Origin of the sequence: Lentimonas sp. CC4 (assembly GCF_902728235.1) — a bacterium.
GTDB lineage: Bacteria > Verrucomicrobiota > Verrucomicrobiia > Opitutales > Coraliomargaritaceae > Lentimonas.
The window spans coordinates 3,618,275-3,675,945 of the sequence record NZ_CACVBO010000001.1; the positions used below are offsets into that span (position 1 = coordinate 3,618,275).

A 57,671-nucleotide genomic window follows, 5' to 3' on the forward strand; every position below is an offset into this window, starting at 1 on the left:
GTGAAGAGATCGAAGCACTGCCCCGCTCCGAACGCCTTGTCCAAATTGCAACCCTGCAAAACCGACCGACGCGTGAACTCGTCTCTGAAGTGGCAGAACTGGCAAACCTACCGGTGCTCAACGAGATCGAACTGATCGACAACCCCACTGCAACCCTGCCACTACGCCTCATCCATGCCTATCAATGCGTCCCCGTAAGGAAGCACAGCAATACAGACGAATTTAGCGACGAGCCGCTAAGCAACACCGGCCCGATCCCACTCGTCACCCTATGGCCGCCGAACGATCAGATGGATCGATGGATCTTTGCCGTCAGTGGGCGTAAGCCCCAGTGGCACCTAGGAGACCCCGAGCAGGTCATCAACACGATCACACAGCGCTTCGGCGTGGGAGCAGGCAGTCTCGATGAGTCTGATATCGCGACCAACGAAGCCGAGGATGAAGAAGCTGAAGACGAGGACGCAGCAGTCATCCGCTTTGTGAACGAAGTCGTGCAAAAAGCCGTCAGTGACCGCGCAACCGACATTCACTTCGAGCCACACCGTGATGCACTACAGATTCGCTACCGTATCGACGGCGAACTCGTCGCCATTCGCGTGCCAGATAATCTGATTCGCTTCCAAGACGCCATCATCTCTCGCCTCAAGATCATGGCGAAGCTCAACATTTCCGAGAAGCGCCGCCCACAGGACGGTCGCATCTCCTTTGGCGCAGGCGACACCGAACTCGACATTCGTATCTCCACCTTCCCCACGATGTATGGGGAAAGCGTCAGCTTACGCCTACTCAACCAAAAGACCAAGCCGCTCTCCATGCGCGAACTCGGGCTTCAGGAAAACGAGGAAGAGTTGGTGACCCGCACGCTGGCCGCACCACACGGTATTATTCTTGTCACAGGCCCGACAGGTTCTGGTAAATCCACTTCATTGACCGCATTCATCCGCTTGATCAACCGTCCCGAACGACGGATCATCACAGTCGAAGACCCTGTCGAGTATGAAGTCCCCGGCGTCAACCAGACCCAGGTGCATGCCGACATCGGCCTCACCTTCGCGCACTCGCTGCGCGCTGTCCTACGCCAAGACCCTGACGTTATTATGGTCGGCGAGATCCGTGACCGCGAGACAGCCGACATTGCAATCCGCGCTTCGCTCACTGGCCACCTCGTGCTCAGCACCCTGCATACCAATGATGCCCCAGGCGCACTGACACGCTTAACGGACATGGACATCGAGCCATTCCTAATCGCCTCATCCGTGGAGATGATCATCGCCCAGCGCCTCGTGCGCCGCCTTTGCTCGAACTGCGCACAACCAGCCAACTACGAGCCGCACCACGTAAAAAGTTGCCTCACTACAATGCGTATCGACCCGGCAGAGGCTCAATACGGGCACCTAGCCAAGACACAAGTCGGGTGTGAACGTTGCCGTAAACTCGGCTTCCGCGGCCGTGTCGCTATTTTCGAAATCCTTCGCATGTCCGAAGAAATCCACGAACACATCGTGCAGCGCGAGTCCTCCCGCGTCATCCGCGATACAGCTATTAGTCAAGGGATGCGCTCGCTCCAGCAAAGCGGCTGGGAGCACATCAAAGCTGGCACGACGACCTTAGAAGAAGTCATGCGCTTCGCCGAGATCAGCAGCGACGAGAGCTAAGAAGCGCACCGTCAGCTTCGCCAGGACTTGCAACACCATTGCCAGCAATGTGTAAGGTGTTCGCGTGCGCGCATGCATAGACACCGCCTTATAGTTACGCGTTTGCAGTGTTTTCCTGCCAAAATTAACACTTTTGCGAAGTTGATGTAATAATCAATAACCAGTGACCTAGAGACTACTCCCTGCAACTGCAGTTATCGTCCCTTGTCTAAAATTGTTACACCGTTATTCGCTTTTTCTACATTTCTCATTGAAGTTACTCCTGCAATGAATGTTATCATCCCACCGTTTGCCCGGCAGGATTCACTTACCCCCACACCGCTATGATTATCCCTAAATACCTCACTATCAGCTCGATTTTTCTGGCTGGCACAAGCGCCACGTTTGCTCAGACCGAGCAAACCGATTCATCCAACGAAAACGCGCCTCTCTTTCAACTGCCAGACGCGGAAGCCACCCCAACAGCTTCGAGCGACGAAGCCACGCCCCTCTTTCAATTGCCCGACGCGGACTCCGACGCAACCAGCGCAGTCGACAACACTGCCGAAGCCAGCGAAGACAGCGTTGCCGCCTTTACGATTCCAGACGCAGAAACCGAAGTAGCCGACAGCACCACCGACGAATACGGCAGCGCAGACACCGAATCTGATAACGATCCAGCCGAAGAGGATGAGGTCTACCACATCCTACCCGACTTCGTCGTCTCCGCCGAGCATGACCGCGGCTACTATTCTGCCAACTCTCTCGCCGGCTCACGAACCGACGCACTGATTAAAGATACGCCGATGACGATTCAAGCGGTCAACGATCAGATGATAAGCGACCTTTCCCTTTACGATATTGATGACCTCTCAGGCATCATCGCCAGTGCAGAGATGGAAGACGATGGCTTCAGTAATCGTGCGATCCGCTTTCGCGGGTTTCGCAGCAGCTTCCAGCTCTTCGAGTTCATGCCCCGCCAAAGCGCCCAAGATAGCTACAACGTGGAACGCGCCGAGATCATCCGTGGCGCCAATAGCCTCGTCTACGGCCAAGCCGCGCCTGGCGGTAAAGTCAACTTCCTCGCCAAAGCAGCCGAATTAAACAAAGACAGCCTGGCATTCAATACCGCCGTCAGCGACAAGCACCTCTTCCGCGCCGACTTTGATGGCAATCAAATCATTAATGATCAGCTCGCCATTCGCGTGATGGGTGTGCACACGAAGCAGCAATATAACCAAGATTACAAAGAGAAGAAATACGACGGCCTCACCACAGCACTCACTTATCGTCCAACCGAAAAGACCACCGTGCGCCTCCACCTCGAAGGCTTCAAAGAAGAGCGCAACAGCCCCCCGAGCATGTATCAGAGTAAAACTGGCACCAATGGTATGAGCGGCATACCCGATGGCCTTCCATTCACCTCTGATGTCGTTGATTTACTTTCAAGTGACCTCAAAGATTACATTTATAAATATAACGACGGATCACTACAATACACCCCAAACCCCAGTGCCAATAATGTAAAATACAGAGACGTGCTAGTAAACATAGACAACGAAGAGGACCTCAAAACGTTCATGTCAGGGATTAACGCAGAAAATACCGGCACACTAGTCTCCCCAGATGAAGAGCGTGAAGGCAAAGGCTTCTTCGCTCAAGGTGACGTCACTCATATGATCACCGACGACTTACAGTTTAAACTGTCGGCGATGCGCGAAGAGTGGCAGAACGACATCCGTAGCCATGCGGATCCCAAAAACGTCTACGCATCAATTTCACAAGGCGTGCAAGATGAAGACAAAGAAGTCGGAGGCATTGGCGCGTCCAATCGTCAACGCCTTTACATGAAACCCTCATGGCAAAAACAGCATAATACCGACAACACCACCTCTCTACGTAACACCCTTTCATGGAATACAGAAGTCATGGGCTCAAAGCAGCAACTCATCATTGGCCTCGACTACGATCAACGCCATAGCACTAGTGACCTCGATGCGCTGGTCTACGAAGGCTATGTAAATGCAGACGGCACCTACGCAGGGAGCGATGCCACGAAAGACTACTATCAATTCATCTTCGGCAACCGCGACCATCGCGATAATGTGTCTTCCAGCGATTTAGACATCCTCAACCCGAACATCTCATATCCGAATGGATACATCGATGGTGGCGTAGGTTCTTACACTCGAAAGCAAGAGCGCGATGCGACCGTGACCACTTCTGCCCCATGGACTGCCCTTCAAGGCAATTATTTCGGAGGACGCCTCCACACACTCACCGGCATCCGCTACGATATCATGAATGTGGATTCCTCATATTCAAATATCCAAGATGGCGGTGTTGGCGATGATCCCAACCCATCGAAAATCGACGAAAACTATTACAAAGCCAGCCCCTCGCTCGGCGCTCTCTTCTGGCTCAACAAAAACTGGGCAGTCTTCGCCAACTATGCTGAGTCCATTGAGTCACCAACAGGCTGGAAACTCACTCCTGATGGCGATTCTGTTGATCCGGAAACCGGACGAGGCTTCGAGTATGGGCTCAAATACGACCTCCTCGACGGCAAACTCACAGGGCAATTCATCGCATTCCATATAGAGAAGCAGAATGACCCACTCAGCTATAGCGACACCGTGCTACGCACACTCTACCCTGGCTTAATTGATGCGAATGATAACTTCAACAAAGCAGGCGCTAACCTAGACGGCACAAATGTCGAAAGCGATGGCTTCGAAGCGGACATCTACTACAATCCAACGAACAGCATCTCACTCTTCCTCGGCTATGCCTACCTCGACACCGAAATCACAAAAGCACCAGCAGGCATCGATGAAGGGAGCCTCTACCCAGGCACGGCCCGCAACACTGCAACCTTCACCGCACGTTACAGCTTCAAAGATGGTGCCCTAAAAGGTTGGTATTGCGGACTCACTCAGAAGTATCGCGACAAATCCTACCTCGGTAATTACTACGAAGACGTCGGCTATAGTAACGACAAATTCAAAGACCGGAACGACATTAACTTAAGAGACGGCAAATCGGATGTCCTCGGTGTAAACGAATACAAAGACCCCAACGACCCCGACAAAGTCACTGGCAGCGCCAAAGCCAAAAAGCACGCAGTTTGGCTCGACGACAATTTCGAAACATCCGTCTTCGTTGGCTGGCGTGGCAAGCTTTACGATAAGACAAAAGATGCTCCTACCTACAATATCCAACTTACGGTCATTAACCTTTTTGATGCAGTAGACATAGTCGCCCGCGGCAACAATGCGGTGTATACAGAAGACCGCACCTTTGTCCTACGCGCTGGTGTGCAATTCTAGCGTATTCTCCTCTGATATGCGCGGTTAAATTCCATCATCCATTAATTTGTGACTTTTTAACAACATTACGCTTCAAGTCGTCATCCACTCCTACCATAATCCTATTATGAAATCTAAGCATTTACTTAGCTTGGCGCTCTGCGCCGGAATCTCCACAACCTCGCTCACTGCGCAAACAGATATCGGATCCACACGCGACGTGCTGGACCAATGGGTCCAAACTCGCCAAATTACTTCTAAAGAAAAGAGCGACTGGCGCTTGGAACAATCGATTCTAGCAGACACTCAAAAGTTGCTCAGCAGCGAGCTAACACGCCTAGACACCTCACTCGAAGAACTCAATAGCTCTGCCACTGCAGCCGATGAAGATCGCGCCGAACTCACGGCAACCAAAGAAGCGATCGCCGAAGCCTCAGCCGTCGTCGAAGGCTCCATTATTGAGTTAGAGACGCAGATTAAAGCCATCGTCAAAACGATGCCGGCCCCTCTAATTGATCGAATCAAGCCACTGATTCGGCGCCTCCCCGAAGACTCTAGCGATACAACACTCTCCCTCGGAGAGCGCGTGCAAAACATCGTCGGTATCCTCAGCCAAGCGGATAAGTTTAACACCACCATCACTCAAACCAGTGAATCACGCGAACTGGACAGCGGCAAAGTCGTCGAAGTGCGCACACTCTACTGGGGCCTCGCGATGGCCTACTACGTCGATGCCGCAGGCGAATATGCTGGTATTGGCTTCCCTGGAAAAGATGGCTGGGAATGGCCTCAAATCGACGGCGCAGGCCCGCAAATCAAGAAACTCTTAGATGTCTATGAAGGCAGCGAAGAGATTCAGTTTGTCGAAGTCCCCGCCCGCATCAACTAAGCCCTTTATTACGCGACATCATGCAAGCACTTTCTAAAACGCTCCTCGCCCTCACCGTGGCTGCCCTTGCGCTGCCATTTGGCGCACAGGCACAAACCTTTGACGCTGCTGGCGGCAAAGCCAAGGCCGACCTCGATGCGGCCCTGGCCGAACTCACTCAAGTGCGCGAATCCATCGCCGCTGAGAAGATTCCACTCATCAGCGACGTTTCGAAACTCGAAGATCAAGTCAGTCAAAAGAGCGACGAACTCAATCGCCTACGCCGCCTACGCGACAATAGCGACCTCGGCCTCAACCGCCTGCGCGACCAAGTCGAAGCCCTGCAATCTCAAAACGAATACGCTGGCAGTCTGCTCGACGAATTCGTGCGCTCCTTTGAGACGCGCATTGATTACAGCGAGACTCAACTCTATGCAGACACCGCCGAAGAAGCACGGCTCGCACTTGACGATCCCAACATGAGCACCACTGAGCGCTTCCAAAAGCAGATCACAGTGATCGGTGTCGCGATCGATCGCCTGCAAGAACTCGTCGGTGGTTACACCTTCGAAGGCGAAGCCCTCGCCCCCTCTGGCGAGATCGAAACCGGCACCTTCGCAGTGTTCGGCCCGAGCGTTTACTTTGCATCCAATCAATCCGAGCTGTCTGGTGTGACTTATAATAAGCTCAACGCCGCGGTCTCTGCCATCGCCGTGCCCGCCAATGCACTCGGCATCCGTCCATTCATCGAGACAGGCGAAGCCAGCATCCCAACCGACCCGACACTCGGCAAAGCGCTCAAGATCCAAGAAGGCAACGATAGCATCGCTGAGCACCTCGCAAAAGGTGGCAGTGTTGGTGCCGTCATCATCGGCCTTGGCTGCGTCTGCTTATTACTCGGTCTGGTCAAATTCTTCGAAGTCACCAGCTTCAAAACACCGAAGCCCGAAAACGTCCAACAAGTCCTTTCACATGTTACCAGTGGTGATCTTGACGCAGCACAAAAAGCAGCATCCAGCATCTCTGGCGCAGGCGGCGTGCTACTGACCACTGGCGTCGAATATGCCGACGAAAAGCGCGGCACACTTGAAGAAATCCTTTACGAAAAGATCCTCGCGGCACGTCCAAAGCTCGAACGCTTCCTTCCCTTCATCGCGCTGACTGCAGCAGCCGCACCACTCCTCGGACTACTCGGCACCGTCACTGGTATGATCAAAACCTTCAACTTGATCACCATCTTCGGCACCGGCGACGCAAAGAGTCTTTCATCCGGTATTTCCGAAGCACTCGTCACCACCGAGCTTGGTCTGATTGTTGCGATCCCCGCACTAATCCTACACGGCTTACTCGCACGCATGGCGCGCCAAAAGATCGGCGACCTAGAGCAAACCGCTGTCGGCTTCATCAATGGCGTCGTCGCTTCCAAGCACGAAGACAAGTAAGCCCCAACCTCATCCATAGATGTTTGAAAAAATCATAGGCATTTGGCTAAGCGGCGGCTGGGTAATGATCCCACTCGCGCTCCTAGCCGTGCTCATTTACTCCAGCGGCATCCAGTTGCTACTCTTCTTACGTAAGGGTAACATACAGCTCGGCCATGAAAGTGAATGGATGAGCTGGATCTACGATCCCTCCAAAGCCACAGGCCGCGCCGGCGAGATCATTCGCTACACGCAGGAAAACATCTCCGAGTCTAAGCACGTGCGTAACCGCTTCGAAGAAGTGCGTCAAAGTATGCTGCACGACATCGAGCGACGTATGATCTTTCTGAATACACTCGTCGCAGCCGCCCCACTCATGGGGCTACTCGGCACCGTCATCGGCATGCTCGGCACCTTTGCCGCCATCTCCAGTGGCGGCGGTGCAGAAACCGCAGCCATGGTCGCAGCAGGGATCTCCGAAGCACTCATCACCACACAAACCGGCCTATTCATCGCACTACCAGGCATCTTCCTAGTCTTAGTCGTGCGCCGCCGTAAACACGCCATCGAAGCCGCACTCGCCCGCATCGAAGCACTAAGCCTCACGAAGCTTTCGTTGAAAAGCTGAAATACGGAAAATTTGAAACATGGAAACGTGGGAATACGGAAACTTTGAAACTCGGAAATACGGAAACTTTGAAATCCGGAAACACGGAAAATCTGAAACGCAGCTTCCCCACTTTCACTCCCCTCACTTTCACTCTCACTCCCTTCACTTTCACTCCTTTCACTAAATCATGCGCCGCAACCTAGCATCCGAAGACAGAGACGACGTCGAGATCAACCTCTCGCCCATGATCGACATGGTGTTCATCCTCCTCATTTTCTTCATCGTCACTACCGTGTTCGTCGAAGAGACAGGCGTCGAGGTCAACAAGCCCGAAGCCTCTGCAGCCATCCAGCTGGAGAAAAACAGCATCTTGATCGCCGTCACCGCCAATAACAAAGTCATCTATGGCGGACGCGATATCGGCGTCAGTGGCGTCGCGCCCATCGTCAAACGACTCACCTCGCAAGAAGACATCCCCGTCATCATCCAAGCCGACCAAGGTGCCAGCCACGGTGTCTTCGCCCGCGTCTATGGCGAAGCCAAACTCGCCGGAGCCAAATCCATCAACTTCTCCACGAAGCGATAGCTTCGATTACAGAGTTCAGCATTTCAATAAATGTCATCGGTTTATAAATCTCCTAAAGGAAAAGGCACCCGCACCATCGGGGTGTTGCTCGGCCTCGGCGTCAGTGCGCTCATCTTCCTAGCGATCCCGCTGACGCAGATCTTTACCGAATACGAAAAGACTCCTTCCGACATCGAATCAATTGAACTGGCAACACCGCCACCACCACCGCCCGAGGACGAACCTCCACCACCGCCAGAGCCCGAAGAGGAAGAGCCACCTCCTGAACTCGACACGCCACCGCCACCGGTCAGCTTAGAACAGCTCGACATGGCACTCGAACCCGGCACCGGAGACTCCCTCAGCGGTGACTTCGCGCTCCCGACCGTCGATCTCAAACAAAACCTCGGCAGTCTCGACATTTTTGACCTTAGCGACGTGGAAAAGAAGCCACATCCCAAGAAACAGAGCGCACCTAAATACCCAATGGACGCCACACGCCGCGGACTCAGTGGCTACGCCATCGCAGTCTTTATCGTCGATCAAAACGGCAACGTCATCGACGTTGACATCCCGAAATCAAGTGACCCCATTTTTGATAAGCCGACCATCGAAGCGATTCGCACGTGGAAATTCAGTCCCGGTGAAAAAGACGGCAAAACCGTTAAAACACGTATCAAAATCCGCATCCCTTACGAAATCGAATAAGCCGCACGCACCACGCGACACCCACACACACTTTTTGCCATGAACAAACTCCTGCAACTCCTCCTCGGCCTGACCGTCTCGCTCAGCACGCTCAGCGCACAATCCGATCCCACAAAAAACATGTGGAACGACCCGGCCTTCGTGAATTCCTTCACTGGCAGCTACGGCATACTTTCCGAATACGAGCCACCCATTTCCAACGATGAAAAGCTCGTCCTGCGCGCCGTCATGGACGCGATCAAGTCCAACCCGCGCACAGCTATCCAGCAACTCGAGCCGCAGATTAAAGCAAAGACCAGCGCCGCCTTCGACTTCATCCTCGCCAACCTTTACTTCCAAGAGGGCGACCTAAGGAACGCTGAAAAAAACTACAACAAAGCGATCCGTAAATTCCCGAACTTCCGTCGCGCCTATAAGAACCTTGGCCTCGTGCAAGTGCAGGCTGGCAAATATAAGGTCGCCGTCAAAACCATCTCCAAATCCATGGAACTGGGCGATGTCGATGGCCGCTCCTACGGACTCCTCGGCTACGGCTACCTCACGCAAGAGCTCTACTACCCTGCAGAGACCGCGTATCGTCAGGCCATCCTGATGAATCCTGAAACACTCGACTGGAAACTCGGCCTCGCCCGCTGCCTGATGGAAACACAGCGCTACGAAGACGCCATTGCCCTGTTCGACACACTCATCAAAACACAGCCCAACCGTCCTGACTTTTGGCTCCTCCAAGGCAATGCCTACATCGGCAACGACAACCCAATGGCAGCCGCACGTAATATCGAAATCGTCCGCCGCATGGGCAAGGCGCAGCTCGCCACTCTCACCCTGCTCGGCGACATTTACATCAACAACGATGCTCCCGCACTGGCACTCGACGCCTATCTCGCCGCACTCAAGCTCGCGAGTAACAAAGATACACACTCACTCATACGCGCCGCCAAGATCCTCACCCGCAGTGGCAACTACGACGAAGGCAAAGTGATGATCGCACAGACTCGCCAGCAACTCGGCACACAGATTAAAGATGCCGACGACCTCGAGCTGCTCATTCTCGAAGCCAGGATTGCACGCGCCGAGGACGACAACGAGACCGCCATCACAGCACTCGATCAAATCATCAAGCGCGACGCCCTCAACGGCGAAGCCATCATCGACCTCGGCCGCATCTACGCCGCCCAAGGCAAACTCGCCAAAGCAATCAACCGCTTCGAGCAGGCCGAAAAGATCGCTGAATTTGAGCGCAAAGCACTCATCGCCCACGCACAAGCACTCGTCGCCAACACAGACTATCAAGCAGCACTACCACTGCTACGACGCGCCCTCTACATCCAGCCCGATGAGAACATCGAAGACTACCTCAAACGAGTCGAACGTGCCGCTCGTAACAAATTCTAAGAGGAGCCATTCGGGCATAGCGCGCGTTACGCAGAGATGGCAAACCGTCTGCAGTTTGCCCCGCAGAGGTGATCCAGGCAGGTGCCCATTAGGGCGCCTGAAAAAACAATTGTGAATTAGGAATTAGGAACTAGGAACGAGAGAGGGATGACCGTTTCGTGCGTCAGACCTAATTCTCAATTCCTAATTCCTAATTTCTAATTCCACCCTCCCGTGCCGCGTCGCTTCTGCATTTTCATCTCCGTATTCTTGGCTGTTGCCTGCTCGCTCTGTGGCAAGTCACAGCCCACGCGCATTCAGTTCTATTACGGCATCGCAGAAGGCAATTATCTGATCGGCGATCTCAAAGGCGCAGCCAACAGCGTAGAGCAGATGCTCAAGCTCGACGCGGACTATGTGCCAGCGCTCACGCTCAACACCCGCATTAAGATCGACCAAGGCGAACCCGATATGGCACTCGCATCAGCGGAACGCGCGATAGCGCTTGAGCCCGACAACCTAGAGCACCGACTGCTCAAAGCACTCGTGCTCGGTAATATGAATAAGCGCGACGATGCCATCCGCATCATCGAACAAGTCATGCAAGAGGCCCCCATCGACTCGGATGATTACCGCGTCGCCAGTAAACTCCTCGGCCTACTGCTAATGGCCGAAGGCGATTGGGATACCGCGGCAGAGACCTTTAATCAGATCTACCTAAACAACCCCGAGACAGCCGAGATCAGCCTCGAACTCGCCAGCGAAGCTTACATCGAAAAGGCAGGCAACGCGCTCAACAAAGGCGATAGTAACGCAGCCGTCGACGCCATCACTCAAGCGCTTGAAGTGCATGAAAACCAAACCGGCGCAGTCAGCCTCAAACAACGCACTGCCCTACGTATGATGCGCTCACGTGTGCTGACCCAAGCAGGCCGAATGGATGAGGCCATCGAAGACCTACAATACATCACTAATCAACAACCCGAAAATCTCGAAGCCTACGTCACCCTCGCCTCGCTCTATGCCAGTGCCGAGCGCTGGGATTCCCTGCAAGGCATCATCAAGACCATCGCTGCGGATGAGAGCCTTAAAGATATCGCGCTCTACCTCGAAGGCCGCGCCCTACTCGCAAAAGGCCGAGCCGGCAGCGCACGTGAAAAATTCGAAAGCGCTCTGCGCCTCCTGCCCGATGGCTCTAGCAAACTCCGTGCCTCACTCGAATTCTACCATGGTGTCTGTTTTGATATAACTGGCCGTAGCGCCGATGGTGACATCGACATTTTAAAAGCACTCGACGGTGGCTTCCGCCCTGAAACGGCCGAGGAAGCAATCCTAGCCAGTCGCACGCTACTACGTAACAAACAGGCGGACCGTGCCATTCTCATCCTCGAAGCGATTACGCTCAACCGTATCAGCCCCTCCGCCGAAGCATGGGCCATGCTCGGGCGCGCCCATCAAGCAAGCAATTCCATCACACTGGCACTCAGCGCGTTTAACCAATCACTCAGCATTCGAGTCGACCAAGCCGAAACCCTCGCACTGCGCGGCTCCCTTCTGCGCAAACTCGGTGATCTCGGAGGCGCAGAGGCCGATATCGAAAGCGCGCTGATACTCGACCCGGGCAACCCCGCACTCACCTACAGCCTCGGGCTGATCCAACTACAACTAGGTGATCTCAGCGCCGCTGAGCAATCCATCGGGTTCACAGCACAACTTCTGCCAGAGAACCCCGGAATTCAACTACTGCACGCACTACTCGCTTATAATATCGACTCCCCAAAGACCGCACGCATCGCGCTCGACACTTACCTGACGCTCGTGCCCGAGCGCACCAACGAATCGGCCTTCTATCTGGAATACATACTCGGAGCTGCGCAGGACCCAAGTCTCGCCACACTCAAACTCACCCAACGCGCCGCACCCACCACCGCTTCGGTGCCGCTCAAAAACTTCCTCGGCTACGTCACTGGTGAGCTCGACCGCAAAGCCATCCTCGACGATGCGGGCCGTGCAGAGACACCACAGCTGGCGAGGCAACAACTCTGCGAAGCCGCGTATTGGCTCGCTCAGCAGGAACAGCTCAACAAGCACGCCACTGAAACCGCAGAGCTCCTCAAGCTCGCTACCCAGATAGGCACTCCCGACATGCCCGAATATCAATTCGCAAAATGGCAGGCCGACGAAGCCCCCTGAAACAGACACTGCGACCGACTCACTCGAGGCGCAACCGAGCTACATTCTAGCGGCCCAAGTCAAAGATAGACGACTCCCTCTAGGCATTCTTCGAAAAGAACGCCTAGACCACTTCACAGAAAAACCGCATCGCTCAAGTAAAAGCCTGAAATAAAGAGCGAATCCTAACACGAGTAAGCAGACTTTACATCTGAGGCTGATACAGTTGTATCAAAACATGCCATTCATCCGATTGCTATTTTCCCTAACACTTGTTGTTGTATTATTAGCGCAACCAGGTTGTGGCTCTTTAGGTCCTCGAACCATTCCGAAAGACCGTCTGGATTACGGCGACTCGATTGATAAATCATGGAAGCAGCAAACACTGCTGAATATTATCAAGATGCGCTACATGGAGAATCCATTTTTTATAGATATCGGCCAAGTGGTAGGAAGCTACACTATAGAAACTTCAGCAGGTGCAGGCTTCCAAGGGTATTTCGATAGCGCTCCATCTGACTACGGGAATCTCGGTATTAATGGAAAGTGGACGGATCGACCGACGATCACTTATGTGCCACTGACAGGGTCTCGCTTCTCGGCGTCATTAATGACTCCGATCAAGCCAGCATCTCTATTCAGCGCAATCCAGGCAGGCTGGCCAGCGGACCTCGTCCTCTTGCTCTCAGCTGATTCCATCAATGGCCTGCAAAACGAGCATATTGATGCAAATCAACAGATCACTGCCAACCCGAAGTTTATGGAAGTCGCAAAGATAATGCGAGACCTTCAACTCTCGAGGCAAGTTGCTTTTCATGTGCGTGAGAGCCAACAAGATCACCACGAAATGCTACTAACGACGTATGCGCATCCGATCACGCAACGAAACAGTGCCGAGGTCCAACACTTAAAAGATCTATTGCAACTGGAGCACAATCAGAACGCATACTCCTTGAAATATGGATCGTTTGCCACTGGAAACGAAGAGATTGTGATTCTTTCACGTCCGATGCTCCATATACTTTCCGCATTATCGCTGCATGTCATGGTGCCGGAGTCGCACATAGAAGAAGGGCGCGTGCTTGAAGGCTATAGCGACAGCGCTCCAATAAAGAGTGCCATCAATTTTTGGATACATTCCTCAAAGCATAAACCAAGCGATGCATATTCTGCAGTCTTCTATCGCGACCATTGGTTCTGGATCGATGACAAAGACATCGATTCCAAGCGAATTTTCTCACTCATCAGTATGATGTTCACGATCGGCCAATCCAGCAACGATGGCAATTCCCCGGTATTGACGATCCCAACCAGTTGAGGCCGCCCCCCCTGCCTCGTAATACGGTCATCATTAAAGGCCATAAAAAGATGACATGGGAAGGATTGCAGACAGCAGCCATGGCAAACCGCGCATCCGGCACCTGTGGCTAGAAGCAGAGAAGCGCATGGCTGTAGCGATTTCTCGCCGGTTTGCGACCGACTGGTGGCGCATTCAGACCGGTCGTATTTTTAGAACATAATCAAAAGATCGAAGCTTGGAACTCGCCGGCATTGTGACTCTTATCCATGTGGACTTATGATTTATTTGATCGGTTCGCCCGTTTTGCCCACCCAAACAGTTAAATAGGGTTAAAGCTGAATTCGAGTCAGGACAGACGAGACGGAAGCACTAAGGGCATTTACTCAGCCCAACCTAAGTAATGTCACAAATGCCTGAAGGTCTTAATCTATAGCGGTCCTATAGTAATACACGGCCTCAAATTAAGCGTGTTGACAAAGGCTAGAAATTCTCATTTCTCCCCTCCTCCATGATACAGACGATCATCTATTTAATTCTTTTTTGAATGATGGTCACTTAAAGAGCACTGAAGCGCCCCTCCCCCCCCTCAATGGATCGCGCAGCTCTTCACATCTATCAATTAACGCTATGAAACGATCCCTAAGAGAATCTAGCAGCCTAATCCTAATACTTGCCGCACTCTATACAGTGACTGCATCTATCATGTATTTAGCGCTAACTAAATCCTATCAAACAGTCAGCGCATATGACTCATTTCGTATGCTCATACTCTGCTTGATGCTTCCGATCTTCATCAAATATGTCATCCAGCTATTGGGTGCGCCGATCTATTCGGCCGTAGAAGCCGTGCGACACCGCCGAGGCCTAACCAACTCAACGCCGACGGTTTCCGTCTGCATTCCAGCATGGAATGAAGAAGTCGGCATCGTGAAAACCATTCGCTCCGTCCTCAACACTGCGTATCCGAAACTGGAAGTGCTCATCATCAATGACGGATCAACCGATTCAACACACGAGAAGATCTCCCACTTCATCAGCAACTACGAACAACAGGCAGATCAGGGCGCGAAACTAAAATACCTGCACCTAGAGAACGGCGGCAAAGCCAAGGCACTCAACCAAGCACTCAAGCAGGTAACAGGCGAAATCGTCATTACAGTCGATGCCGACAGCGTGATGGATACGGATGCCATTGTGAATCTGGTGAAGCGCTTCACGAGCCCCGACGTGGCTGCCGTCGCAGGAAACGTCATCATTAGCAATAAACGAAAGCCCATCGAGCTGATGCAGCAATTGGAGTATCTCTATGGTTTCTTTTTTAAACGTGCAGACGCGCTATTCAATTCGGTCTACATTATCGGAGGAGCTGCCGCGGCCTACCGCCGCGAGGCATTAGAAGCCGTAGGCGGATTCGACCACGAAATCATTACCGAAGACATCGAGATGTCGACGCGCATGCTCGCTCATGGCTACAAGACTCGTTATGCTCCAGATGCAGTGATCTACACCGAAGGCCCATCTGACCTCAAAAGCCTCAGTAGCCAACGCCTACGCTGGAAATACGGCCGTATTTTAACCTTCATCAAGCACCGGAAGCTCTTTTTTAGCCTGCGCAAGAAGCACAACCCTTACCTGAGCTGGCTGATACTACCGGTCGCAGTCTATAGCGAGCTAATGCTACTACTAGAGACGTTTATGCTGAGCGCATTCGTCGTCTATACCGTGCACACCAACGATTACATGCCGCTGGCGTTCGTCACACTGCTCATGACCTTCATCATCAGCGTTCAAGTGCTGGTCGATTCCAAGGCACGTTTCCACAGCAACTTGCTATTACTGGCGCCGGTCGCCTTACCGATTTGCTACGCCATGGATTTAATCGAGCTCCAGGCACTGATACGCAGCTTGAAGCGATTCGTTCTGCGCAAAGAATTGAAATGGCAGAAATGGGTGCGTGTTGGTGTGCTCGAAGACGTTTGCAACCTTCCAACCAGCTTACCCCTAGCAGAATTAGACTCGGATTTTAGCAACCGAGCGAAACCTGCCACCACCCGCTAAAACATGCAGCGTCACCCTCCTTTTTTACTTGCACCAGCGCTCTAAAACAGCATTTTCCTGCCCTTCAGCGTTAGAGCTCTCCTTGCGAAAGGTCTGCTCCTCGACTTCCCGCCAACAAATAAGCGGGTATAACGGCTAAAACGGCTCGGTTGCGGTTTTAGCGGTTTCGAACACTCGAAATCCGACAGTCGTGCAAAGAAAAATCAATACAATGGCAGATATCACAGATACAATCGTAGACAAAGAAGCGATCATCAAAGAGTTCGCTCTTAAAGATGGTGACACAGGTTCCTCCGAAGTGCAGATCGCACTTCTTACAGCACGTGTGAAGCACCTCACAGAGCACCTTCGCGACAACCGCAAGGACTTCCACTCACGCCGCGGCCTGATCGCAATGACAGCTCGTCGCCGTAAGCTTCTCGATTACTTGAAGCGTAAAGACTTCGCTCGCTACACAGCGATCATCACGAAGCTCGAACTTCGCCGATAATCGAATTACTTTTTTCAATGCCGGACTTCCCAAACGGGAGTCCGGCATTTTTCTTTCCCAGAGTGACACAGGCATTCCTGCCTGTGCTACGTGACACAGGCATTTCTGCCTGTGATTCTGGAAACAGGCAGGAATGCCTGTATCACACACGACAGGCCATGCCGATCATGGCCGGCGATAAACAAGGTCCTATCCCCGACGTATCGTAGAATGCATAAAGCAAAACATAGATAAAAGAATGAAACAAAAACACAACGTAACCGTAGAAGGTCTTGGTATCGAGATCTCAACCGGAACACTCGCTGGCCTCGCCAGCGGCGCAGTCACCATCAGCATGGGTGAAACCGAACTCTTCGTTTCGGCCACAGCTGCTTCCTCACTCCGCCCCGGGCAAGATTTCTTCCCCCTCACCGTTGATTACCGCGAAAAGTTCACTGCTGCTGGTAAGTTCCCAGGTGGCTACTTCAAGCGTGAAGGTAAGCCTTCCGAAAAGGAAATCCTCACATCCCGTCTTTGCGACCGTCCACTTCGTCCACTCTTCCCGAAGGGTTTCATGAACGAAGTGCAGGTCATCGGCCTCCTCCTTGCGACTGACCTCACAAACGAGCCGGACATCCTCATGGTCAACGCCGCTTCTGCTGCGACTCTGATCTCTGACATCCCTTGGAACGGCCCAATCGGCTGTGTGCGTGTTGGTCAAATTGATGGCGAATTCGTCACCAACCCGACTCACGACCAAATGCTCGATTCCGACCTCGACCTCATCTACGTCGGTTCTGAAACCGAAATGTTGATGATCGAAGGTTCTGCTGAGTTCATCTCTGACGATCGTTTCTACGAAGCTCTCGTATATGGCCAAGAAGCAATCCAGCCTCTCATCGTCGCGCAGAAGAAACTCGCTGAGCTTTGCGGCAAAGAGAAGAAGGACTTCCCTCTTCTTGTAACTCCTAAGGAAATCGTTGATTTCTGTGAAGCACACGCAGCCGAAGGTGTTAAAGCAGCACTCAACTTCGACAGCTACACAGAGCGTAAGCTTGCGATCGAAGTCATCGCTAAGGACACCAAAGCAGCTCTCGAAGAGAAGCTTGGCGCCGAAAATGTAAAGGGTGACGACGTCGCTCGCGCATTCGACGAAATCCAAGAGAAGCTCTACCGCCAAAACATCCTCGACACCGGTAAGCGTGTTGACGGACGTGGCGCAGAAGACCTCCGCACCATTTCTTGCGACACTGGCGTGCTTCCACGCGTTCACGGTTCTGCAGTCTTCAACCGCGGTGAGACACAAGCCCTTGTTCTTACAACGCTCGGCACTAGCCGTGACACACAAGACATCGACGGCCTCACAGGTGGTGCCAAGAGCAAGTCTTTCATCCTTCACTACAACTTCCCTCCATTCTCGGTGGGTGAAGCAGGTCGTTTCGGATTCACAGGACGCCGCGAAATCGGCCACGGTGCACTCGCTGAGCGCTCCCTCCTTCCGATCCTTCCACCAGAAGACGAGTTCCCATACGCGATCCGCGTTGTCTCTGAAGTCATGAGCTCTAACGGCTCGACTTCAATGGCATCGATCTGCGGTGGTTGCCTCTCTCTCATGGATGCAGGTGTGCCAATTACAGCACCTTGCGCTGGTATCTCCACTGGTCTCGTTACTGAAAAGGACGAAAACGGTAAGATCACTAAGAGCGTTCTCCTCACTGACATCCTCGGCGCAGAAGATCACTTCGGCGACATGGACTTCAAGGTTGCTGGCACACCAGAAGGTATCACAGGCTTCCAGCTTGACCTTAAGATCACAGGCCTTCCATTCGACATCGCACTCGAAGCTATCAAGCAGAATCGCGATGCACGTATGAAGATCCTCGCTGTCATGTCCGAGCACCTCCCTGAGTCCCGCAAGGATCTCCGCGAGCACGCTCCACGCATCCACACGATCAAGATTGCACCAGACAAAATTGGCGCACTCATCGGCCCAGGTGGTAAGAACATCCGCCGCATCACTGAAGTCTCTGGCGCACAAGTCGACATCAACGACGAAGGCCAAGTCCTCGTCTTTGCAACTGACAAAGAATCCATGGATCGCGCGATCATGGAAGTCGATGCATGCACCGCTGAGATTGAAATCGGCAAGACATACCGCGGTATCGTTCGCGGCGTAAAGGACTTCGGTGCTTTCGTCGAATGCCTACCTGGTAAAGAAGGCCTCGTGCACATCTCCGAGCTTGCTGACTTCCGCGTCAACAAGACCGAAGACATCTGCAAGCTGGGTGACGAAATGGTCGTCAAGTGCCTCGGTGTTGATAAGGGCAAGGTCCGCCTCTCCCGCCGCGCAGCACTCGAAGAAGCTAAGGAAGCTGCCGAAGAGGAAGCTCCCGCAGCCGACGAAGCTGAAGAAAAAGCAGCTGAGTAGCGTATAAAGCGGCCTGAGCCGCTCACGCGATTCATTCATATTCCAAAGCGGTCACCGAAAGGTGACCGCTTTTTTTGTGGGTCGTTTCAGAGTCAAAGAAAGTGACACAGACATTCCTGTCTGTCTCCCCGCCTGATTCGAGTTAAGCCTCAGGGTGCCCACTATTGATAATTGATAAAATACCAGATAAGGTAATCCTACGGGAATGATCAAAAGGCTTCGCGGGTAAGCAGACAAAAAAGATCTGGGAGAATACATCACCCAAGGGCTTTCCGGCAGACCTATTTCGTCGCGCTGTCGTCAAGCTTGATCAGATCGACTCCGCCCAGACGCTCGATGACCTACGCATTCCACCGAGTAACCGACTCGAACTCTTAGGTGGTGATCGAGCAGGCACTCACAGTATCCGAATCAACCAACAGTGGCGTATTACTTTTGCTTGGAGCGAAGGACACGCCCACGAAGTTAAAATCGAAGATTACCATTAAACATCATGACAACCACCCACATCAACGCCTTTGCCGAAACACTTCGTGAAATCCTCGAAGAGCACACACTCGATCAACGCACAATTGCCGAGGCCACCGGCATTCCGGCCCCACATTTGAGTGCCATGAAAACAGGCACGCGTCGTGTCACACCTGAATACGATTTGCGCCTATCGCGCTACTTCGGAACCAGCGAAGGTTTCTGGCTACGCTTACAACTCGCATCAGACTTAAGACGCGTTCGCGCCGAGAAAGGATCCGAAATCAAGCGACAAATCAAACCAGCAAAGCTACCATTGGCGATTTAACTGACTGTTCAGATCAGCCCACACGGCAAGCCTCTCACTAAACTCCCCTCGGCTGAAGCAACTCAACCGGCAAGAGCTCTTTATAGCCAAGATAGTCCTTGTCCTTCGATAAAATCGGGAGACGCCACTTCACCGAGCAGGCGCAAATCAGGAAGTCTGTGTTGCTGCCTTGAATGCCACGACTGCGGCATAGGTTGAAAAATTGAGCGCCCATGATGTAGATACTGGAATCAATCGCCCGATCCGGAAACGCATCGAGGCGCTTAGAAATCTGAGCAAAGCGCTCTGAGGAACGAAGCCCACAGAGAATCTCATTTTCTTTAGCACCATCTCAATTGAAGAAATTCGCTTCAGTTTAATCCGCAAGCATCTGTTGAAGAAACGGATTTGGTTCGACAAGTTCCTCGCGGCAAAAGTCACGATACTGGATGTCAATGAGGCCATTGCTGAACGCCCCGGCACAGTCAGAGCCGAACTCGGATTGAATGGCAAAACACACTCACAGCTCGACATGCTGATCGCCGCGACCGCATGGGTCCATGGGCTCGCCGTTGCCACACGCAACACAAAGGACTTCGAAGGTTGCGCCGTGCCAGTGTTTAATCCGTTTACCTACGAGTAGACCGAATACATTTCAACAACATCCTGCAAATGGAAGCAGTTCCCCTGTCGCATATGGCTTGATTGAAGTCTAGGAACTCCTATCCGTTAAAAATTAAAGGGGCATCAGAGCAAAATCTGGTTCTTCACGGAAGCTACGCTAAAAAGGCACCTGACTCTTTCCTGATATATGGCAGGAAGTTCTGGACGTCACAGAGATTGGAAGCTTACTATCCTTGCGATTCACGGTTCTACTATAATCCGTAAACAACCAACTATTATGTCAGATAATCTAATCATCGAAACCACTCAGGGCAGCATCGAATTCAAGCTGTTCGACGACATCGCACCACTTACTTGCGAGAACTTCCGCACACACGCGAAAAACGGCTACTACGACGGCGTCATCTTCCACCGCATCATTGAAGAATTTATGATCCAAGGTGGCGATCCGACAGGCACCGGCCGCGGCGGCGAGTCGATCTGGGGCAAAAACTTTAAGGACGAGTGCGTCAGAGAACTCACATTTGATCGCCCAGGTCTCTTGGCGATGGCAAATGCAGGCCCAGGCACGAACGGCAGCCAGTTCTTCATCACCACCGTAGCCACTCCTTGGCTGAACATGAACCACACCATCTTTGGTGAAGTCGTCAACGGCATGGATGTTGTCGATGCCCTCGAAGGCGTGAAAAAAGACCGCGGCGATAAGCCAATCGAAGATCAAAAGATCATCAGCATCAAAACTGCTGAATAAAAAGGCACAGATTCTAGCCCTTCATGGGTTTACCGGATGTGGCGAGGACTTTTCGGAGTTCTCGCCACTTTGCGGTTCGGGCCACGCATGGACGTGCCCTGACCTACCTGGGCATGGGCAGGATCCAGAACTCAACTGCACGCCAGATGCGACGATCCAACAGTTGGAAAGGAGCGCCGCGAGCATACAAAGCGACAAGAGTGTCGCTTCTACGAAGATCTTGCTCGGCTATTCCATGGGTGCACGAGCCGCCCTGCTCCACGCGACAACCCACCCGAAGCACTGGGATGCGCTCATTTTAATCAGCGCTAACCCAGGAATCGAAGACGAGACCGTCCGCACCGACCGTGCAAGCAGCGACGCCAAACTCGCACAACGCATCCGCAACGATGGCGTGCCCACTTTTCTAGAGTATTGGCAACAAACGCCAATAATTCGCAGCCAGCAGGCAATACGCGCCGACTGGTTAGCAACGATGCAGCAACACCGCCTGCAACACACCGCCGAAGGACTCGCCGCTAGCTTAGAGCAGTTCGGCCAAGCAGCCTGCCCGAACCTTTGGCCGCAACTCAAGCAGCTCACTTGCCCGATCCTGTTAGTCACTGGCGCACGCGACAAAAAATACAGTGCCATCGCTCAACGCATGGGAGCTGAGACCCCGCAAGCCAAGTGGGTTAGCATTCCCGAAGTCGGCCACATGCCACATTTGGAAGCCCCCGAAACGACATCGGCAGCGATACGAGACTTTATTGCACGACTTTAAAGTTGGGCAATAAAATCAGTCACGCACGAGTGACTCTGTTTGGAGACTGCCCGAAAAACACTGAACTGTATGCATTGATTGTAGCGATGGCACTCGCGTGCCGTCGATTGATATCCGGATACAAAGATCGACCTTGCTAGCGCAAGTTCGCTACAAGAAGCGGGGTAGCTACCCAAATCCAATGAAAATTATAGACGAGATCGAAGTTTCTTCAAAACGGTCTTACTCGATATTCGGCAGATTCGGATCTTTCTCTATACGCTGCGGGAAATTTTGAATCGCACGCACTAAGGACAGCTCCACACGCTCATCCGTATATTGGATTGCATCAAAAACATTAGGTAGCTCTGCACGCCAAAATAGGTCATTGGTGCCCGTCTCATAAAGTTCCACAGTCAGCGTAAAACGCACAGCCGCCTTGGATGCATTATAACTGCTCCGAGCCATCGTCGCACTCGGCCCATCCACAGAATCAAAGATCCCTCCATAGCTACTGATCGCCTTGTCCCACCTTGCCAACACATAAAAATCGGCATCCGATTCCATTGCCTCAAATCCACGCGCAGTTAACTCATCCGACAACACCCGCCCTGATATCTCAAGAAGCCCCTGATCCTGATCCTCCCTTAAGGCCATGCCAGAGAGTATCGTCTCTCGATAACTAAAAGTATCCAGCGGCGAGAAGTTAGTCGAGCGCACGAAATCCCCCGCAGAACGAGTCTGCTCAAAAGTGCCACACCCACTAAAGATTAAAGCGTTCAGCATAATAACAAAAGAGAATCGACGGATATGTTTCATAAGCAAATATACTGCAGTGACTCTACGCACCATACTACTCGACATTTGGAAGTTGCGAGCTGATTTCCAAACGTGCCGGAAAATCCTGGATCGCCAATCTCAAAGTCTGATCCACGCGCTGCTCCGACCACTGCATTGCATTAAAAATATAAGGTAATTCCGCAGACCAAAAAACCTTATTAGTCGCGCCCTCAAACAGCTCAACGATCAAAGAAAACCGAACCACTTCAGCGGCACTGGCATTAATCTCCTTACGCCATTTTGAGACTACATAAAAATCGCCCCCCTCATTCACCGACTCATAGCCACGCGTAGCCAGCTCCTGGATCAGCACCTGCCTCGATAGCTCTTTCATCACAAGCTCCTGAGAGCTGTTGCGGACAACCATGCCCGAAATGAGTGTATGGCGGTAACTAAAGGTTTCGAGCGAAGATACATCCATTGGGCGCACGAAATCCCCCGAATAATTCGTCGTTTCAAAACTCGCACAACCAGCAAACCACATAGCACACAACATCAGGGCGAAAGGGATTCGAGTGACACATTCCATGCGCGCACTAAACCACATACGCGGGGGAATTCAAACCTTGTCGTCGATTCAGCAATACAATCATCTACTTACATGCGTTTGACTCAACAAGAGCAGGTCAGTCTATCCATTATTTTACTCATCATGGTGCTAGCCCTGATTGGTTATCTGGCCTTTTAACCACTTATTATGAGTTGACAAGGCCTCCAGCATGCGACTTTTCTGTGCGCCTTCCTTAGGGGTGACCTAGCATGGGTCTGAGACGTTTCCTTGCAGCAGCACAGAAATGATCCCTTCGAACCTGATCCGGTTGACACCGGCGTAGGAAAAGGAAGGGGTCGCAACTTTCCGTGATCCCACCTTCCGCCGCCAGAGGCCGGATTTCAAACAACGACTGATTGAAATCCAAATGAAACACATACCAATAGCACTCGCATTCGCCGCTTTTACGGCCGGCCTACATGCGCAAACCGCCGCGGACGCTCCAGAGAGCATCGAGCAAGCATCCGAGCAACTCGCCACCACCGTCGTCACCGGCAGCCTGTGGGAGTCTGACCTACAGCAGACCACTGCCAGTGTCAGCGTCATCGACAGCGAACAGATTGCAAGCAGCGGTGCACAGCACTTTGGCGACATTATCAACAGCCTGCCCAACGTCACATGGACTGCAGGTTCATCACGTCCTCAGTATATCCAAATCCGCGGCATTGGTGAAAACTCTCAATTCGAAGGCGAAACTCCGGACTCTTCCGTTCGCTTTATGGTCGATGATCTCGACTTCACTGGCCTAGGATCAGTCGGCAACCTATTCGACGTGCAACAAGTCGAAGTCCTACGTGGCCCACAAGCCGGCGCTTTCGGGGTAAATGCCGCAGGTGGTGTCATCAAGATCGTCACCAACGAGCCCACTCCTTATTGGACTGGACAAGTCGAAGGCACTGTTGGCGAAGATAGCCTCGTCGCTGGCGGCGTCGCCGTCGGCGGCCCAGTCATCGAGAGCGATCCGGAAAAACTCACCTTCCGACTCTCAGCCTATCAGCTGAATCAAGATGGTTTCCGCCACAATAAATATCTAGGCAAGGACGACACCAACGAACGTGACGAATTCAACACTCGTCTAAAACTTCGCTGGCTCGCCAACGAAGACTGGCAATGGGATGCAACCGCCTTCTACGCCGACACCGACAACGGCTACGACGAATGGTCGCTCGATAACACGGAGTTCGACACTTATTCCGACCAACCAGGCCGCGACGAACAAGAATCCTTTGCCACAAGCCTACGCGGCACATGGACAGGCTTAAGCTCAGTGGATGTCACCACAATCACTAGCTATACTGACACTGACGCCACGAACAGCTATGATGGCGACTGGGGCTCACCTGGTTTCTACACCGATTTCCTAAAACTAGACCGTGATCGTGATGTATTCAGCCAAGAGTTTCGCTTCGATTCCTCAGAGCAACAGGACGCACTGGGTTGGATTGATCGTTGGACTGTTGGACTCTACTATAATAACTTAGACGAATCCACAAAATCGATCGTCGAATCTGGCGCTACATGGGATGTCGACTACGATTCAGAGTCCTATGCCACATTTGGTCAGATAGCTCACGACTTTAGCGAAAAGACTCGTCTGATACTTGGCCTTCGCATGGAATACTACGATGTAGATGTTAAAGCAGATGGTGACTTTTATGGCAGCGCCTTCAACGACAAGGATGATGTATCCGACACGCTCTTCGGCGGAAAAATCACACTAGAACATGACCTAACGAAGGAGCACATGCTCTTTACGAGCATCGCCCGTGGCTACAAAGCAGGCGGAGCAAGCTCTCCCAACTACACCGCCTCCACGGATCTCACTTACGACGACGAAACACTCTGGAACTACGAAGCTGGGGTGCGCAGTAAATGGTTCGATGGCAAGGTAGTCACACAAGCCACGGCGTTCTACCTATACCGCGAAGACCCACAATATAGAGATTCGGTAGGGTCAGGGAGCTGGTATGCTTATACTACAGTGAACGGCGACAGCGCAGAACACTACGGCCTAGAAGCAGAAGCCACATGGTTCATCAGCAAGAACTGGACTGCCAATGCAGGACTGGGCTTCCTTGAAGCCGAAGATGAGGATAGCTCTCGTGACCTCGCCAACGCACCGCATTACACATTTAATGCACGGATCGACTATGTCGCGGACAATGGATTCTTCGCAAACCTAGAGGTCGTCGGCAGCGACGAATACTACGAATCTAACAACCATAATGAGCAACGCAGTTCTTTCGCTCAATTCAATGGTGCAGTGGGCTACCGCTACAACAACTGGACACTGACCGTTTGGGGACGCAACCTCTTTGACGAATCATACGAAAAACGCGTATTCTACTTTGATAATGGCAATGGCGATACACGCTACGAGGATCCCGCGGATCCGCAGCAATTCGGCGTAACCGCCAACTACCGCTGGTAGGCACTGCAGTTCATATTTCAAACCAAGAGAGGAAGGTTCCACGCGAGCCTTCCTCTTTTTTTGTGCCCGGATCGTTACTGTTTGTGACATTCTTAAAATTGAATATTATACGTGCCTATCACTAAATCGAAGTCGTAAGCTATAGAAACCACCCTAGCGCCCCCCCCGACACATGCCCCACATCACAAAAGTCCTCATTCTCTTCGCAGCCCTACTGAGCGTCAGTCATGCCGCGCCCCGCCCGAACATTGTGCTGATTCTAGTCGATGACATGGGCTACTCCGACCTCGGATGCTTCGGCAGCGAGATCGAGACGCCGAATCTCGACCGCCTCGCGGCCGACGGCATTCGCTTTACCAATTTCACCAACAACGCGAAATGTGAGACCACTCGCACCGCGCTGATGACTGGGCAATACCACACCGTAGTGCGACAAAAGGGCAACGGCCAGCGTGTGATGACACTCCCAGAGACACTCGCCCTCGGCGGCTACCAAAGCTTCATGGTCGGCAAATGGCACATCCTCGACCAACCAATGCAACGCGGCTTCGAGCGCTACTTCGGCTTTCACGAAGGCGCGACGAATTTCTTCAACGGCGAAGGCACGCGAGGCGGCTACTCCTACTTTCTGGATGAAGCGCCCTACCAAATGCCCGACGACTTCTACAGCACCGACGCCTTCACCAACTACGCCATTCAATTCGTCGAACAGCGCGACTCCGAAAAACCCTTCTTCCTCTACGTCGCTTACAACGCCCCCCACTATCCACTCCAAGCGCCAGAGAAAGACGTCATGAAATACCGCGGCCGTTACCTCACTGGTTGGGATCAACTACGTGAAGCGCGCTTTCAACGCATGCAAGCCTTGGGGATCGTTTCCACGAACAGCAGACTCTCTCAGCCCGAACCAAAGAACCGAAAATGGGACAACTTGAGCCCGGCTCAACAAGACCACATGGACCTACGCATGGCCACCTATGCTGCGATGATTGACATCGTGGATCAACAAGTCGGCCGCCTCGTTGAGACCCTAAAAACCGAGAACATATTCGAGAACACACTCATTCTATTCGTTAGCGACAACGGCGCATGCCCCTTTGACCGCACCCGTGAATCCACGCTCGCAAACAACTACATGCCCTGGGATGCACGCTCTTACTATTGCTATACCCCAGAATGGGCCAATGCCTGTAACACGCCCTTTCGCTTATATAAACAGAACCAGAACGAAGGCGGCATCGCTGCCCCCATGATCGCCCACTGGCCGAACGGTATCCAAGTGCCTGGCAGCTTCAATCGACAACGCGGCCACGTGCGCGACTTTCACGCCACCTTTCGCGAACTCGCGGGCGTCACACTCCCCTCCGAATACAAAGGCCAAGCGCTACTCGACAGCGACCCCAGTATTAGCTTTACGCCTGCCTTCGTCGGGAAGAATCCTCCGCAGCAACCCTACTACTATCAATATTTCAAAAATGGCAAAAGCGCCCTGATCATCGGCAAATGGAAACTCGTCGACACTCAATTCCTCTACGATCTCAGCAACGATCGTATCGAGAGCAACGACCTCAGCCGCAGCCATCCCGAGCAATTCCAAACCATGCTCACCGAATGGCAAAGGCGCCACGGCGAGCTCAACCCTAGTGCGAAATAAGAAGTAGCCACTACCACACCCTCGCAACCAGCCACACACAAAAAAGCCCCCGTCATGACGACGGGGGCTTTTGTTAAATGTGACGGACTCTCTTACGCGACGCGCTCGACAATCAGTTCCGGTGGATTTGGACGCTTCGGAGCGAGGCGGTAAGCGGTCTTGAGGTATTCAAGTGCTTCTTCCATCTTCGCTTCGTCGTTGTAGTGAATCATCATGAGTGGCTCGCCTTGCTTGACCTGCGTGCCGACCTTCTTGATTTCAGAAACACCGACAGCTGGATCGTATTTGCCGTTCTTCTTCATCGCGAGCTTCTGGACGCCTTCTGCGATCAGACCTGCGTTGATCGTGTGAACGTAGCCACGCTTAGGAGCTGGCAACTTACGAACATGCTTCGCGGTTGGGAACTTTTCGACATCATCGATCACGGAGATGTCACCACCCTGTGCTTCGATCATATCCTTAAACTTCTGAAGAGCAGACCCATCCTTGAGGTGACGCTGCACCGTCTGTTTTGCAGACAATGTCGAACCCGCAACACCTGCGAGGCGCACGATTTCCATACCGAGCTTAAGCACCAACTCTTGAAGGTCTTCTGGACCTTCGCCCTTGAGTAGCTGAATCGCTTCTTTGATCTCAAGTCCTGTGCCGACTGTATCACCCAGTGGTTGATTCATGTCAGTCACAAGAGCGACACAACGGCGCTTCATTGAGCGACCGACACGTGTGATGGAGCGAGCCAATTGCTTCGCTTGCTCGACGTCTTTGATGAAAGAGCCGTTGCCCCATTTTACGTCGATCACAAGACCTTCAGCACCTTCAGCCAACTTACGGCTAAGCACAGAACCAGTAATCAGTGGTAAGCTCGGGATTGTGCCAGTCATTTGACGCAATCGGTAGAACTTTGCGTCTACTGGAGAAATTTCAGGATCCTGCTTGATGAATGTGCAGCCAACAGTCTTCAACTGAGCTTCGAAGCCCTCCAAATCAAGGATCGGGTTAAAGCCAGGGATCGAAGAAAGCTTATCAAGATTGCTGATCACATGCTCCTCATCCACACCATTCATAGTCGGCATGACGACGCCACACGCAGCTGCAAGCGGGCCGAGAACGAGTGTTGTCTTATCACCGACACCACCTGTTGAATACTTATCAATCTTTGGACGGGAGATACCAGTCAGGTCGATTACCTCGCCCGAAAGCATCATTTCTTCGGCAAACACAGCAGTTTCCTGAGCAGACATGCCCTGGAAAAATACCGCCATCGCGAGAGCTGATTGTTGAAATTCGGGGAGTTTATCATCCAAAATAGAATCGACGATATAACGAATCTCCTCGTCGGAGAATTCGCCACCGTCACGCTTCTTTTCAACCAAATGGGTGAAGGAAGGCTTGATGAACTTACGAGCGCTAATAATTTTCTTTCTCATTCAATAAAATTGCTGATGCCGATAATTTTGCCTATCGAGAAGGCATAAACATTTATGTATTAGGCTATTACAGGGCGTGTTGTCGAGCTTAAATAACGGGCTTACCGAAATATCACCCTATAGCATATCAGTCGAAACTATCATTAGCCCCCGATAAAGTCTTCAAGTTCGGAAAGCTGAGCTTGACGCCACGCACTCAGGTTTTTGCTCTGCCCTCATGAAAGTTTGGTTTAATCCATCTAAAGCAATCGAAAGTGCGCTATCGACTATCGCAGCTCAGACAGAGGGCTTCGGCCCTGAGTTCGTGCCCGGCGTGCGCCCAGCAGATCCTCGTTTCGGCGACTATCAGGCCAATGGCGTGCTCGCCTTTGCCAAGCGCAACAAGGTCAACCCCCGCGAACTCGCGACTCGCCTGATCGCAGCAGCCGAAGCGTCCGGTGAGTTTGACTCATCGCTGGTCACGCTCGACATCGCAGGCCCAGGCTTCATCAATTTCACGCTCACGCCTGAGTTCATCTGGCAGTGGCAACTCGCGTTCTCCACAAAAGAAGACTACCAAAGCGGCGCAAGAGAGCTCAAAGATGGCCGCAAAGTCATCATCGACTACCCAAGCGCCAATACCGCGAAACAGGCACACATCGGCCACCTGCGCCCAATGGTGATCGGCCAAGCCATCGCCCGCCTACTCGATTTCTGCGGCGCCGACCTCACACGCGACAACCATATCGGCGACTGGGGCACCAACTTCGGCACGCTGATCATGAAGATCAAGCGTGACGGCATCGACCTGACACAGCTCGGTGACAATGCGCTCGTAGCACTCGACCAACTCTATAAAGACGGCAGCGCGCTCGAAGTGGAACAACCCGAACTGCGCGACATCTCCCGCAACGAGCTCGTGCTCCTGCAAAACGGCGATGCCGAGAACACCGCAATTTGGGAGCAAATCGTCGAGATCTCCAAAGTCGCCTTTGATAAGCTATTCGTGCAAATGGGCGTCGAGATCGACATCACCCTCGGCGAGTCCTTCTACCGCGACAAAGTCGAGCGCATCTATGACGAACTCACCGAAGTCGGCCTCGCCGAAGAGAGCGATGGCGCACTCGTCGTCTGGCACGATGAGGTAAAGAAATTCGCCCGCGACAACGAACGCCCCTTCCCGTTCAACATCCGCAAAAAAGACGGCGCGAGCAACTACGCGTCCACCGATTTAGCGACCGTGCTCTATCGCCTCGAAGCATTCAAAGCCGATGAGATCATCTATCTCACCGATGCACGCCAGCAGGACCACTTCCAGCAACTCTTCCTGACTACCGAGAAATGGTTCAAGGCGAAGGGCTATGCCCTTCCAGAAATGAGCCACGTTTTCTGGGGCACCATTCTTGGATCCGACAAGAAACCTTTCAAAACCAAGTCCGGCGAGTCGATCAAACTCCAGGAACTACTCGACGAGGCACGTAGCCGCGCATTCGATGTGGTGACAGAAAAGAACCCTGACCTCGACGAAGCTGAGCGCCGTGAAATTGCGGAATCCGTCGGCATCGGCGCAATGAAATACGCCGACCTTTCCAGCAACCGCACACAAGACTACGTCTTTAGCTGGGATCGCCTGCTAAGCTTCGAAGGCAACACGGCCCCTTACATGCTCTACGCAGTTGCGCGTATCAACAGTATCTTCCGCAAAGTCGGCGTCGATCCCGATGCGCCGATTGAGGGTGCATCGCAGCTAGAAACCGACACTGAAATCGCACTAGCGCGCAAGATCATGGGCTTTGTGACCGCATTGGAGCTCACGCTCAACGACCTACGCCCACACTTCCTCTGCACGTATTTGTATGAACTCGCGAGCGCTTACAGCAGCTTCAACGCCGCCGACAAAGTCTTGGTCGACGACGACGCCATCAGAGCCCGCCGCCTATTACTCTGCGCACGCACCCGCACGGTATTGAAGACAGGCCTAGAACTTCTCGGAATCAAGCCGCTGGAACGCATGTAGTGACTTAACTGGGATAGGCTGCTTTAGCTGCCCGCCGAGCGTGCGAATACCATACAACGTCGGCAGCTAAAGCAGCCGTTCCCAGTTATCCCAGATCTAGGAGTGAGGATTACGAATACACTCAATTTGTGAAAAGTGCATTTAAGCTATTTGACGTTCCTGTCGTAGGGGCTTTGCTCGCAAAGACCGCGCAAAGGCCGTAAAGCCACGAAGTTCTGCAACGTTTCCTACCCTCGCGGGTGCCGCAAGCAGCACACCTACGCAGATTTTCGCACAATCAGGACTCACAATTCTTGATATGTAACAGTATCTAATTACTACCCTCCAGCAAGTATCGCGTGCACACGATCCGCCAAATCATCGGCAGTGTAGGGCTTTGATAAGAAATCCTCGACGCCACAGGATTTAATTTCCTGAACCTTCTCACGCTGCTTATGCCCACTCGAAACGAGAATCTTCGCTTCAGGATTCAGTTTCAACAAGGCACGGCACAGTGACGGCCCATCCATAAAGGGCATCTCGACATTAGTAACGACCATGTCGATATCATTGATTCTGCTCGCATAAATCGCCAAGGCCTCAGTGCCATCTTGAGCCGTGATCACATTATAGCCGCGATCTCCGAGGGTCTTTTTGATCGTCTCACGAATAAAAAATTCATCATCCGCAACAAGCACCTGCTTTCCCTTACCCTCCTGGCTCGCGACAAAAGGAGGCAGGGAGCCAGAGGTTTGCTCCTCAGACATATGCGCTGGAAGGAAAATACTCAAGGCCGTGCCACGCCCCCGATCACTCTCCAGCACCATAAATCCTTTATGTCCCTTGATAATCGCTTGAGAGCTCGACAAACCAAAGCCAAACCCTTGCTTCGGCTCTTTAGTCGTAAAGAACGGCTCTGCCACACGCGCAATGATGCTATCATCGATTCCGCGCCCATTGTCCTCAAAGACAAAGCTCACATACGCACCCGCTTTCGCTTCAGGTGCGAGGTTTTCAAAATTTTCATCAAACAAACGGTTACCGACGCTGACCTTCAATGTTCCGCCCTCGGGCATCGCTTCGCTGGCATTCTTCATTGCATGCTCAAAGATCTCCGCGATTTCAACCATTTCACCACGACATTCCCAAAGGTCTTCGACCACATCGACCTGCAAACTAACTGCTGGCGGAATGATTTCCTCCCCGATGCGCTTTAACGAACGCTCCACCTGTGACTTGCGAATCACAGCATTGCCACCGCCCTTACCACGCTCAAATGACAACAAGTCACCGACCAGAGCGGCTCCCTTATTCGCGCACTTCTCGATCATAGAAACCATATTACGCGATTTCTCATCTTCTAAGGAACGCTTCAACATCGCAGCCGAAAGCATAATAGGCGCGAGTGCGTTATTGAGCTCATGCCCGAGCCCACCCGCTAAAAGATTGGACGAGCGGACATGGTGCGCACGCGCCTCGGCATCTTGCTTCTTTTTCAGCTCAGTCACATTGGTATTAAAACAAACAACAGCAACCGGTTCACCAGACTCGTCCCGAAAGATCTGCTGCCGAGACTGTATAATAGACTCATCTCCATTGCGATTGAGTTGGCGTAGCTCTCCTGTCCAAGCACCTTGATCATGTAAGACTTCGATCGCATCCTCACGCGCCGCCTTATCTAAATAAAAGATACGAGCCACCGGACGCCCAACCATCTCTTCCATAGACCAACCGTAGAGCACCTCTGCCGCTTGGTTCCAATAAAGCACTTGATTGTCCAAATCATGAACCACGACTGCATCGGGCGCAAAACCGACAAGCGATTCAAAAGAAATAGGCATGGAAGATTTGGATTCACTCATACAGAAGACCGCTAGAAACGCTTAAAAAATGAAGACTAAATCAACAATCCAAGATTTAGCGAACGCAGCGGCAAACTAAAACACAGGTGACACTTCCAACTTCTGCCCAGGCTTCAAAGTATAGCGCCCCTTGCGGTCTCCATCTTCGTCATTGCGGAATACTTGCAGCTCAATGGGCGCCTCCATGTCGGCTGGTGCGACCCAACGCCACTTACCAATCTCTTCAAACTCCATCGCAACACCGGACTCCCAGGAAAGGCCTCCGCCACTACCACGCAGGAACGGCTTATTTCCAATTCCAATCAAAATACTCACGCTAAAAATCGCATCGTCAGCCTTCGTGCGCGCACGACGAGCGGTTGCCGGCGCCACCTCTCCGAATAAATCGCTCGCCTTAGCCTCAGGTGCAGGATCGGCCACTGGCTCTGGAACTAGCTCAGGCGCGACTGTTTCTTCCACTTCCGGCTCTTTCGATGCCGTTTCGGGGGGCTCGACTTCGACGACCACTTCATCCTCAACAATTGGTGACTCTTCGGATTCTTCCTTAGAAACCTCCAGCTTCGAAGCCTGCTCAGCCTCGAGCGCGTCAGCCTCCAACAACTCATCATCTTCAATCAAATCCGCACCGAGAGACACTTCAATATTATCAGGCAAGCTATCGAACCCATCGGCATCCTCCTCGGGATCAAGCTCCACCACCAACTCTGGCGCAGCCACCATTGCTGGCTCCTCTTTAACGACTGGCACTTCAACGATCGCTTCCTCCGCTTCTGCTTCAGGCTCAGACAAGAGCGCTGCGTCCTGCTCAGGCTCCACCAACTTACTTTTAGAATCAATAATACGGCTCACAGCCGATGACGCCGAGTCCTGTTTCACTTGAATCGCACGATGCAACAATCCCGAATCCGACTTCAACCGACGCTGACGCGGCGAACGCGTAGGACGCTCTTCCTCTGGGACAGGTGCGGAGTCACCCCCTTCAACCGCTGACAAACGTGATTCGAACGCGGACAATGGCTCAACCGACTCAGTCAGACGCGCCTCCAATGCCGCGAACTCTGCTTGCAGCGCGGCAACCGCCTCACTCGGAGCATCAGAGTTCTGCGCCTTGGCATTCAGTGCTTCGACCTGCTCTTTAACTGCAGCCAAGACTTCAGCTTGCTCGACTTTAAAAGACTCTATGGCAGACAACGACTCGGCCGACTGAGTCAAGCGCGTCTCCAATGCAACCAGCTCGGCTTGTAACGCAACAACCGCTTCGCTCGGAGCTTCAGATCCTTGCGCCTTTTCACGAAGCCCGTCGATCTGAGATTTCACCGCGGCCAATGCCTCTGCCTGTTCAGTCTTAAAGGAACTGATCGCAGCGAGTTGCTGTGATAACTCCGCGACACGCTCTGCCTCGACCAGTAACTTCTGGTCCACCGCAGACGCCAAAAGCTCGCAACGTTGATCCACCGAACCGGAACCAGACTCCAACTCTTTGAGGCGCTCGTGGTATTGCATCAACGCAGACTCAGCCTGTTGTAAGTGCCCGCGCAGCATTCGAAGCTCAGACTCACGGTCATCAGACACCTCCCGCACGCGCATCAAATATTCGACCACATACGGCAGCACAAATATCGCTGCGCCCAAAGCCACGGCCAACACACAGGAAACGACCTGCATATTCGTGAGTTGCCACTTACCAAGAATGGCAATCGCCAACGCAGTAAGGACAAGAAGGATGTCCCCTAAATAAAAGGGCCATTTAGAAAGTGTAAGTGGGGCTTCGTCGTCCGATTGCATGCGGGAGCGTTGGTGAGTTTAGACAGCGATCAAAGCGACTCTAGCGCCACGATCAACCCTCTTTTCAAGCATTCACGGTCACTGAGGTATGATTCGATAGGTCGCACAGAGCGGCACTCCCGAAAAAACAACTAGCCTCTAGCGAGGACGCTCCACAAAGCCTGACTTGCGATACACCTTACCCAGCGTCTTGTATGCGCGCTTCTGCGCCTCGCCCGCACCTGCCTTTAACACTGACTCTAGGTATTTCTTATCTTTAATCAGTTCCTCGTAGCGAGCTTGCACTGGCTCCAAGGCGGCAATGACCACATCGGCCACTTCCTTTTTAAGATCGCCATAGCCCTTGCCAACAAAATGAGCTTCGAGGTCTGCCGTCGAACGGCCGCTGATCGCAGTATGAATCTGCAAAAGGTTGGTCACACCTGGCTTATCATCGCGCGCGACGATCTCGTTGCCCGAATCGGTGACCGAGCTCATGATCTTCTTACGCAACACATCTGGTTTATCCAAGATGTAGAGCGTCGCGTTCTGATTATCATCACTCTTCGACATCTTACGCTCTGGATCTTGCAGCGACATAATGCGCGCACCGGTCTTCGCAATGAACGGCTCGGGGATCGTAAAGGTTTCCGAATACGTGGTGTTAAAACGATGCGCCAGATCACGGCAAATCTCCAGGTGTTGCTTCTGGTCATTACCGACAGGCACTGCATCTGCATTATACAGTAAGATATCCGCAGCCATCAGAACCGGATACATCAGCAAGCCAGCATTGAGCGACGCCCCTTGACGGGTGCCTTCATTGGCGATCTTCACTCCCTCGCCGCCTTCGCCTTGATCCACTTTATAGCCAAGCTTGGCGGCTTTTTCTTTAAACTGTGTCATGCGCTGCAAGTCACCGATCGGCGCGATGCAGCTCAACAACCATGCCAATTCAGTATGCCCGATGACATGCGACTGAATGAAAATATTCGATCGCTCAGGATCGAGCCCACAAGCAATGTATTGCGCCACACAGGACAGCGTATTCTTACGCAACTCAGCAGGCGTATATTTGACCGTAATCGCGTGCATATCGACCACACCGAAATAACAGGTATTGTCGTCGAGCATAGTCGCCCAATTTTTAACCGCCCCAAGATAGTTACCTAGTGTCAGGACACCGGTCGGTTGCGCGCATGTAAGGATAACTGGCTTTTCTTCGCTCATAAACCGCCGATTGACGGCAACTGTCCTGCCCTTGTCAATCTTCCTTCTCGTCTAGCCCTGCAAACGCTCAGACAACATCACGCACAACGATACAAAAAGCGCACCTCAAGCAATGTTGAGGTGCGCTTTGTATCAATATTTGTGTAATTAAGACTTAGTTCGTGGCGTCCTTAATGGCATCTGCGGCGTCCTCGCCAGCATCTTTCACGTTATCAACTCCCTTTTCCATCGCATCACCGATTTCATCGGCTGCGTCCTCCAGATTGTTGTCCTCACAACCAGTCAGTGCAAAGAGACCAAGAGCGATGAGTGCAAATGCGCTTAATATAGATAATGTTTTCATATTTATTAGTTTTGGTGTTCTAGTTATTTGTAGGAACGAGAAGAGTCGTAGAAAGAGGCGTGCCTACAGTTAAATGAGTAGCACAAAGCCCCACAATCTCAACACTTACGGATTATAAAACATTCTAAAAACGTAAACTCCGTCTCTCAATCATGAAGCCTGCAGGACACTCACGACTGACAAGTAGAAGCGGCATCCTGTCACTTGCCCGCAATGAAAGCGGCTGGAAGCACGCTTAGAGTCGAATCATATCCACTTGCAGCCATCAGCGCCCCACCATAAAACACCGTCATGTCACTGTTTCGCCAACTCTCGATCGCCACCTGGCTCTCTCTCGCACTCAGCCCACTGACAAGCGCCTACCACCCCACTGATTTCGACACGCCACTGGAAATCATCGCATTTGGCTCCTGCAACCGCCAATTCCTGCCACAACCACTCTGGCCCGTCATCGCCGAGAACCAGCCCTACCTCTGGATCTGGGGCGGCGACAATATTTACGGCGACTCCAAAGACGCCGCGGTGATCGAAGCCAAATACCAAGAGCAGCTCAACCAGCCCAACTACGCCGCCTTTCGTAAGCAGTTCCCCATCGTCGGCACTTGGGACGATCATGACTACGGATGGAACGACGCATATTCCACTTACCCTATCAAAACCGTCACTCAAGGGCTCGCACTCGACTTCATGGATGTGCCAACCGACGACCCGCGCCGCCAGCGCGAAGGCATCTATGGCGACTACGATTTCGGTCAGGAAGGCAAGCGCGTCAAAGTCATTCTATTGGACAACCGCTACTTCGCAACAAAGCGCAAAGCCGAGCACCGCGATCTACTGGGCGAGGCTCAACGCAACTGGCTAGCCGACACGCTGCGCACCAGCACCGCTCAAATCAACATTCTGGTCAGCGGCACTCAAATCATCTCCGAAGAGCACAACTACGAACGCTGGGGGCATTTCCCCGACCGCGCATGGTTGCTCCAGCTCATCCGCGAGGAATCCATTCCTGGCGTGATCTGCATCAGCGGCGATCGCCACATTCACGAAATTTCAGTGCTACAAGAAGAGGACGCGCCCTATCCCTTGATGGACATCACATCAAGCGGACTGACGCACTCCTGGGAAACCTTCAAAGGCGAACCCAACAAGCACCGCGTCGGCGAAGTCTATACAGGGCTAGGGTTCGGCATCTTGACAATCGACTGGAAGCGCCATCCAATCACGGTCACCGCAGAGATCCGCGACCTCTCAAACACGGCAGTCAGCACGCAGCGGATCAAGTTCAAGCAATAGATAGCCATATTTGCAATTTGCGCTATTTATCGCCCGAAAAGGGGCAAGCTATATCAGCCCAGGGCAACGCCCTAGGAATTCAACCCCAAACAAATCGAGTCCTGAAAGGGCGTTCTATTCGATAGGCGAGGCTCTGGCTGAATTAGGTCAGCCTTTCAGGGCTCAGGAAGTCGGTTGATTCAAACCCTAGGGCGTTGCCCTAGGCTTGCATAGGACACACCTTTGGTGCTGCAATTAATATGCAATGGCAGTTTGCCGAACGTCACTAGTCTTCGTCTTCCTGAAACTTACTGTGCCCCTTTTTCTTTTGGGAGTTAAGGTCAGCCAGCAGCTTTTTAGCGGTGGCATAATCTTCAGCCTTAAGGGCTACGACCAACTGCTCAGCAGTCTTAACACTTTCCTTGATCGCAACTTGGTAAGCGGCTTCCATTTTCTTTTGTTCCGCAGGCTCTAACTTCTCAACAAGTGCTGGGGTGTATTGAGCAGAGAGCTTCGTGTGCTTGAGGAACGTTTCCGCCCATGCGACATATTCAGCGTTCTTCGCTGGGTCTGGCGTTTTCTTAAATGTGCGAGAGAGCATCTTGAAGGGCTTGCCCATCGCTGACATCTCTTCAGCGAGAGGCGTATCTTCGTGCTCGTGGCCATGTTCGTCAGCAGATGCACTGAAGCACATAAAACAAGCGAGTGAAGTATAGGCGATCGATTTGAGGAATGAATGCATAAGCGTGAAGTTGTCAGCTTAGGCTAATTTCTCAAGTATTTTCACAAGCGCTCAATGTCCACTCCAGCGCCTTTACTTTAGCAACCAATGCGAAATCTCCAGCCCGTCGATCGGCAAATTATAGGTCAACCGATAGCTCTGTGTTTTAGCATCGTAGTCCGCCTGCCAAAAGTCATTGCCGTGAACAGATTGATCCAGTGGCACCTCCTCGCCATCGACGAGTTGATAAAGCGTGTAGCCAGTCGCGCTAGATAAACCTTCAAAGCGAATGGGCACGATTCCGCGACCACCATGGATCTGCACGGCGATTTCGGACTCTTCCGCGTGTATGAGAATCGGATAGTTTTTGATAAGAGTGCCGCCCACAACTTCGACATTAAGGTCATTCCCAACAACTTCCCGGTAAATAGTTTGCCACGATTCTGGATAGTCCGTCAGGTGCTCACGGAAGGCATGGTTCGGCCCGTAATAATCATCCGCATGGCGTGGAAAAGTCATCCACTCCAAATCCATCTTCACTGTATCGCCTTGCCGATACTCCGTAACGCCAGTTGGCGCGTGCACGAGTAAATCGAGATTCACTTGCCCGTCTTCGCGGATCAACAGCACCGGCATAGAGACTGTAGGCGCCTCGTCAGTTTTGCCTCCGAAAGTGGCTTCATAAGATCGGATGATCAACGCGCGGCTACCTGTCCCCCACTTTTGATCACGTATTGGATAGCCACCCGGGAAACCGATCCACCACGGCCCTTCGCCAGTCAGGGTCAGGTGATCCACAAACAAGTCACCCACACTTAAATCTGCGGGCACCGTTTTGCTTGCAATCAGTCCGTCTGCGTTGCCATAAGCGATCTGCGGGGCAACGGCCCGGGCAGAGCGCCCCATTTTGAAGAGCCACCCAGCTTCAGCACTCAACGTTTGATTGAAAACATACTCTATGTCGAAAAAGGTTCGTGCATAATCATCGGTGCGGAGCGTGCTCGCCTTCACCGCAACATCGGCGACGCGATCCTTGCCGTAACTACCATCGTAACGCACATCTGTCAGACAAGGCCCCTGTGCGAGATAAGCGGTTTTCATTTCGGAAAAATAGTGTTTCTGCCCGTTCGCATCTTCGACATGCAGCCAGTCCCCGCCCCAGGATGCATCCGTCCAGTTCCACTTGCGTCCCTTGAGCCCATCACGCGCCATCAACATACGCACATCAGTAATGGGAATGTCCACACAGCTCATGTCCATATCGAGGCAGAGTGTTTCCCCCCAACAGCCGATTGACATCTGATCCCAACGTCCATTCCCCCCGTAACCCACTAAAGAAAGCTGCGAGTGGCTAGCCGAGGGCAGCGTGCCATAAAATCCATAAGCGATACGTAACTTGTAGCGCGAAGTTCCAGGTGTCGCCGGCAACAATGTATATGCACGCAGATAGTTACCCAAAGATGCTTCGTGCCAGTTCTTACTAATTTGCACGGGAATGCCAGTCGGCACACCGTTCAAATCGCAAAGGATCGGACAGAGCCCCGTGACGTTTGCAACGCCATATAAATCCAACAGAAAAGGCACCTTCACAACGTTTTCATCCGTATGCTCGATGACGATTTCGAACTCATCGTAGTCACGTATATCAGTGTAGCCAGTCTTCCAGCTTCGTTGTAAATCCCGAACTTCGGCAACATAACCATTCGTCGCCTCATCAAAGCTTACCGCGAACGGTTGATCCTCGCCCGAAGTCAGCGTTAACGAAGCACCGGCAACCGAAACCGGCGGCTGGCCAAAATTCAGATTAAGGGTGACCGACTGTGGTTTCTCAGCTCGCAGATTAGAAGATATATACTCGGCAGTCTGCACAGGCTGACCGTCACCTTCGAATTGAATACTCAGCTTTGCCTGCTTCCACACTTGCTCCTCAACTGGCGCTAAGGTTGCGGTGAACGTTAACGACTCCGGCCAAGTCACAATATTGAGAGAACCTTTGCATTGCAATGTGCGCCCATCCGTATCCTGAAAATGCAATCGAAGTAGATCGTAATGCTGAGCGATACGACCCGATTCCCACAAGCGCGCTTCGTATTTCTGCACGAGCTTGTCTGGCTCCCATTGACGAGCATCTTCCAAATAATTCGGATCGATCCCTGGCCCTTTCTCGCAAGCGACTGCTTCGTAGCGAACGCCCTCTAACTCAATCGAAACCCGCAGTTTTCCCGTTGTTAAACCGAGAATACGTTCAGAACCGACCGCAAGTGCTTCGGTATAGCTCAGCGGATCGCTGAACATCCCAAATTGCGGCTCCGATAGATTCTCCAGGTCAATGGCGAAGCCATAGTATCCAGTTTCCAAGCAAAGTATCGCTGGTGACGAATCATCCAGGTTCTTACGCACCCCATTCAGCCAATAACCGAAAGTATAATCGCGTTCGGATAGATCAGGTGCCGTTTCAACTGACGTCAGCTTCGGCATGTTAGCACAGGCAACAAGCGATACCAGAGACAGGCAATAGAGAACGATTCGCTTCATTTGCCTATCCCTTAGCATACGATGACACTCTCCCTCGGATTACTACTTTTTCTTCGCCCACGAATCACGCAGCGCGACCGTGCGATTAAACACCGGCGCTCCAGGCTTCGACAGCTTATTATCCACACAGAAGTAACCGATACGCTCGAACTGACATTGCTCGCCCGCAGCCATTTCCATGAGACTCGGTTCACAGAGAACCTTCACTTCTTTCGAGGACTCCGGATTTACATACTTCGTGAATGAAATCTCCTTGTCCGCTTCTGGGTTCTCCTCCGTGAACAAACGATCAAACAAGCGCACCGGTGTTTCGACCGCATGCTCTGCGCTCACCCAATGGATGACGCCCTTCACCTTACGGTCGGTCGGTTGCTTGTTGAGCGTGTCGAGGTCGACTGAGCAAAGAAGCTTTGTGATGTTGCCATCGGCATCTTTTTCAACGTCGTCACATTTAATGATGTAACCATAGCGCAGACGCACTTCTCCGCCCTTTTTCAGACGGAAGAATTTGCGATTCGCCTCTTCCTTAAAGTCTTCTTGCTCGATGAACAGACGCCCTGAGAACGGAATCTTACGTGTGCCAGCCGACTCATCCTCTGGATTATTCACGCCATCGACCTCGACGACCTGACCTTCTGGCCAGTTGGTAATTTCGATTTCCAACGGATCAAACACCGCCATACGACGGATCGATGTGCTGTTGAGCTCAGCGCGCACCGCGTGTTCAAGCAGCGCCACATCACTGGTGGAGTTGACCTTGGTAATGCCGACGGTCTCGCAGAATTTACGGATCGCAGCAGCCGGATAGCCGCGGCGGCGCATGCCCGACAATGTCGGCATACGTGGATCATCCCAACCATCGACGAAGTCACCTTCGACGAGCTCACGCAACTTGCGCTTACTCACAACGGTGTAAGTCATGTTCAGGCGAGAGAACTCCGTTTGCTTCGACGGAAAGATGCCGAGCTTCTCAATGAACCAATCGTAGAGCGGACGGTGATCTTCGAATTCAAGTGAGCAGAGCGAGTGTGTTACCTCTTCGAGCGAGTCACTTTGGCCGTGCGTAAAGTCATAGCTTGGATACATGCACCATTCGTCGCCCAGACGGTGGTGATGCATACGCTTGATACGATACATCACAGGGTCGCGCATGTTCATATTCGGATGCGTCATGTCGATCTTAGCGCGTAGCACCTTCTCGCCATCAGCAAACTCACCTGCACGCATACGCTTAAAGAGATCTACGCTCTCCTCAATCGGGCGCTCGCGATACGGGCTCGGGCGCCCCGGCTCGTTGATCGAACCGCGATAGTCACGCATCTCGTCGAACGAAAGTTCTTCGACATACGCATGACCGTCTTCGATCAACTTAATTGCCCACTCGAACAGTTGCTCGAAATAATCGCTAGCGAAACAGATCTTCGCCCACTTAAAGCCCAGCCACTCGATGTCTTCCTCGATCGCACGCACGAACTCATCGCTCTCCTTTTCAGGATTCGTGTCGTCAAAGCGTAGGTTGCACTTGCCACCAAACTCCTCCGCGATGCTGAAATTCAAGCAAATCGCCTTCGCATGACCAATCTGCAAATAACCATTCGGCTCAGGAGGGAAACGTGTCTGCACACGTCCATCATGTTTACCTGCGGCCACATCGGCAGCAATCATTTGGCGGATAAAATCGGTCGGCGTATCTTTAGCGTCTGACATAAGCGACAGAGAAAAAGCCAGCAGAGCCCGCTCCGCCAGTTTAAAATCGCATGTTTCAACGCATCTTTTCAATCAACGACCGAGCCAGCGACCGAGCCGTCTCGATCGCCTGATCGCAGGCTCCATACTGCGCCACCACAATCGCCCCCTCTAAGACCAACTGTAACTGATCTGCCAGTAAGGCCGGATCACGAAGCTTCCCCTCTGCTGCAACCTCAACCAGTATTTCACGAATCGCGATTTTAGACTGTTGAGCGATGCCACTCAAGTTCGACGAGCACCCAGCAAACTCATTGATCGTCTTCATAAAAATACAGCCAGCGAAGGTCGAGCAACCAAACCATTCGCGATATAAATCAAAGCAACGCATAAAGCGCGCCATACAATCCTGCTCCTCGGTAAATATAGCTGTTCGCATCCTCTCAATCAACTCAGCCTGATGCTGCTCTAACACTGCCTCGATCAAGCCCTCCTTTGAGCCAAAGTGCTTATAAAGCGTGCGTTTCGTGACACCGGATTCCGCTGCGATCTGATCCACACCTGTGCCATTAAAGCCCTGTCGCTCGAATAAACGATACGCACAGACCAACAAGGCCTCTCTTTTATCATCATGCCCCATATTTTATAAATCCTTGATCTTAGATCATTTAATACTCGAACGATAGATTTATCAGAAAATTCGCAACTCTTTGAAATAAACGGACAGTCATACGCTCCTATGTATACAGATCGGTATACTTCGATCTGCATAAATCAACCATCATTCATAGAACAAAGAAATAATATGCCTACCAACATCGGATCCAAACAAGCCTTCGAGGCGCTCATTCAACAACCAGGCAAAGTCGTTGCAGTCGATTTCTGGGCACCTTGGTGCGGACCCTGTAAAGCGCTGGCACCGATTCTGGAAAAAGTCTCAGTAGCCATCGGCAGCAAAGGCGAAATCGCCAAGGTCAACGTCGACGATTTCAGCGACATCGCAAAAGAATATGGCATCAACTCAATTCCAACTGTCATCTATTTCCGCGCTGGCAAAGAAGTGCACCGTGCCACAGGCATTGAACCAGAAGCGACTATCATTGGTCACTTCGATCGATTTTAACAGCAAGCGCTGTTCTTAAATTACAGAACTTGATACAAAAAAAAGCCCGCCGATCACTCGGCGGGCTTTTCAATTTCTAGAAAGACTGAGCTTATCCGATAAACGCCTTCAAGCGTGCAATCACACGATCTTTACCGAGCACAGCCAACATCGGCAATAGGTCGGGACCGCCGCCCTGCCCGCTCAACGCATAACGCAGTGCTGGGAAATACGCGAAGACTTTGACCTCTTTCGACTCGGCATGCGCTTCGAGCGCAGCTTGCAGCGAATCGGCATCAAAGGTTTCCACGCCTTCGATCACTGGTAGGATTTCTGCAAGCAGCTCCTTCGGGTCCGCCTTCTTCGCGATCTTTGCACCGACTTTTTCGTTCAACTCAAAGTCTTCGACGAAGAAGTAGCGGCAGAAATCAGCCAAGTCATCAAGGCCACGCGCCTTACCTTGGCAGAGGGTCAACACGGACTGCAGATAATCTTCATCCACATCCTCAGTGATCACACCTGCAGTGTGCAGCATTGGACGCGCTAAGAATGCATAGCTCTCTACATTCAGTTCACGCAAATATTCAGTATTCAACGCAGAGAGCTTCTTCTCATCGAAACGAGAGTTGCCCTTGTTGATCCCAGGAAAGTCGAACAGCTCGATGATATCATCGATGTCCATCTTCTCGCGCTCGTCCTTCGGATTCCAACCAAGCAGTGAGATGTAGTTACGCACCGCATTCGCCAAGAAGCCGCGGTCTGCATATTCCTCGATCAATGCACCCTTGTCGCGCTTGCTCATTTTACCTGAGCCGACTTCTTTCAAAATCAGCGGGATGTGTGCAAACACGGGTGGCTTCACACCGAACGCATTAAATAGCTCCACGTGCTTACTCGTGTTGGACAAGTGATCCTCGCCGCGAATCACGTGCGTAATGCCCATCGCAATATCGTCCACCACATTCACAAAGTGAAACACTGGGTTGCCATCTTTACGAACGATGACGAAATCCAACTCCTCCGCACGCTCGACACGACCACGCACCGCATCGTCGATAATCACAGGCGCAGCTTTGACCTTCTCGATCTCCTTTTCTTTAAAATCGTCGTATTCGGTATAGCGCTCACCTTCGAGCTTGAACCAAATCGCACCGTCCTTCTCGTAGGTGCGGCCAGCATCTACCAACTTTTTCAAATATTCGTCATAAACGGATTGGCGTTCGCTCTGGAAATACGGGCCATACGCACCACCAACTTCAGGACCTTCATCCCAGTCCATGCCCATCCAACGCATGCCTTCGAGCAACACGCGTAGCGCTTCGTCGGTATTACGCTCCTTGTCTGTGTCCTCGATGCGCAGCACAAAGGTGCCACCGGTATGACGCGCATACAGCCAGTTAAACAGAGCAGTGCGGGCACTACCGATATGGAAGAAACCAGTCGGGCTGGGAGCAAAACGAACGCGAACATCTGACATAATAAAATCTGGCTAAGTGAAATCCCCGCAGCTCGGAAGTTGGCTGCGGTCAAAAGTAAACCACGCACTCAATAAAAATGCCGAATCGAGTCAATGTTGATCAACACGTAGCATCGGGAATAAACAGCACTACAATCATTTTTCGCCACTCCGATGCGAACTACAAAAAATGCCTCCCGACCGAAGAGCTGCTGAAAGTTGCGAAGTAATAAGTGACACAGACATTTCTGTCAGTCCCGAGCAGAAGAACAGACAGGACGGAGGTCTGCGACTCGACTGAGCTCGCCGAAGTCCGGAGATGGCGCAGCAATATCTCACTCAGCTGAAGAACAGACAGGAATGTCTGTATCACACTCCTCACTATCACTCCTCACTACCACCAGCGCAGCGATCACTCGCCGCCGCAGGCGGCGCTACCGATTCCGATACGCATCCATCGCGCGTGGCATGAGCTCATTAAGCTTACGAATACGGGTGGTGCCCGCGGGGTGTGTCGATAAAAATTCTGGTGGAGCGCCACCGCCGAGCTTCTCCATCCGTTCCCAAAAGGCGATCGCCGCGCGTGGATCATAGCCCGCCTTTGCGGCATAAATCAGACCGATCTCATCAGCCTCGCTCTCATGATAACGACTATATGGCAGAATGGCACCGTAAGTCGCACCCGCACCGAACATTGCCAAAACCAACGCACGCTCACTATCATCCATATCAGCCGCAGCCACGCCGACGCCCACCACTGCAGCACCGCCAGCGGCCAACATTTTATGCGACATACGCTCGTTGCCATGCCCTGCTGCCACGTGCGCAACTTCATGCCCCATCACCACCGCTAGCTCATCGTCACTCTTAATTATTTCTAAGATACCGGTATAAACCGCGACTTTACCGCCCGGCATCGCGAACGCATTGACCTGCTCGTCATCATCAAACACCACGAACTCCCATTGTGCATTGGGCATATCCGGAGCCGCCACATACGCGATACGGTCGCCGACTCGCTGCACCATCGCGTTATAGTTTGCATCACGCGAGATCGGCGTCTCCTGCTTGAGTTGATTAAACTGCGAGGACGACATGGCAGTCAACTCCCCCTCTGGCACCAAATGCAGCGCCGAACGCCCAGTCTGCGACACGGTGGTGCAACCAGTAAACCACAGGAGAGCCCCAGTGAGGAGCGCGAGCGAACAGACTTTCTTTTTCATATGTGACTCACATTGATCACTCTTACCTCGCGAATCAAACCTAGTTCACAAGTTTCCGCAATCGCTCGGTCGTTTGATCCCGGTCGAGACGACTTGCAGCCACATCGAGCGTGAGGGCTTCCCATTGATCGACATCCAACGCTTCATTTTCGAGTAATCCATTCTCTGACAAAAATACCAAACACGTGGCTAAGCCCGTTCGCTTATTACCATCAATAAAAGGATAATTCTGACAGAGATAAAACAAGTAAGCCGCCGCAATATCGATCGCATCGTTAAAGACAGGTTCACCAGACCTCGTCGCTTGGGGCGCCAAATATCGCAAAACTACTGGAATCGCGACACTCTCCAGCCCCAACGGGGCGACATATGCCAGCCTAGGGCGCAGCCCTAGGAATTGATGCCACCATAATCATAAGCCCTGAAAGGGCGGCCTAATCCCAGAGATACCGTTCATCATATGCCACACCATGTTTCTCCAAAAAGGCACGTAATTCGTCTTGAAAAGAGATCTTCGTGTGATGCTCTGCCTGATTCTCAATATATTTCCGAACTGCCTCAACGTTGGACTCACTGACAGAAAATGCGCCGAAACCTGCTTGCCAAGCGAAGCCCGACAGTTCCAGTGATTGTGTCTTGAGCCATTTAGACGACGATGCCTTCAGGTCTCCCACCGCGGACGACAACGCCACGGTGCGGTGAAGCGAAAAGAGAATGTGCGCGTGATCCTCGACCGAGTTAATGATGAGTGCCGGGCAATCCATATTTTTGAGAACCGTCGCCATGTAGCCATGTAAGTTGGCACGAACTGGTTCATTGATAAAGCCTTCGCGGTTTTTCGTAGAGAAAATGAGGTGCACAAGGTTTTTGGCGAGTGATTGTGGCATGGTCGATTGGGTCGCCCTTTCAGGGCTTGGAATATGGTATAATTAGATACCTAGGGCGTTGCCCTAGGCTAACATAAATCGCCCCGTTGGGACTAGAAATGTAGGGTAACTGATCCTAGTTCACGACGCGGAATAGTTAAACCGCCCCGTCGAGACTGTCAAACGCCGGCAAAACACGAACGATTGAGGCATGCTCGATTGGGTCGCCCTTTCAGGGCTTGGGAATACGGACGATTAAATTCCTAGGGCGTTGCCCTAGGCTGACATGAGTCGCCCCGTTGGGGCTACAAAGTGTAGCTTCTATCGTTCGCGCCTCACAGCGTTGACTAGTATGAACCGCCCCGTCGAGACTGTCAAACGCAGGCAAAACACGAACGATTGAGGCATACTCCATTGGGTCGCCCTTTCAGGGCTTGGGAATACGGAATGATTGGATACCTAGGGCGTTGCCCTAGGCTAACATGAGTCGCCCCGTTGGGGCTTGAAATGGTCACGCAAGTGAAGCGATACCCTTCATCAGGGGCAAAGCCCCGACCTATGTCAGCCCATGGTGCAACCATGGGTTCAAGGATCACATGAAACCCGTAGCCCTGAAAGGGCGCTCTAACCTAAGGACTTACATTGATCATGCCAAACAACACGACATCACCTGACAGAGATCAACAGTGAGCTATCTTGCGAATGAAAAAGTCCGTCATCCATCAAACGAACGATCACAAAAAAGCCGAGCGTTACCGCTCGGCTTGATTCGAAGTTCAACGTTCAACGTTGGACGTTCAACGTTCGCGCCGCAGGCGCTCTAGTGCTTGAAGTGGCGCTTGCCGGTAAAGACCATGACCATGTCGCGCTCGTCGGCTGCGGCGATCACTTCTTCATCACGCACGGAGCCACCGGGCTGGATCGCTGCCTTGGCACCGGCTTCGGCTGCGGCGATGAGGCCGTCGGCGAATGGGAAGAATGCATCCGATGCGACGATCGAACCATCGAGCGGCAGACCTGCTTCTCCGGCCTTCCATACAGCGATCTTCGAGCTATCCACACGAGACATTTGACCAGCACCGACACCGAGTGTGCGTTCGCAACCAGCATAGACGATGGCGTTGGATTTGACGTGCTTTACGACATTCCAACCAAAGATCATGGCGCGCATTTCTTCGTCTGTCGGCTGACGCTTGGAAACGATCTTCCAGTCGCTTGGGCGGTCTGGCATCGTGTCGCGATCTTGAATCAAGACACCACCGACGACCGAACGCATTTCTTGCAATGAGTCAGCTGGCAAGGTGCCCTTCACTGTCATCAAGCGCAGGTTCTTCTTCTTACCGAAGATTTCGCGAGCGGCTGGCGTAAAGTCGGGAGCGATGATCACTTCGCAGAAGATCTTGCTGATGATGGCAGCGAGGTCGGCATCCATTGTCTGGTTGACCACGATGATGCCACCGAACGGTGCTTGTTGGTCAGTGACGAAAGCCTGTTCCCAAGCTTCGACGAGCGTGTCCGCACTGGCGACGCCACAAGGGTTGGTGTGCTTGAGGATCGCAACCGTTGGCTTTTGGAACTCACCGATCAGGTAAGTCGCCGCAGTGATGTCGATGATGTTGTTAAAGCTGAGCTCCTTGCCTTGCAACTGCTCGAAGCAATCGAAAAAGCTACCGTAAAGCGCTGCCTTCTGGTGTGGGTTCTCGCCGTAACGGAGGCTCTGGACTTGTGGAAGCTGAATATCGAGCTCCGAAGGAATACCGGAAATGTCGCCGAGGTTTGGCTCGTTGACCTGACCTTCGAGGTATTTCGCAATCGCACCATCATAAGCGGATGTGCGTTGGAAGACCTTGAGCGCGAGTTCGCGGCGGAGTGTCGTGAGCGCAGCATCGTCGCCCATGGCGGCAAGCACGCGATCGTAGTCGGCTGCGTCGACAACGACGGAAACCGAAGCGTGGTTCTTCGCAGCAGAGCGGAGCATCGAAGGGCCACCGATGTCGATATTCTCGATTGCGAGTTCGAAAGTGACGTCTGGCTTGGCAACGGTTTCTTCGAACGGATAAAGGTTCACCACGACGAGATCGATCATGTCGATGCCGTGCTCAGCAGCGGCAGCCATGTGGTCGGCTTTGTCGCGGCGAGCGAGCAGACCGCCATGAATTTTCGGGTGCAATGTCTTCACGCGGCCTTCCATCATTTCAGGAAAACCGGTGTAATCGCTCACTTCGGTAACAGGAATGCCCTCTTTTTCAAGAAGCTTGGCAGTGCCACCAGTGGAGAGCAGACGGTAGCCGTGCTGCTCGACAAGTGCTTTAGCGAACGGCACGAGGCCTGATTTATCGCTGACGGAGAGGAGTGCTGTTTTTTGCATAGTGTTGAGTATGAAAGTGAAAACCTTCGAAATTTTTAAAAGTGAAGTGCGGGATTAAAGCGCAGAAATCGAAATCGCCAAGCGTTTTAGATAGAAAGCACCACAAAGTTCACAGAAAACCCTCTCGAACCTGATAAAAGTCACGGCCACAGAGGCGCTGTGGCTTATTGAAATCAGAAGCATTCCTACAAAAGTAGTAAGCGACTTGAATTTCAAGAACCCTGCCATAGTCTCTCCGCCATGAGCATCCAAACCATCGAAGCCTCCACTCTTTCAGAAATCATTGCCAAAGGCGGCAACGTCATCGACGTGCGCACGCCCGCCGAATTTAAGTCTGCTCATGTCATCGGTGCAGAGCTCCATCCCTTAGATAAGCTAGATGCCGCAGCCTATTGCAAAAGCGTAGGCACCGACGCTCCTGTTTACATTCTCTGCCAAAGCGGCAAACGTGCGAGCATGGCCGCCGAGAAACTCGCCGCCGCTGGCCACACTCAGGCCATCGTCGTCGAAGGAGGCACACTCGCCGCGATCGACGCGAAGCTGGACATCGAATACGGAAAAGGTGCGATCTCGATAGAACGTCAAGTGCGCATTGTCGCGGGCCTCATGGTGCTCTGCGGCACACTTGCTGGCGTCTTCATCCACTCAGGGTTCCTCATCGTGCCAGGCTTCGTCGGCACCGGACTTGCCTTCGCAGGCATCACCGACACTTGCGGCATGGCAATGATGCTGGGCAAGTGCCCGTGGAATCAGTAGCACAGACCGAAACGGCTTCGCCGATCCGCCACACCCTCAAGTCTCAGCCCTCAAGTCTCAGCCCTCAAGTCTCAGTCCTCAGCGCAGCTCCCACTTATAGTGCATCGACGAAAGCATTTCACTACCGTCCTTCGTCACACGCACCACATCTTCAATCCGGCAACCACCGATCTCTGGATAATACAAACCGGGCTCGATGGTAATCACATGCCCCTTGCGCAAACGCCCAGCACCTGTCGAAACACGAGGATCCTCATGCACCTCCAGCCCTAGGCCATGCCCCGTCGAGTGAATAAAGCCCACGAAACCTTCGCCACGACGCTCCGTCTGAAACCCGCGATCCTCAAACACCTGAGCCGCGACACCATGCACCGTCGCGCCACTCACGCCTGACTTCACCTTCGAAATCGCTGCAAGTTGTGCATCCCGCACTGCACCCACAAGCGCACGCTGCGCGTCATTTGCCCGCCCCTTAAGAAAGGTGCGCGTCATATCACCATGGTAACCCGTCGCTTGAACACGCGGAAACACGTCAACTATGATTAATTCATTCGGCTTGAGCGGCCCATGTCCAGCTTCGTGCGGATCGCAGCCCTGCGGACCTCCAGCTACAATTGTATTCTGTGCCACTGCGCCCTTCTCCAGGCAGGCTTGACCGATCAACATATGGAGCCACTCAGAAGTCAGTGTGCGGCCTTTGTATTTCAAGCGTTTACCAACAATCTTCGACGCGCGTAATACTGCCTCAGCAGCGCGGATGCCAGCTGCACTCGCCGCATTGCCCTGTTTCAAGGCTTTTGCCTCATCATCATTCTTAAGCTCACGCGCAGGAAAGAACGGACTCGACCCGATGTGCACCTTCAAGCCTGCTGCCACCAATTTCGCATAATAGACAGACGGAAAATCCTGAGGCACCTCCAGCTCACGCACCTTATTTAATTTAGCAAAATAGCGCATCATCTCTGCAGGGCCGACCGCCACGCGCTCAATGCCTAGCGCCTTCGCCACCTGCGCCTGCACCGTTTCCAGCAACAGCACCTCATCACAAGCCGACTGCGCTCGGACACGTCCATACTCCAGACGGTTCACCACTACCGTCGAACGATTCCCAACGATAAAGCACAGGAAAGGATCAGGCACAAAAACCTTCGTCAGGTAATAAATATCGGCAGATTGCTCCGACGAGGCGTAGAGAACACGGATAACTGAGGATTTACTTTTCATTACAAATATTTGAGTTATGACTCTTCTGTATCACACCCGATCTGTCACGCTCTGACTTTACCGCTGAGCAACTATGAAACATCGCACCTACTCAGTTTTTACCCTCGTCCTCACTCTGCTGCTCGGAGCCTGTGCACCACAAGAGCCCACGATCATCACGGAGTCCAACGACACCTATTTCCCAATTTCAATCGGCGGCGCCCCACTTCAGCTCCAACTGGCCCTCATACAAAGCGAGCAAAGCAAAGGCTTGATGCACCGCGACTCGATGCCCAAGGACCACGGCATGCTCTTTTTATTTCAGCAAGCTGGACCACGCGCCTTCTGGATGCGCAACACCCGCATCCCACTCGACATCGGCTACTTCGATGCAAGCGGGCGCTTATTAGAGATCCACGCGCTCTACCCCTACGATGAGAATTCGGTTCCCTCACGCAGCCAAGAAGTGCTCATCGCGGTCGAGACCAATCGTGGTTGGTTCGCCCGCAACAACATTACCCCTGGCGCACAGATCGACCTCAAAGCCTTAACACAAGCTATCAAGCGCCGCGGTCAATCCCCCGCTAATTTTCAACTCCAGCCCGCACACTAAATGTCCGAGCCGCAAACCACAGAAGAACGCATGCCGCGTAACGGGAACTTAATCGTTCCGCCCTCAAAAGACGATGCACCACGCAAGCGCCGTAAGCGAACCAACACCAACGAACCGCCCCGCGCGCGGCTTCGTGCCTACTTCGCGCTGATTGCCCTCGTCGCCCTCATATTCAGTCCGCTACTAAGCTCTGATGTCCTCTGGTCTGACTACGACTCCGTCGAACGCACCCCGTTTGAATCGATGGAGCGCTGGCAAGATGCATGGACGCTCGACAGCATACGTCAAAACGATCCGATCACGATTACCAGCTATTTCCTAGAGCAGGCGATCCCACTCCCGGCACCCGTAGTCTATCGAGGCATCAATATACTACTGCATATTTTCGCAGCCATCCTCCTTCTTAAAAATTTAGAGACGCTCAAGTTTCCTGCCGCATTTTCTGCCACACTGATATTTGCCCTCCACCCAGCCACGATTCAGACTCTGTTTTGGGCAGGCTACCGCACCGAAATCATCAGTTTGATATTCATCTTAAGCGCGCTCTACTACGGAAGCCGTAATCGAAATGCACGCGACTACACCGCAACGATCCTACTCACTACGATCGCTTGCTTGATTCATCCCGCCGCATTTGCCATCCCGCTCATTCTGGCGCTCATCATTCTCAATCAGGAGCGGCATGTGCACATCCACTCCTTTAACCGTGTGCTGCCGCTCATCTGCCTGTGCCTCTTTCTCGCAGTCTGGATCGGCTCAGGCAGTAGCGATACCAAGACAACCGCCGAAGCTCTCGGCGCCACAGAGCGCCTCAACCACGCGGGGCAAAACATGGCTCACTTTACTCGACAAGCGCTCGTGCCGGTTAACACCGCGCTCTTTCATCCATTCGACAAAGGTGCAAACTACCAAATCGGCGCTCAAATGAGCCTGCTGCCCTTCCTGCTCTTCGTTCCCTTTTTCATACTCATCGCCTTTAATATTAGAAAGGCTTGGGCGCGCGCGATCTTACTCGGTCTCAGCGCTTACCTCCTACTCATCGCATACGGCACTAGCAAAGATGGACACTTCATCGACGGCGAGCTCGCCCACGAAGATCACTACCTCTACGTCGCCCTGCCAATGATTATCACATTGGTGATCACCGCACTCGGTCGACTCATTTACAATATGGGAGTCGCCGGCAAACCGCTCTGGGTCATGGGATGCTCATTGTTGCTCTTTATCGAAATCGCCATCACCGGAAGCTTTGCCTACTCCATTGCTGAGCCGACCCGTATGTGGACAGTCATGGCAGAACGCTGGCCAAACGCATGGCAGCCCCAAGCCGCACTCATCGACAGCATCTCACAGAGTGACGAAGCGCCCCTATACACCAATAAACAACTAATCGACAAACTCGAAGCGATTCTCGAAAAGCGCCCCGATCTTGTTGAGAACCGCAAAACACTCGCCCGCATCTTCGCCGAAGAGGGGCAACGAACAAATGCGCTACGCGAATACAAACGCATCCTTCGCGAAACGAATCCCGACAACGAATTCCTAGAAGAAGCAGCACGCTTCCTAGACGAATCCGGACTAAATTGGGACGCCACCAAAACTAGAGAACGTAAAACCAAAAATCCATAAGACTTATGACAGATCAAAAAACACCCGGCCTCGGCACCCTCACCCTACACGCAGGTCACACGCCTGACGCAGAGACAGGCTCGCGCGCCGTCCCCATTTATCAAACCACCAGCTACATGTTTCGGGATACCGACCATGCTGCTAAACTCTTCGGCCTCGAAGAGCTCGGCTACATCTACACCCGTATCATGAATCCCACTACAGACGTGCTAGAGAAGCGCGTCGCAGCACTGGAAGGCGGCGTCGCTGCACTCGCACACGCCAGTGGTCAAGCCGCCATCACCAGCGCTATCCTCAACATAGCAGGCGCAGGCGATAACATTGTCTCCTCTGCCCAACTCTACGGCGGCACGTATACACTTTTCAAATACACACTGCCGAAGCTCGGCATCGAAGTCCGCTTCGCCGACGCCGAAGACCCATCCTCCTTCGAGCCACTAATCGACGACAAGACCAAAGCCATCTACGGCGACACTGTCGGCAATCCGAAGCTCAACATCTTCCCCTTTGAGGAAGTCTCTAAAATTGCAAAAGCTGCAAAGCTGCCACTCATCATCGATAGCACTGTCGCCTCCCCAATGGTCTGCCGACCACTAGAGCACGGCGCCAACATCGTCATCCACAGCCTCACGAAATACATCGGCGGGCATGGCACTAGCATCGGCGGCATCGTCGTCGACGGCGGCAATTTTGATTGGGGCAGCGGTCGCTTCTCCGAATTCACCGAGCCCGACCCAAGTTACCACGGCCTCGTGCATTGGGATGTCTTTAAAGCCTTCGAACCAGCAGGCGGCGCCAACATCGCCTACATCATGAAGATGCGCCTCCAATGGCTACGCGACACCGGCAACTGCACCTCGCCCTTTAACTCCTTCCTACACCTGCAAGGCCTCGAAACCCTGCACCTACGCATGGAGCGGCATTGCTCCAACGCGCTCAAGGTCGCCGAGTTCCTCGAAAGTCACGACGCAGTGAGCTGGGTCAACTACCCAGGCCTTGAAGGCAACGCGCACAACGCAGCTGCCAAGAAATATTTCGACGAAGGCACCTTCGGCGCGATGGTCGGCTTTGGACTCAAAGGCGGCCTCGATGCTGGACGCAAGTTCATCGATAGCCTTGAACTCTTCAGCCACCTCGCCAACATCGGCGACGCCAAGTCGCTCGCCATTCATCCCGCCAGCACCACGCACCAGCAGCTCACCCCCGAGCAACAGGAATCCACCGGCGTGACCGCCGACTTCGTCCGCCTCTCCGTAGGCATCGAAGACATCAGCGACCTGCTCGCCGATTTGGATCAAGCGCTGAAAGTGTAAGCGAGAGCAAAAGACGTCCCCGTCGGCCACAGCGTAAAAGCAACTGCCAACGGGGACGTTGGCGTTCCCTGCTCAACCACGCTCAGTCTCTAGCAGCAAGTTCGAGTTACTGGCAAACCCGGCCCCCGCTCCTGCGTGGAAATTATACACCGCATCGACTCCAAGCGTCTTCAACTCGGCCTCTTCATCATCGTGCTTCGCAGTCGCTGAGACTTTCACATCTAAACGACGCGGCCCCATCACACGCGCAACCGAAAGATTCGCTCGGTGGTCCGCCATCGCTAATAACACCAGCTGCACCTCATCCCGATTCTCAAGACGATGCAACAGGTTAATATCCGTGCCATCACCTTGATATACGAGTCGCCCCGCCGCGACATTTTTAGCCACCACATCTGGACAGGAGTCAAAGCCACAGACCTTCATGTCTGTATGCTCGGTATAGTAGTCATACGCACCGCGCCCGACGCCACCGACGCCGAAGATCACCACATTCACACCAGCCAAATCGATCGGCCGCTCCGCTTCATGAAAACGCCCTGTCTCAAAGCGTTGTAACAGCGACTGCACTTTATCAGCGACATCATTCGCCTTTTTATTCAGGGGCGAAGCGATCACAAAACTCACAGCCACCGCAACCGCGATAATGACGAGCCATTCATTTCCGAGCCAACCATTCGCCACCGCGATACTACCAACAATCAACCCGAACTCAGAATAGTTCGCGAGCGCCAACGATGTGAGAATCGCAGAGCGTGGACGCAAGTGGAACCGTATCAAAGTAAACGCATACAGCGCTACTTTGAGCGCCAATGGAATCATCAACAGTAGCGCGATGCCCACCGCGCTCATCGTCAGGTCGGCTGAGAGCCCAATTGACAGGAAGAACGCAACGAGGAAGACATCCTTAAATCCGAATAAAGTCTTCGATAGCTCATGCGACTTCGGGTGACTCGCCAGCATCATACCAAGAATGATGGCACCTAAATCTCCCTTCACACCAACCGCATCAAACCAGCCATAAATACCGAGGGCTAAAAAGAACCCCAGCAGGATCAACAATTCACCATGCCCAGTGCGGTCGAGCACCTTACCAATCACATAACGCAAAGGAATCAGCAGCACTAAAGTCAAGGCCCACACGGTCGGCATCTTGCCTGTTGAAACCGCAAGAAAAACCACCGCGATGATGTCCTGCATGATCAACATACCGATAGCAACCGTGCCATGCAACGCGGCAAGCTGAGCTTTGTCTTCGAGTGATTTCACCGCAAACACCGTGCTGGAAAAACTCAAGGCGAACCCCGCCAGCACACACGTCATCACATTCAACTCATTTAGGATAGGTAATCCGAGCAACTTGCCCGCATAGAGGAACACTGCAAAAAACACAACCGTCCCCAACATATGCAACGACGTGCCCGCCCAGACCTCGGATTTAACGAGATCCTTCACCTTCAACTTTAAACCGATCGTAAACAGCAGCAAGGTCACCCCGAAGTCGCCCAGCTTTTCAATATCAGGAAACGCATCCACCCCAGCAGCGCGCATAATAAACCCCGCAGCAAGAAAACCAATCAGCGGCGGCAAGCCGATCAGTCGAGCCAGCAGGCCACAAACAAATGCTACAGTGATGAGAATCGCGATCATCTCCGAAGACTCCTAAATTCTACATAAAATGCAAGAAACCAAAACGCGCTGTCTCGACAAAGAGACTCCAAGGCTTGCCACTGTCAGAATCACCGCATCTCAGGATACCGACACAACCAACAGACGTTTATGTTGCCAATTCTCACGTCGCAATCGACACTTCTGCCACGCAATTGAAGCCTAAAAATGAAAACATCTTACACCAACACCAAACTCATTACCGAGGGTCCCACGAAGTTTCAGAAAATATTAAAATATGCGCTCTATCTAGCAGCGCTCGTCATGGTAGTTGCTGCCATTGTTACGATCATCAGCTTCAGCAACAAAGAAGACGACTCTCAAGCGGCACTGCCTGCCTTCCCCTACGGCACACTCAACGAACTGACCAATCCCGCCGCGTTTATGCAGGCCTACCTGTCAGTCAACTGCAACGCCACACTACTGGAGAGCACACAGACCATCCGAGTCGCAGGAGTCATGGAGAGCGGCGATACTACACGGAAATTTACGCTCATCAAGAAGCGCCCCGACCGTCTGCTATTTAAGATGAAGCAGGACGCACTCAACATCACCATCGGAGTCAACAACGGCAACGTATGGAGAATCATACGAGCCCCTCAACGCGACGATCTCGTCACCCTCATTGAGGGAGACGAAGCCACTCAATGGCTCGGCCAGCGACGCTTTTTTGACAGAATCATCAGCGCATCCTTGGGGGATGGCACCATCACAGGAATCGCTACAGCCGAATGGGACGCACAAACCTGCTTAGAGGTAACGACTCAGACTAAGGGAGAAACCGCGCAAACACTAGTCGACCCAAAGACCATGTATCCGCTAGTCGAACGCCAAACCATGCCCGACGGCAGCATTCAACGGACAGTGTCCAGCGACTTCCGCGACGTGCAAGGCATGCCCATCGCCTTCACCATAGAATCCTTCACCGACGACACGCTCGACAGCCGTATCCGAATCAATAGCGCAGCACTCAACACAGGCCTGCTCTCACAACTATTTGAAGTGCCTGATGCACTAAAGCCTCCTGCCATTCCCAGCCAGGAAGATACAGAACCAGCGCCATAAATATAAGCCAGTCTCTGAAATAATCCGTAAACGACGGTCTGTCGCGATACGCTGCTAGTTCGTCCCCCCGAACCTACCCCAAAACACAGGGTGTAGGCTGATCTTTACCCATAAGTTTGTGTCTTCTTGTTTTCGCGATGAACGCGGTTCTTTGAGCTCCTCCCCAGCGAAGCGGAGGTGCCCCTGCCTGCGGGGTCGGAGGGGTTTCCGGCGGGTTAGCTCAAAGAATCTGCTCATGTTGCGCGAAACCCTTCCGTCTCGGCGGACCGAGACACCTTCCCTTCGCAGGGAAGGAGCTTTTTTACCACTAAC

46 protein-coding genes, 1 pseudogene and 1 riboswitch (1 of these 48 cut by a window edge) are annotated in these 57,671 nt (G+C 52.6%); of the genes and pseudogenes, 28 read left to right on the forward strand and 19 right to left on the reverse strand.

The genetic code is table 11. From position 1 onward, the window contains the following. From GZZ87_RS15515 to GZZ87_RS15585, 15 genes and pseudogenes are all read left to right on the forward strand, one after another. A protein-coding gene (locus tag GZZ87_RS15515; protein ID WP_162028179.1) for a GspE/PulE family protein crosses the window boundary here: on the forward strand, positions 1-1,655 show its 3' portion. Its footprint begins 43 nt before the window's first position; only the last 1,655 of its 1,698 coding nucleotides appear in the window; the start codon falls outside the window, past its left edge; it ends in the stop codon at positions 1,653-1,655. A gap of 323 nt (positions 1,656-1,978) precedes the next feature. Continuing rightward, positions 1,979-4,963 (forward strand): TonB-dependent receptor, encoded by a 2,985-nt coding sequence (locus tag GZZ87_RS15520; RefSeq protein ID WP_162028180.1) that lies wholly within the window; start codon positions 1,979-1,981, stop codon positions 4,961-4,963. Between the two features lie 106 nt (positions 4,964-5,069). After that, entirely contained in the window at positions 5,070-5,831 is a 762-nt protein-coding gene (locus tag GZZ87_RS15525; protein ID WP_162071465.1) for a DUF3450 family protein, read from the forward strand. A 20-nt stretch (positions 5,832-5,851) separates the two neighbouring features. Beyond that, positions 5,852-7,252 carry a MotA/TolQ/ExbB proton channel family protein gene (locus GZZ87_RS15530; RefSeq protein WP_162071466.1) on the forward strand — a complete coding sequence of 467 codons (1,401 nt, stop codon included), beginning with the start codon at positions 5,852-5,854 and terminating at the stop codon, positions 7,250-7,252. Positions 7,253-7,271: 19 nt separating this feature from the next. Continuing rightward, complete coding sequence (locus tag GZZ87_RS15535; protein ID WP_162030927.1) at positions 7,272-7,859, forward strand: MotA/TolQ/ExbB proton channel family protein; 588 nt, start codon at positions 7,272-7,274, stop codon at positions 7,857-7,859. 169 nt (positions 7,860-8,028) lie between these two features. Then, on the forward strand, positions 8,029-8,427 hold the full coding sequence (locus GZZ87_RS15540; protein WP_162030928.1) for a biopolymer transporter ExbD: 399 nt from the start codon (positions 8,029-8,031) through the stop codon (positions 8,425-8,427). Positions 8,428-8,457: 30 nt separating this feature from the next. Beyond that, positions 8,458-9,114, forward strand: a complete 657-nt coding sequence (locus tag GZZ87_RS15545) for an energy transducer TonB (protein ID WP_162028275.1) — start codon at positions 8,458-8,460, stop codon at positions 9,112-9,114. A gap of 39 nt (positions 9,115-9,153) precedes the next feature. Next, positions 9,154-10,509 carry a tetratricopeptide repeat protein gene (locus GZZ87_RS15550; protein WP_162071467.1) on the forward strand — a complete coding sequence of 452 codons (1,356 nt, stop codon included), beginning with the start codon at positions 9,154-9,156 and terminating at the stop codon, positions 10,507-10,509. A gap of 213 nt (positions 10,510-10,722) precedes the next feature. Then, a complete protein-coding gene (locus tag GZZ87_RS15555) occupies positions 10,723-12,681 on the forward strand; it encodes a tetratricopeptide repeat protein (RefSeq protein ID WP_162024499.1) in 1,959 nt (652 codons plus the stop codon). 217 nt (positions 12,682-12,898) lie between these two features. Then, positions 12,899-13,978 (forward strand): hypothetical protein, encoded by a 1,080-nt coding sequence (locus GZZ87_RS15560; RefSeq protein ID WP_162024500.1) that lies wholly within the window; start codon positions 12,899-12,901, stop codon positions 13,976-13,978. 609 nt (positions 13,979-14,587) lie between these two features. Beyond that, entirely contained in the window at positions 14,588-16,018 is a 1,431-nt protein-coding gene (locus GZZ87_RS15565) for a glycosyltransferase family 2 protein (protein ID WP_162024501.1), read from the forward strand. Positions 16,019-16,229: 211 nt separating this feature from the next. Continuing rightward, on the forward strand, positions 16,230-16,508 hold the full coding sequence (gene rpsO / locus GZZ87_RS15570) for a 30S ribosomal protein S15 (protein WP_162024502.1): 279 nt from the start codon (positions 16,230-16,232) through the stop codon (positions 16,506-16,508). A 238-nt stretch (positions 16,509-16,746) separates the two neighbouring features. Then, positions 16,747-18,915, forward strand: a complete 2,169-nt coding sequence (pnp, locus tag GZZ87_RS15575) for a polyribonucleotide nucleotidyltransferase (protein ID WP_162024503.1) — start codon at positions 16,747-16,749, stop codon at positions 18,913-18,915. Positions 18,916-19,142: 227 nt separating this feature from the next. Then, positions 19,143-19,403, forward strand: a pseudogene (locus GZZ87_RS15580) (type II toxin-antitoxin system RelE/ParE family toxin); the annotation flags it as partial. Between the two features lie 5 nt (positions 19,404-19,408). Further along, on the forward strand, positions 19,409-19,711 hold the full coding sequence (locus GZZ87_RS15585) for a HigA family addiction module antitoxin (protein ID WP_162024504.1): 303 nt from the start codon (positions 19,409-19,411) through the stop codon (positions 19,709-19,711). Between the two features lie 37 nt (positions 19,712-19,748). Here the strand turns inward: GZZ87_RS15585 and GZZ87_RS15590 are convergent, their stop codons facing one another. Beyond that, positions 19,749-19,925: a hypothetical protein gene (locus GZZ87_RS15590; RefSeq protein ID WP_162024505.1), complete on the reverse strand. Its 177-nt coding sequence runs from the start codon at positions 19,923-19,925 to the stop codon at positions 19,749-19,751. A 99-nt stretch (positions 19,926-20,024) separates the two neighbouring features. On the opposite strand from GZZ87_RS15590, the gene GZZ87_RS15595 reads away from it, so the two are divergent. From GZZ87_RS15595 to menH, 3 genes are all read left to right on the forward strand, one after another. Next, a complete protein-coding gene (locus tag GZZ87_RS15595) occupies positions 20,025-20,333 on the forward strand; it encodes a PIN domain-containing protein (RefSeq protein WP_162024618.1) in 309 nt (102 codons plus the stop codon). A gap of 258 nt (positions 20,334-20,591) precedes the next feature. Then, the gene (locus tag GZZ87_RS15600) at positions 20,592-21,065 is read left to right on the forward strand and encodes a peptidylprolyl isomerase (RefSeq protein ID WP_162024506.1); all 474 of its coding nucleotides are present in this window, start codon (positions 20,592-20,594) and stop codon (positions 21,063-21,065) included. Positions 21,066-21,075: 10 nt separating this feature from the next. Continuing rightward, on the forward strand, positions 21,076-21,828 hold the full coding sequence (gene menH, locus GZZ87_RS15605) for a 2-succinyl-6-hydroxy-2,4-cyclohexadiene-1-carboxylate synthase (protein WP_244648156.1): 753 nt from the start codon (positions 21,076-21,078) through the stop codon (positions 21,826-21,828). Positions 21,829-22,050: 222 nt separating this feature from the next. Here menH and GZZ87_RS15610 read toward each other — a convergent pair whose 3' ends face one another. Then, positions 22,051-22,593, reverse strand: coding sequence for a DUF4136 domain-containing protein (locus GZZ87_RS15610; RefSeq protein WP_162024507.1), 543 nt, complete (start codon positions 22,591-22,593; stop codon positions 22,051-22,053). Positions 22,594-22,660: 67 nt separating this feature from the next. Beyond that, the gene (locus GZZ87_RS15615) at positions 22,661-23,131 is read right to left on the reverse strand and encodes a DUF4136 domain-containing protein (protein ID WP_162024508.1); all 471 of its coding nucleotides are present in this window, start codon (positions 23,129-23,131) and stop codon (positions 22,661-22,663) included. 251 nt (positions 23,132-23,382) lie between these two features. After that, positions 23,383-23,500: riboswitch (TPP riboswitch) on the forward strand. A 64-nt stretch (positions 23,501-23,564) separates the two neighbouring features. Between GZZ87_RS15615 and GZZ87_RS15620 the strand changes: the two genes are divergently transcribed. Together GZZ87_RS15620 and GZZ87_RS15625 are read left to right on the forward strand one after the other, a co-directional pair. Next, a complete protein-coding gene (locus GZZ87_RS15620; RefSeq protein WP_162024509.1) occupies positions 23,565-25,628 on the forward strand; it encodes a TonB-dependent receptor in 2,064 nt (687 codons plus the stop codon). A 172-nt stretch (positions 25,629-25,800) separates the two neighbouring features. After that, entirely contained in the window at positions 25,801-27,282 is a 1,482-nt protein-coding gene (locus tag GZZ87_RS15625; RefSeq protein WP_162024510.1) for an arylsulfatase, read from the forward strand. Between the two features lie 92 nt (positions 27,283-27,374). Here the strand turns inward: GZZ87_RS15625 and GZZ87_RS15630 are convergent, their stop codons facing one another. Then, complete coding sequence (locus GZZ87_RS15630; RefSeq protein WP_162024511.1) at positions 27,375-28,709, reverse strand: thymidine phosphorylase; 1,335 nt, start codon at positions 28,707-28,709, stop codon at positions 27,375-27,377. A gap of 217 nt (positions 28,710-28,926) precedes the next feature. Between GZZ87_RS15630 and argS the strand changes: the two genes are divergently transcribed. Then, positions 28,927-30,705, forward strand: a complete 1,779-nt coding sequence (gene argS / locus GZZ87_RS15635; protein WP_162024512.1) for an arginine--tRNA ligase — start codon at positions 28,927-28,929, stop codon at positions 30,703-30,705. A 317-nt stretch (positions 30,706-31,022) separates the two neighbouring features. Here the strand turns inward: argS and GZZ87_RS15640 are convergent, their stop codons facing one another. The 4 genes from GZZ87_RS15640 to GZZ87_RS15655 form a co-directional block, all read right to left on the reverse strand. Continuing rightward, positions 31,023-32,525, reverse strand: a complete 1,503-nt coding sequence (locus GZZ87_RS15640; protein ID WP_162024513.1) for a PAS domain-containing hybrid sensor histidine kinase/response regulator — start codon at positions 32,523-32,525, stop codon at positions 31,023-31,025. Positions 32,526-32,621: 96 nt separating this feature from the next. Beyond that, complete coding sequence (locus GZZ87_RS15645; RefSeq protein ID WP_162024514.1) at positions 32,622-34,331, reverse strand: hypothetical protein; 1,710 nt, start codon at positions 34,329-34,331, stop codon at positions 32,622-32,624. A 138-nt stretch (positions 34,332-34,469) separates the two neighbouring features. Then, positions 34,470-35,540 (reverse strand): tryptophan--tRNA ligase, encoded by a 1,071-nt coding sequence (gene trpS, locus GZZ87_RS15650; protein ID WP_162024515.1) that lies wholly within the window; start codon positions 35,538-35,540, stop codon positions 34,470-34,472. Between the two features lie 154 nt (positions 35,541-35,694). Next, positions 35,695-35,883, reverse strand: coding sequence for a hypothetical protein (locus GZZ87_RS15655; RefSeq protein WP_162024516.1), 189 nt, complete (start codon positions 35,881-35,883; stop codon positions 35,695-35,697). Between the two features lie 291 nt (positions 35,884-36,174). On the opposite strand from GZZ87_RS15655, the gene GZZ87_RS15660 reads away from it, so the two are divergent. Beyond that, a complete protein-coding gene (locus GZZ87_RS15660) occupies positions 36,175-37,176 on the forward strand; it encodes an alkaline phosphatase D family protein (RefSeq protein WP_162024517.1) in 1,002 nt (333 codons plus the stop codon). 265 nt (positions 37,177-37,441) lie between these two features. On the opposite strand, the gene GZZ87_RS15665 is transcribed toward GZZ87_RS15660, so the two are convergent. The 4 genes from GZZ87_RS15665 to GZZ87_RS15680 form a co-directional block, all read right to left on the reverse strand. Continuing rightward, on the reverse strand, positions 37,442-37,897 hold the full coding sequence (locus GZZ87_RS15665) for a cytochrome b562 (RefSeq protein WP_162024518.1): 456 nt from the start codon (positions 37,895-37,897) through the stop codon (positions 37,442-37,444). Positions 37,898-37,969: 72 nt separating this feature from the next. Next, positions 37,970-40,411 carry a hypothetical protein gene (locus GZZ87_RS15670; RefSeq protein WP_162024519.1) on the reverse strand — a complete coding sequence of 814 codons (2,442 nt, stop codon included), beginning with the start codon at positions 40,409-40,411 and terminating at the stop codon, positions 37,970-37,972. Positions 40,412-40,453: 42 nt separating this feature from the next. Then, on the reverse strand, positions 40,454-42,118 hold the full coding sequence (locus GZZ87_RS15675; RefSeq protein WP_162024520.1) for a glutamine--tRNA ligase/YqeY domain fusion protein: 1,665 nt from the start codon (positions 42,116-42,118) through the stop codon (positions 40,454-40,456). A 55-nt stretch (positions 42,119-42,173) separates the two neighbouring features. After that, complete coding sequence (locus tag GZZ87_RS15680) at positions 42,174-42,737, reverse strand: TetR/AcrR family transcriptional regulator (RefSeq protein ID WP_162024521.1); 564 nt, start codon at positions 42,735-42,737, stop codon at positions 42,174-42,176. Between the two features lie 165 nt (positions 42,738-42,902). Between GZZ87_RS15680 and trxA the strand changes: the two genes are divergently transcribed. Then, positions 42,903-43,220 carry a thioredoxin gene (gene trxA / locus GZZ87_RS15685; RefSeq protein WP_162024522.1) on the forward strand — a complete coding sequence of 106 codons (318 nt, stop codon included), beginning with the start codon at positions 42,903-42,905 and terminating at the stop codon, positions 43,218-43,220. A gap of 91 nt (positions 43,221-43,311) precedes the next feature. Here the strand turns inward: trxA and GZZ87_RS15690 are convergent, their stop codons facing one another. The 5 genes from GZZ87_RS15690 to purH form a co-directional block, all read right to left on the reverse strand. Further along, positions 43,312-44,676, reverse strand: coding sequence for a glutamate--tRNA ligase family protein (locus GZZ87_RS15690; protein ID WP_162024523.1), 1,365 nt, complete (start codon positions 44,674-44,676; stop codon positions 43,312-43,314). A gap of 413 nt (positions 44,677-45,089) precedes the next feature. Continuing rightward, positions 45,090-45,878: a M48 family metallopeptidase gene (locus GZZ87_RS15695; protein ID WP_162024524.1), complete on the reverse strand. Its 789-nt coding sequence runs from the start codon at positions 45,876-45,878 to the stop codon at positions 45,090-45,092. A 40-nt stretch (positions 45,879-45,918) separates the two neighbouring features. Further along, on the reverse strand, positions 45,919-46,194 hold the full coding sequence (locus GZZ87_RS15700; RefSeq protein ID WP_244652052.1) for a Fic family protein: 276 nt from the start codon (positions 46,192-46,194) through the stop codon (positions 45,919-45,921). 118 nt (positions 46,195-46,312) lie between these two features. Further along, positions 46,313-46,765, reverse strand: a complete 453-nt coding sequence (tnpA, locus tag GZZ87_RS15705; protein WP_162024525.1) for an IS200/IS605 family transposase — start codon at positions 46,763-46,765, stop codon at positions 46,313-46,315. Between the two features lie 799 nt (positions 46,766-47,564). Further along, entirely contained in the window at positions 47,565-49,112 is a 1,548-nt protein-coding gene (purH, locus tag GZZ87_RS15710; RefSeq protein ID WP_162024526.1) for a bifunctional phosphoribosylaminoimidazolecarboxamide formyltransferase/IMP cyclohydrolase, read from the reverse strand. A gap of 240 nt (positions 49,113-49,352) precedes the next feature. On the opposite strand from purH, the gene GZZ87_RS15715 reads away from it, so the two are divergent. After that, a complete protein-coding gene (locus tag GZZ87_RS15715; protein WP_162024527.1) occupies positions 49,353-49,868 on the forward strand; it encodes a rhodanese-like domain-containing protein in 516 nt (171 codons plus the stop codon). A gap of 78 nt (positions 49,869-49,946) precedes the next feature. Here GZZ87_RS15715 and GZZ87_RS15720 read toward each other — a convergent pair whose 3' ends face one another. Then, on the reverse strand, positions 49,947-51,092 hold the full coding sequence (locus GZZ87_RS15720) for a M24 family metallopeptidase (protein ID WP_162024528.1): 1,146 nt from the start codon (positions 51,090-51,092) through the stop codon (positions 49,947-49,949). Positions 51,093-51,165: 73 nt separating this feature from the next. Here GZZ87_RS15720 and GZZ87_RS15725 point away from each other — a divergent pair, with 73 nt between their 5' ends. The 3 genes from GZZ87_RS15725 to GZZ87_RS15735 are packed head-to-tail and all read left to right on the forward strand — an operon-like array spanning position 51,166 to position 54,626. Beyond that, positions 51,166-51,684, forward strand: coding sequence for a DUF192 domain-containing protein (locus tag GZZ87_RS15725; protein WP_162024529.1), 519 nt, complete (start codon positions 51,166-51,168; stop codon positions 51,682-51,684). Continuing rightward, a complete protein-coding gene (locus tag GZZ87_RS15730; RefSeq protein WP_162024530.1) occupies positions 51,685-53,313 on the forward strand; it encodes a hypothetical protein in 1,629 nt (542 codons plus the stop codon). A gap of 5 nt (positions 53,314-53,318) precedes the next feature. After that, positions 53,319-54,626 (forward strand): O-acetylhomoserine aminocarboxypropyltransferase/cysteine synthase, encoded by a 1,308-nt coding sequence (locus tag GZZ87_RS15735; protein ID WP_162024531.1) that lies wholly within the window; start codon positions 53,319-53,321, stop codon positions 54,624-54,626. 72 nt (positions 54,627-54,698) lie between these two features. Here the strand turns inward: GZZ87_RS15735 and GZZ87_RS15740 are convergent, their stop codons facing one another. Beyond that, positions 54,699-56,276 carry a cation:proton antiporter gene (locus tag GZZ87_RS15740; protein ID WP_162024532.1) on the reverse strand — a complete coding sequence of 526 codons (1,578 nt, stop codon included), beginning with the start codon at positions 56,274-56,276 and terminating at the stop codon, positions 54,699-54,701. Between the two features lie 186 nt (positions 56,277-56,462). Here GZZ87_RS15740 and GZZ87_RS15745 point away from each other — a divergent pair, with 186 nt between their 5' ends. Beyond that, the gene (locus tag GZZ87_RS15745) at positions 56,463-57,359 is read left to right on the forward strand and encodes a hypothetical protein (RefSeq protein ID WP_162024533.1); all 897 of its coding nucleotides are present in this window, start codon (positions 56,463-56,465) and stop codon (positions 57,357-57,359) included. The last annotated feature ends 312 nt before the right edge of the window (positions 57,360-57,671 follow it).

Coding starts and splice junctions, on each gene's coding strand:
- GZZ87_RS15520 (WP_162028180.1), top strand. CDS start 1,979: ATGATTATCCCTAAATACCTCACTATCAGCTCGATTTTTCTGGCTGGC.
- GZZ87_RS15525 (WP_162071465.1), top strand. CDS start 5,070: ATGAAATCTAAGCATTTACTTAGCTTGGCGCTCTGCGCCGGAATCTCC.
- GZZ87_RS15530 (WP_162071466.1), top strand. CDS start 5,852: ATGCAAGCACTTTCTAAAACGCTCCTCGCCCTCACCGTGGCTGCCCTT.
- GZZ87_RS15535 (WP_162030927.1), top strand. CDS start 7,272: ATGTTTGAAAAAATCATAGGCATTTGGCTAAGCGGCGGCTGGGTAATG.
- GZZ87_RS15540 (WP_162030928.1), top strand. CDS start 8,029: ATGCGCCGCAACCTAGCATCCGAAGACAGAGACGACGTCGAGATCAAC.
- GZZ87_RS15545 (WP_162028275.1), top strand. CDS start 8,458: ATGTCATCGGTTTATAAATCTCCTAAAGGAAAAGGCACCCGCACCATC.
- GZZ87_RS15550 (WP_162071467.1), top strand. CDS start 9,154: ATGAACAAACTCCTGCAACTCCTCCTCGGCCTGACCGTCTCGCTCAGC.
- GZZ87_RS15560 (WP_162024500.1), top strand. CDS start 12,899: ATGCCATTCATCCGATTGCTATTTTCCCTAACACTTGTTGTTGTATTA.
- GZZ87_RS15565 (WP_162024501.1), top strand. CDS start 14,588: ATGAAACGATCCCTAAGAGAATCTAGCAGCCTAATCCTAATACTTGCC.
- rpsO (WP_162024502.1), top strand. CDS start 16,230: ATGGCAGATATCACAGATACAATCGTAGACAAAGAAGCGATCATCAAA.
- pnp (WP_162024503.1), top strand. CDS start 16,747: ATGAAACAAAAACACAACGTAACCGTAGAAGGTCTTGGTATCGAGATC.
- GZZ87_RS15585 (WP_162024504.1), top strand. CDS start 19,409: ATGACAACCACCCACATCAACGCCTTTGCCGAAACACTTCGTGAAATC.
- GZZ87_RS15590 (WP_162024505.1), bottom strand. CDS start 19,925: ATGGGCGCTCAATTTTTCAACCTATGCCGCAGTCGTGGCATTCAAGGC.
- GZZ87_RS15600 (WP_162024506.1), top strand. CDS start 20,592: ATGTCAGATAATCTAATCATCGAAACCACTCAGGGCAGCATCGAATTC.
- GZZ87_RS15610 (WP_162024507.1), bottom strand. CDS start 22,593: ATGCTGAACGCTTTAATCTTTAGTGGGTGTGGCACTTTTGAGCAGACT.
- GZZ87_RS15615 (WP_162024508.1), bottom strand. CDS start 23,131: ATGTGGTTTGCTGGTTGTGCGAGTTTTGAAACGACGAATTATTCGGGG.
- GZZ87_RS15620 (WP_162024509.1), top strand. CDS start 23,565: ATGAAACACATACCAATAGCACTCGCATTCGCCGCTTTTACGGCCGGC.
- GZZ87_RS15625 (WP_162024510.1), top strand. CDS start 25,801: ATGCCCCACATCACAAAAGTCCTCATTCTCTTCGCAGCCCTACTGAGC.
- GZZ87_RS15630 (WP_162024511.1), bottom strand. CDS start 28,709: ATGAGAAAGAAAATTATTAGCGCTCGTAAGTTCATCAAGCCTTCCTTC.
- argS (WP_162024512.1), top strand. CDS start 28,927: ATGAAAGTTTGGTTTAATCCATCTAAAGCAATCGAAAGTGCGCTATCG.
- GZZ87_RS15640 (WP_162024513.1), bottom strand. CDS start 32,525: ATGCCTATTTCTTTTGAATCGCTTGTCGGTTTTGCGCCCGATGCAGTC.
- GZZ87_RS15645 (WP_162024514.1), bottom strand. CDS start 34,331: ATGCAATCGGACGACGAAGCCCCACTTACACTTTCTAAATGGCCCTTT.
- trpS (WP_162024515.1), bottom strand. CDS start 35,540: ATGAGCGAAGAAAAGCCAGTTATCCTTACATGCGCGCAACCGACCGGT.
- GZZ87_RS15655 (WP_162024516.1), bottom strand. CDS start 35,883: ATGAAAACATTATCTATATTAAGCGCATTTGCACTCATCGCTCTTGGT.
- GZZ87_RS15660 (WP_162024517.1), top strand. CDS start 36,175: ATGTCACTGTTTCGCCAACTCTCGATCGCCACCTGGCTCTCTCTCGCA.
- GZZ87_RS15665 (WP_162024518.1), bottom strand. CDS start 37,897: ATGCATTCATTCCTCAAATCGATCGCCTATACTTCACTCGCTTGTTTT.
- GZZ87_RS15670 (WP_162024519.1), bottom strand. CDS start 40,411: ATGAAGCGAATCGTTCTCTATTGCCTGTCTCTGGTATCGCTTGTTGCC.
- GZZ87_RS15675 (WP_162024520.1), bottom strand. CDS start 42,118: ATGTCAGACGCTAAAGATACGCCGACCGATTTTATCCGCCAAATGATT.
- GZZ87_RS15680 (WP_162024521.1), bottom strand. CDS start 42,737: ATGGGGCATGATGATAAAAGAGAGGCCTTGTTGGTCTGTGCGTATCGT.
- trxA (WP_162024522.1), top strand. CDS start 42,903: ATGCCTACCAACATCGGATCCAAACAAGCCTTCGAGGCGCTCATTCAA.
- GZZ87_RS15690 (WP_162024523.1), bottom strand. CDS start 44,676: ATGTCAGATGTTCGCGTTCGTTTTGCTCCCAGCCCGACTGGTTTCTTC.
- GZZ87_RS15695 (WP_162024524.1), bottom strand. CDS start 45,878: ATGAAAAAGAAAGTCTGTTCGCTCGCGCTCCTCACTGGGGCTCTCCTG.
- tnpA (WP_162024525.1), bottom strand. CDS start 46,765: ATGCCACAATCACTCGCCAAAAACCTTGTGCACCTCATTTTCTCTACG.
- purH (WP_162024526.1), bottom strand. CDS start 49,112: ATGCAAAAAACAGCACTCCTCTCCGTCAGCGATAAATCAGGCCTCGTG.
- GZZ87_RS15715 (WP_162024527.1), top strand. CDS start 49,353: ATGAGCATCCAAACCATCGAAGCCTCCACTCTTTCAGAAATCATTGCC.
- GZZ87_RS15720 (WP_162024528.1), bottom strand. CDS start 51,092: ATGAAAAGTAAATCCTCAGTTATCCGTGTTCTCTACGCCTCGTCGGAG.
- GZZ87_RS15725 (WP_162024529.1), top strand. CDS start 51,166: ATGAAACATCGCACCTACTCAGTTTTTACCCTCGTCCTCACTCTGCTG.
- GZZ87_RS15730 (WP_162024530.1), top strand. CDS start 51,685: ATGTCCGAGCCGCAAACCACAGAAGAACGCATGCCGCGTAACGGGAAC.
- GZZ87_RS15735 (WP_162024531.1), top strand. CDS start 53,319: ATGACAGATCAAAAAACACCCGGCCTCGGCACCCTCACCCTACACGCA.
- GZZ87_RS15740 (WP_162024532.1), bottom strand. CDS start 56,276: ATGATCGCGATTCTCATCACTGTAGCATTTGTTTGTGGCCTGCTGGCT.
- GZZ87_RS15745 (WP_162024533.1), top strand. CDS start 56,463: ATGAAAACATCTTACACCAACACCAAACTCATTACCGAGGGTCCCACG.